Below are 55,516 nucleotides of genomic sequence, written 5' to 3' on the forward strand. Positions count from 1 at the left end.
CAGCCCGAAGCCGCCGCTGCGCAGATGCACGATCTGGCGCTACAGACCCTGGGTGCAGCGGCCTTGCAGCAGGACGCGGCCATCTGCCTGGCCTGCACCGAGCTCCCCCTGGCATTCCCGGCCCAGCGCGAGGCGGCGGTGTTTGCAGCCGCTGGCCTGCGCTACCTCAACACCACGAACATCCTTGCAAGGGCGGCGTTTGCACGAGCCCTGGACGAAGCGTGCCACGTGAACCGCTGAGCGCCCCCCGCCACCTCACGACTCACGACTCACGACTCACGACTCACCATTCACCCATTCACCCATTCACCCATTCACCTGTTCACCTGTTCACCCCCCCCCCCCCCCCCCCCCCCCCCCCCCCCCCCCCCCCCCCNCCCCATCACCAAGCTAAAAGCCATGTATTCCTTCGACCTGCAGATGAGCGAGATCCATGTGCTGCTGGCCTGGAGCAGTGTGGCGCTGTTCCTGGTGCGCGGCCTGGCCTTCCAATTCGGCGGCCAATGGGCGCTGGACAGCCGCCTCAGCGTGCTGGTCTTCGGCATCGACGCGCTGATGACCATCACGGGCTTGAGCCTCTGGGCCTTGCTCTTCATGAACCCCTTTCTGCGCGACAGCTGGTTGCTGGCCAAGCTGATCGCCCTGGTGGTCTACACCGGCTGCGCCCACTGGGCCATGGGTCAGGGCGAGTTCCGCGGCCTGGGCTATCTGCTGGCCTTGCTGGCCCTGGCTTATATGTTGGCTTGCTCGATCACCCGCAGCCCCTGGCTGGGGCTGTGAGCACCGGCACCCTCCCCTTGATCGCAGCGCTGACATTCGGTGGCCGGCGGACACCGCCGGTTTCATACGTTACAGAAGACCAATATAAAACCAGATAAACCCCAATCCAAAACCACTTGTGCGCGCTGTGCGCACTACGCAGAATCGTCGAATCCCAACAAGGAGGACGTTATGCGCATTCGAACCCTCGCACTCGGCCTGCTGGCCGCCACGCTGCCAGCCCTGGCCACCGCCCATGGTTACATCAGCGCGCCCGAGTCGCGCAGCCTGCTCTGCAGCAAAGGCGGCAACAGCAATTGCGGCCCCGTGCAGTACGAGCCGCAAAGCCTGGAAGGCCCCTCGGGCTACCCCGCCACCGGCCCGGCCGATGGCCGCATCGCCAGCGCCGGCCTGACCCAGTTCGGCGCCCTGGACGAGCAAACCAGCACGCGCTGGACCAAACGCGCCATCAAGGCCGGCGCCCAGACCTTCTCCTGGACCTTCACCGCCAACCATGCCACGCGCAACTGGCGCTACTACATCACCCGCGCCGACTGGAACCCCAACCTCAAGCTGAGCCGCTCCTCTTTCGAAGCCCAGCCCTTCTGCACGGTAGACGGCGGCGGCAAGCAGCCGCCCAAGACCGTCAACCACAGCTGCACCGTGCCGGCACGCAGCGGCTATCAGGTGATCCTGGGTGTCTGGGAGGTCGCCGACACCACCAACAGCTTCTACAACCTGGTGGACGTCAGCTTCGACGGCACGCCGCCCGTGATCACCTGGAACCCCAAGGGCACCATCTACCCCTCGGTCGACCTGGCCGCCGGTGACAAGGTCGCCACCCGGGTGTTTGACGCCCAGGGCGAGCGGCCCGAGTTCCAGACCCGCATCACCATCGCCAACAGCACGGACGGCCAGCGCAACAACTGGCCCTTCCTGCTGGCCGGCCGCATCAATGCCGAGCAAAGCCAGCTCAAGGCCGGCCAGAAGGCCGCCGACGGCAGCATCAGCCCGGCCTATGGCCAGAACGAGGTCTTTGTGCGCAGCGACAGCAGCCTGGAGCGGGTGGAGATCCAGATCGACAAGACGCCGCCGCCCAATGTCGACCTGCTGGTCAACGGCGTGGCCGCCGAATACACCGCGCCGGCCAGCGGGCCGCTGAACCTCAGCTTCAGCGTCACCGCCGTGGGCGAGTTGGATGTGACGGCCACCTTGTTCGACGCCGCCGGCAACAGCAAGGCCCAGACCAGCGTCTCGCTGAACAACAGCGGCCAGACCCTGAACCTGGCACTCAACCCCGCCACCGCCGGCGCCTACAACCTGGTGGTCAAGGGCAGCCCCAAGGCTGGCGGCAATGTGCTGCAGAAGACCTATGCCATCACCGTCAAGCCGGCTGGCAGCAGCACCTACGACTTTGTGTTCCCGAACAGCCTGGCCAGCTACAAGGGCGGCACCAAGGTGCTGCAGCCCAAGAACGGCAAGGTCTACGAGTGCAAGCCCTTCCCCTACGAGGGCTGGTGCCGGCAGTGGAGCAGCAATGCCACCGCCTACGAGCCCGGTGTGGGCGCACACTGGACCGACGCCTGGATCGCGCGCTGATCACGCCCTTAGGCGCTGAACTTCACGCTGCCACCCGGCGGTGCTGCAATCTGCCCCCGTCCCGCCGAAAAGCTGGGCCGGGGGCAAGCCCTTAAGACTGCCTTCATCGGCATCGGTTCCAATGCGGGGATGACCGCCTTTGCCTCCTCCCGGACCTCTGGGTCCCCCTCCCCCAGGCGCCGCTTCACGCTGGCCCTCAGCGTGGAGCAGCTGCTGCTGATCTCCAGTCTGTTCTGGCTGTTCAGCGCCAACCGATTGTTCTTCGCCGCTGCGCTCAAAGACCGCGTCGCCGGCGATGCCAGCAGCTGGAGCTTCGGCCTGGCCATCGGCGTGATGGTGCTGGCCCTGCATGTCTTGCTGGTCGGCCTGGTGGCCCACCGCTGGACCATCAAGCCGGTGCTCGCCGTGCTGCTGATCGGCACCGCCTGCTCCACCTTCTACATGCAGACCTACGGCGTTTACCTCGACCCGACCATGCTGCGCAACACCTTGCGCACCGACCCGGCCGAGGCCTCGGAGCTGCTCAGCCTGCGCATGGCCGGCCATGTGCTGCTCTGGGCCGGCCTGCCGCTGCTGGCGCTATGGCGGGTGGACCTGGTGCGCCGGCGCAGCTGGCAGCGCGCGCTGCTGGTGCGCCTGGGCGTGCTGCTGCTGGCCCTGGCCACGGCGGTGGCGGCCATCATGGCGGTGTTCCAGCCTTTCTCCTCGCTGATGCGCAACAACAAGGAGATCCGCTACCTGATCACCCCGGCCAACTACATCTGGTCTCTGGGCTCGGTGATCGCGCAAGACCTGAAAGGTGCGGCCAAGCCGCGCCAGCCCCTGGGCCTGGACGCGAAACCGGGCGCGCAGATGAGCGCCCGCGCCAAGCCCCTGGTGCTGGTGCTGGTGGTGGGCGAGACCGCGCGCGCTGCCAACTGGGGCCTGAACGGCTATGCCCGCCAGACCACGCCGCAGCTGGCCCAACTGCCCGAGCTGATCAGCCTGCCGCCGGTCGAAGCCTGCGGCACCAACACCGAAACCTCCCTGCCCTGCATGTTCGCGCCCATCGGCCGGCGCGATTACGACGAAGCCCGCATCCGCGGCAGCGAATCCCTGCTGCACCTGCTGGCCCGCGCCGGCGTGCAAGTGCAGTGGCGCGACAACCAGAGCGGCTGCAAAGGCGTCTGCGACGGCCTGCCCAATGACTATGTCGATGACCAGAATGCCCCCGGCCTGTGCGACGGCAAGCGTTGCCTGGACGAAGGCCTGATTGCCGACCTCGACGCCCGCCTGAGCGCCGCCAAAAGCCAATCCGCCTCCACCCACCTCTGGGTCATGCACCAGCTGGGCAACCATGGCCCGTCCTATTTCCGCCGCTACCCCGAGGCCTTCGAGCGCTTCAAGCCAGCCTGCCAGAAGGACGATCTGCGCCTGTGCAGCAAGGAAGAAATTGTCAACGCCTACGACAACGCCCTGCTCTACACCGACCATGTGCTGGCCGAGCTGATCAAGAAGCTCAAGGCCCGCTCGGACGAAGTGGACACGGCCCTGATCTACGTCTCCGACCACGGCGAATCGCTGGGCGAGAACGGCCTCTTCCTGCACGGCATCCCCTACGCCATCGCCCCCAGCCAGCAGACGCAAGTGCCCATGCTGATGTGGGCCAGCCCGGGCTTCGGCGCCAATGCCGGCCTGGACATGGCCTGCGTTCGCCAGCGCGCCCTCCAGCCGCAGCCGCCCACCCGGCATGACCATCTCTTCCACACCATGATGGGCCTGCTCGACGTGCACAGCAGCGTGTTCGCCCCGGACTGGAACCTGGCTCAGAACTGCAAGATCGGGGCGGCGAAATGAGCGCCCCCGTGCCTGCCGCGGCGCCGGCCTGGCGCCGTGATCTGCTGCTCAGCTTGATCGCCCTGGCCCTGCTGGCCGCCTGGGAATGGAGCGGCCTGGACCTGAGCATCTCGCGCCTCTACGGCGATGCCAGCGGCTTTGCCTGGCGCGAGGCCTGGCTGACGGCGGGCCTGGGCCACCAGGGCGGGCGCAACCTGGCCTGGCTGATCTTCATCGCCTTGATCGTGGACGCCATCCGGCCCTGGATCGCCCGGCCGGGCCGATCGGCCTTGCCCAGCCCGGCGCGCAGCGAGCGGCGTTTCTGGCTGCTGGTGACCCTGGCCTGCCTGGTCGCCATCCCGGCGCTCAAGCAAATCAGCCAGACCAGCTGCCCCTGGGATCTGCAAGAGTTCGGCGGCAGCGCACCCTATGTGCCGCACTGGCTGCTGGGCGTCAAGGATGGCGGCGGTGGCCATTGCTTCCCCTCGGGCCACGCGATTGCGGCCTTTGCCTTTTTCAGCCAGTTCTTCCTCTGGCGCCAGGATCGCCCGGCCATCGCCCGCCTCTGGCTGGCCGGTGTGCTGGTCTTCGGCACCCTGTTCGGCTGGGCCCAGCTGGCGCGCGGCGCCCACTATGTGAGCCACACCCTGTGGTCGGCCTGGATCTGCTGGGCAATTTGCGTGGCGGCTGCGGCCTGGCGGGCGCGCCGCGCGCCGGCCTGAGCGGCGTTCAGTCCGCCAGGCGGCGGCGGATGTCGGCGCGCGCGGCCTCGGCGGCGACCAGGGCCTCGACGCAGTCGCCATCCAGCCGGCCCGCCGCCACTTCACGCCGCAGCTCGGCCAAGCAGTCGGCCTCGCTCCAGCGCGGCTTGTAGGGCCGTTCGGTGGACAGAGCGTCGTAGACATCGGCCACGGCCACGATGCGCGCCACCAGCGGGATCTCGGCCAGGCGCAGGCCCAGGGGATAGCCCGAGCCGTCGCCACGCTCATGGTGGCCGCCCACCACCTCGCGCATGATTCGCGCCATCGGGTCGTCCTGCAGGCTCAGGTCAGCCAAGATGTGCTCGACCAGCTCAAGCCCGATCTGCACATGGCGCTTCATGTGCGCGAACTCTTCGGCGTCCAGTCGGCCGGGTTTGAGCAGGATGCGATCGGGGATGCCCACCTTGCCAATGTCATGCAGGGGCGCGAACAGGTGCACATACTCGACCTGTTCGTCACTGAGGCCATGGCTGGGTGCCAGGGCTTTGGCGATCAGGCGCGCGTAAGCGGCCATACGCTCCAGGTGGCGGCCGGTCTCGACATCTCGGATGCGGGCCAGGCCAGTGGCGATGTCCACCGCGCCCACCAAGGTGTTGACCGCTGCCAAGCGCAACAGGTAAAGCTGGCTGACGATGTCGGCCAGGATGTCCAGAAAGGCCGTGACCTCGGTGCTGAAGACCTCCGGCTCCTTGGCATCGAAAAACAGGAAGGCCGCCAGCTCGTGGCCGCTGAAAATCGGCAAGGTGTAGCTGCTGCGGTACAGCTGGCCGCGCAGCCAGGCTGTGTGCGCGGTGGGGTGGGCAAAGCTGACCTCAATGTCGTGCACGACACGGGCTCGGCGCTCGGTCTTGAGCTGCAGCAGCGAGGGCACATCCGCCAGCACCGCCTCGTAGCGCTGCAAAGCTTCGCCGTCCTCGTTGCTGCTGGCGAAGGTCTTGAGCGCATCGCTGACCGGGTCGTACAGCGCCAGCGCCATACGGCTGATCAATGGAAAACGCGTCTGGATGATGCCGTGCAGGCTGCGCAAGCGCCCGGCCAGGCCGGACTTCTCGATTTCCAGCTGGTGCAGGGCCCAGGTGGACAGTGCTTGACTCATGAAGGGCGCTCCTGGGCCGTCTGCCTCCCAGGTCAGCGGCCACCTTGGCTCATCCTAGCCCTGCTTGCCCTTGATTCAAGCGGGAGATGGGCCGGCTTTCGCGGGCATATTGGGCAAGACAGGCTTCTTGCGAAACACCAGCACATTGCCCGCCATCACGCAGGCCAGGCCCAGCAGCGCCGGCAACGTCCAGCGGTAGCCCTCGAACAGGGCCGAGACATTGAGCGCCACCACCGGGAACAGCACCGTGCTGTAGGCCGCCCGCTCAGGGCCGAGGCGGCCGACCAGGGTCAGGTAGGCGGTGAAACCGATCACCGAGCCCGGAATCGCCAGATACAGCAAGGCACTGCTATAGCGCCAACCCGGCTCGTAGGCAAAAGGCACGCCCTGCAGCAGGCAGTAGCTGAGCAGCAGCAGGGTACCGACCAGCATGCCCCAGGCGTTGGTCTGCGCCGGCTTCAGGCCCTGGCCCTGCAGGGCGGCCGAAAGCAGATTGCCGGTTGAGAAGCACAGCGTGCCACCCAGCGCCCAGGCCAGGCCTTGCAAGGTGCTGGCACTGGCGCCGTGGGCGCTGATCTCGGGCCAGAACAGCAGCAGCAAGCCCCCCAAGCCCAGCGCACCGCCGGCCAGCACCTGGGGCGCCAGGCGCCGGCCATGGACCAGGCGGCCCAGCAGCGCGTTCCAGAGCGTGGAGCTGGAGAACACCACCGCCACCAGGCCGCTGTGGATCAGGGCGCTGGCGTTCAGGAAACAGACGAAGTTGAAGCAGAACAGGCACAGGCCCTGACCCAGCACCCACAGGCCCGCACGACCGCGTGGCCGCTGCAGCTGGCCGCGCCAGGCCAGCCAGGCGAACAAGATCAAAGCGGCCAGGCCGAAGCGGTAGGCAATCGACAGGGGGATGGGCACCACGCCCAGCTGCCACTTCAGGGCTATCCAGGTCGTGCCCCAGATCAACACCACCAGGGCGTACAGCATTGCATTCACGAAATCGGCTCCTCGGAATCAGGGCCAGAGCATGCCGGCCGTGCCCTGCAGTGGATTGCACATTCCTGCGCTTTTTGCGCGCGGCGGCGGGCACTGCAAGCCTGTGCCGTCGAAAATCACGCCATGTCCACTGACCCCGCCTCGCCCAGCCCAGCCGCCGGCGCCGCCCCACCGCCCCAGGTGTTCGCGGTGCTGAGCCAGTCGCGCGCGCAGCTGGAGCGTCAGGCGGACCTGGGCGGCGCCCTGCGCCTGGCCCAGTGGCGCAACCGCGAGGACCACACCGGCTACAACCGCCCCGGCCACCACACCTTGTCGGTCTACCTGCACGGCGGCCAGGATGTGCGCGTGGTTGGCGAACGCAGCCCACTTGATGCCGCGCACGGCCAGCCGGGCACCTTTTGCATCCTGCCGGCCGACCATGAGTCGCAGTGGCAGATCGCCGGCCCACTGCGCTTTGTGCATCTGTATCTGTCCGACAGCGCCTGGGCGCAGCGCATCGTCCGCCTGCTCGACGCCGAGCCGCGCGCCTACACCTTGGCGCCGCGCATCTTCGGCCAGGACCCGGCCTTGGCCGACTGGGCCCGCCTGGTCAGCGGGCTCGACTGGGGCGACACCCAGCAGCGCCTGCAGGCCCACCAGCTCAGCGAAGCCGCACTGGACCGCCTGGTGCTGATGGCCGCCCAACCCCATGCCCGAGAACGCGCCCTGCAACTGGCCAAGGGCGGCCTGGCCCCGGCCGCGCGCCGGCGCGTGCTGGAGCAAATCGAAGCTCAGCTGGCGGCAGGCCAGACCGAGGGCCTGAGCCTGGCCGAGCTGGCGGCCGAGGCCAATCTGTCCGAATTCCACTTTGCCCGCATGTTCCGCCACAGCCTGGGCTGCAGTGTCCACGGCTGGATCAGCCAACGCCGCAGCGCCCGCGCGCAAGCCCTGCTTCGTGAGCGCTCCGAGCTGAGCCTGGCCGAGATCGCTACGCAGTGCGGCTATGCCAGTGCCAGCCATCTGAGCCGCAGCCTGAGAGCGGATTTGGGGGCGACGGCGGGGCAGTGGCGCCGGGCGGGTCTGTAACGACCGGGCCGCTCGTGGGCTAGCTCAGGGTGCTGAGGGTGCCTTCGGCCTAGCTGGTGCTGGTCAGCTGGTTGACGGAGTCATAACCATAGCTGAGGGTCAGGTCTTGCCTTCAGACTTAAGGCCTGACCCTTTGCCCTTCTCTTCTCGCTCCCTGCCAGCGCACTGCCTTGGAGCCCGCTCGCTCAGGATCCATGTGGATTGACCCGCTGCGTCATAACTCCTAGGATAAACGCCACCATCACTCCCGACGAGCGCCACAATGTCGACACAGGAACTGAATTTCCTTCCTCTGGAAGAACTCCCAGAAGAGGTTTTGTTGCAAGTATCTGGCGGTACAGGTGCACTTTTTGTGGTGCCACTGGTGACTGAGGCGATGCAGAACCTAGGCATCGTTCAGTCAGACCAAAGCAATTCATAAGTCTTGACCAGCCAGAGGCCACAGCTCTGACGCGTCGGCCGCATGCGCTTGAGCCTAGCCTTGAATTTCAAGGCCATCGTCACCTGACTGGCTTGCTTGGTACCTAGTGAATTGGCTCAGCGGCTTGCGCGCGGCTGCCTGAGAGCACCGGCACACCTATGTGGACTGCGCGGCGGGCTGCATGGCGGCTGGCGTGGGCCGGGCGCCTAGAATTCGTGGCGCTTCGCCACTCTTGCCCTCCTATGTCTGCCTCCTCCACCCTCGATTTCGCCGGCCGTGCCTGGCGCGTGCGCCGGCCCAAGCCTTTTGTGCTGGTGATCGAGGGGCTGGAGCCGCCTGAAGCAGGCGCTGCGATCGCGCCCAGCGACTATCTGCACGAGATCCTGCTGCAGCCCGAATGGCGTGAACCGTTCTTCCAGCTGGCCGATGCCACGGGTCTGGTGGTCTGCCTGAATCTGGACAGCCGGCACCCGAGCTACCGCGATGTGCGCGGCCGCTCCAGCAAGGGCCGGCTGAGCCAGGGCGAGTACTACCACCACGACGGCTGCTCGGGTCCGACCAAGCCACGCTTTGTCGAGATTCGCTGCCCCTATCAGCCGCAGACCCGCTCCATCGCCACCGCCGTGGCGCCCCACCATGCGGTGGTGGCGGCCATGGTGCAAGCCCTGTCCGAGGAGTTGAAAGCGGCGCCAGCGCTGCAGGCGCTGATGCAGGGCCGCGATCTCTCGCCGGCCGCCGTGCAGTCCATGAGTTATGAAACGCTAGACCAGCTGCAGGGCCAGATCACGCGCACCGTGCGCCGCAAGCTCGACGCCGAGGGCGCGCGCGCCTATTTCCGCGAAGTGGACCGCTTGGCCGACGCTTACTTCGAGCCTTGGCAGCTGGGCGAGAGCCGCATCATCGCCAATGCCAACGGCGGCCCGACCATGCAGCACCGCCGCGCCTACCAAGAGCTCCATGCCGGCGGCGTGGCCAATGGCCATCTGGTCAAACGCTGGCCCAACGAAGAGCTGCCCTTGCCGGGGCAGGCCCTGGACACGGCCCTGTTGGCCTCTTTTTGCAGCGAGGAAGATGGCACGTGTTGGCGGGCCGAAACCGGGGGCCAGGCAGGCGCCGCTCAGGCCCAGATGCGGTAAGGCCAGAAAGCCTCGTCCTCCTCAATGCGGCGGCGCAGCTCTTCGGGGCTGAAGCCGGTAACGCGGCGGGTCTCGCGGCAGAGATGGGCCTGGTCGGTGTAGCCCGCGTCCTGGGCCAGGGCGCTCCAGACCACCTCACCGGCCTCCATCTCGCGGCGCACCTGGAAGAAGGTGGCCTCGGCCCGGCTGATGCCGCGCAAGGCGCGCAGGCTCTGACCACTCCATTGCTTGATGCGCCGCTCGATTTGGCGCAGGCTGGCGCCATGGCCACCGGCAATCGCGCGCAGGGCCAGGTGTTGCATCCAGTCACGGTAGCGGCCGCGCTCGGGCGCGGTGGCACGCTCCTGCTGCAGGGCCAGCCAGCGTGGCAGGAAAAAGGCCTCCAGCAGCGCCATGCACTGTTGCTCGTCCTGCGCGGCCAGCATCTGGGTATTGAGTTGGCGCCAGTCATCGCCAGGCAGAACGCTTTCGATGGGCACATAACGGTCCAGCAGGGCGGCCAGGTCCAGACCGGTCAAGGCATGCAAGGCCTCAGGCTGCAGGGCCACCATAAAGCTGCGGATGCCAGCCTCGGAGCGGAAATGCGCCGGCCGGCTGCGCGGACCGCCGAGCAAGGCGCGGTGTTCGATGGGCCGCAACTGGCCTTGTGCCTCGACCTCCCAGCCGCCGCCCTGCAGCGTCCAGGTCAGGCCGCACAAGGGGCTGGCGGCGAAATGGCTGTCGCGTTGGGCCTCGCTGAGCGGGGCCGCCACACTGGCGGTGTCTCGCCACAGGCAGGCCCGCACGCAGCCGGCCAGGGCAAGGCTGGGCACCAGCAAGCAGGCAACGGCGTCGGGGTGGCGGTTGGTGGTGGGCATGGCGGAAGTGTAGGCAGCGCGCGGGCCCATGCCTGCACGCCCTCCGCACAAGACCCGCCTCATGTCGATTTCGTTCAAGACGCGCTCACTGGACCTGGCCATGATGCGCCGCATGGACGAGCACAGCCCCACCCAACTTCCTGCCGACGCCGGCAAGGCAAAGCGCCCTCAGGCCGCCTCAAGCAAGCCCGGCCCTTCCGGCCCGCGCGGCATCGGGTTTCAGCAGCTGCGCGCCCTGCGCCAGGATTACCTCGGCACGGTGCAAGGCTGGCACCGGCGGTGGGGCGATGTGGTGCAGCAGCGCTTGTTGCTCTACCGGGACTTCAGCTTCTTGCACCCCGAGCATGTGCGCGAGTTGCTGGTGCAATCGCACGAGGGCCTGCTGCGCTGGCCGCGTGCGACCGAGATCTTTGCCTCGGCCCACGGCCAGAGCGTGCTGGTGGCTGAAGGCTCCGCCTGGAAGCGCCAGCGCCAGATGCTGCAGCCCGGATTTGCGCCCAAGCGGGTCGACGCGCTGCTGCCGCTGATGGTGAGCGCCGGACAGCAAGCGCTACAGCGCTGGGATGGCTCCGGCCGCGAGGCCTTCGGCTTCGAGGCCGCCATGACCCAGCTGACCATGGAGCTCATTCTGCGCAGCCTGTTCTCGCGCAGCGACGAGGCCCAGGGTCGCGCCGCGGCGGAGGCTGTGCATGTGCTCAGCGTGGTGGCCATGGGCGAGTTTTACTGGCCGGTCAGCAGCCCGCTGTGGGCGCCCTGGAAAGCGCCCAAGCGACGCGCCCTGGCGACGCTGGATGGCTTCATCCGCCGCGAGCTGGCGCGCCGGCGCGAGGACGACGCCCCGCACGACGACCTGCTCGCCATGATGATGGAGGCGCGCGATGCCAAGGGCCGCGGCTTTGACGAACACGGCCTGCGCGACGAGTGCATGACCACCTTTCTGGCCGGCCACGAGACCACGGCAGCCGCACTCACCTGGTGGGGCTGGTGCATGGCCAGCCATCCGCAGGAGCAGCAGGCGATTGCCGAGGAACTGGACCTGGTGCTGGCTGGGCGCGCACCGACAGCGGCCGATCTGCCCCGGCTGCCACGCCTGAACCGCAGCATCAAGGAGACCTTGCGGCTCTACCCGCCCGGCGCTGCCCTGATCACCCGCGTCGCGGCCACGCCCTTGCACGTGGCTGGCTGCGAGATCCCGCCCGGCGCCATGGTCCGCTTGACCCCGGCCCTGACGCAGCGCGACCCGCGCTGGTTCCAGGAGCCCGAGGCCTTCCGCCCCGAGCGCTTTGACCCGGACAGCGGCCATGGCGAGATCCCGCGCGGTGCCTACCTGCCCTTCGGCGCCGGCCCGCGCGTCTGCCTGGGCAGCCATTTCGCCAGCACCGAGATGATGGTGATCGGCGCCTTGATCCTGCAGCACTACCGCCTATGCCCGGTGCCAGGGCTGCCAGCACCCACGCCGCGCTTGGACATCACCTTGCGGCCCAGCCAAGCCCTGAAGCTGCGCTTGCAGAGGCGCTAGCGGCGCGGCATGGTGCAGAAGGAAATGAAAATCGCCGCTCAGCACCCGAGGGCTGGCAGCGATCGAATGCGGGCCGGGCCCGCGGGGATCTGGGTTCGGCGGCCGAAACCGCTGGCACGCTCAGCGAGCTGCGTGACCCTTGCGGCGGCGTGCGGCCAGCATGCCAAGCAGAGCGATGCCAGTCAGGGCGAAGCTGGCTGGCTCGGGCACCTGGGAGCCGCTCGACTGATTGAAGGCCAAGCGGAAGGCGACATCGGAGCAATCGCTGTGGCAGCCGGCCCAATTCACGCCAGGCGACACGCCACGGCTGTTGTCATAGACGAAGCTGCCATTGGCGTAAGTGTCCTGGAAGTTGTTGGTTCCGATGTAGACACCATCAGCCTCTCCATCAAACAGACCAGCGGCACTGAAGTAGGCGACGTATTGCTTGCTGGCGTCGAGATTCAAGCCGCCGGTGCTGATAGCGATTTCGGTGAAGTCGTTGTAGACACCCGAGAACTCACTGCCGGCAAACAGATTCGAGCCGACGATGCCGCTCCCGCTCCATTCGGCCACATAGGCACGCAGACGCGAGGTGCCATGGCTCGACTTGAGCCAGAAGCTGAAGGAATCGAGACGGGTGTTGGTGGCATCAGCGACCTTGAAGGTCTGGCCATAGGTGGTGGTGTCAGGCTCGCCCAAGGAGGACCAGTGCATGCCGCCGGCCAGGGGATTGACGATCACGGCATCGGCCGAGGCGCTCATGGGCAGCAACGCGCTCAGCGATGCGATGCCAAGGGCCAGGGCGGAGAGAGCGTTCTTGCTGTTCATGATGATGAGGTCCGCGATGCTGCGTTGGGTGGGGCCGGGTGAGGCGATTGCCTGTACTCGGGCTGGACTTCATTGTTGGCTGCGACCTGGCCCCCTGTGCCCCCCGCGCCTGCGGGTGAAAACAAGGGAGCCAGGGGCAAGTCGTGATGAAAGTCGCGCTTCCCAGCCGCGGCCCAGCGCCGCCATAGCGCCTTCAAGCGCCAGGCGTGGCCAGCAAACGCTGCACCAGGCGGCGCGTCAGCGGCGCCAGCAGCAGCACGGCCGGGAAGGCGATCAGCCAGGCCGGCCACCAAGCGCCCAGCCAGTGGGCAAAGAATCCTGGGCCGGGGCCGAGCGCGCGCAGGGTCGCCACGGCCGAGACCAGCAAGGACATCAGGCCCGAGAGGATGAGGCCGAACAGCAGGGGTGCGAGCTTCTGGGCTGCGCCGCGCGCGCTGCTCATGAGGCCTGGGCCGCCAGGGCTGCTGCCGCTGCGGCGGTGTCGGCTTGCGGGCTGCCGACGCGCAGCAGGCTGTGGGCGAAGTGAGCGCCGAACATGCGGGCGGTCTTGATGTCGCCGGGCGCCATCGCTTCGGCCGGCGCGCCGTGCTCGGCTTGCGCCATCAAGCCGGACCAGGAGCCGAGGCGGTTGGCCGCTTGCTCATAGGGCACGCCGGCATGTTGCTCGGGCAAGATGGGGTTGCCGACCCAGAGCATGCCGTGCTGCATGCTGAACACAAACAGAGAGAGCAGGGTCGATTGCTTGTCTCCCGCCGGCAGGGAGGACACGGTGAAGCCGGCGGCCAGGCGACCCTTGAGCGCCTGCTGGCTCCACAGGCGGCCGGTGGCGTCCATGAAGGTCTTGAAGACCCCGGACACGCCGCCGAGGTAGGTGGGCGAGCCGAAGATCAGGCCATCAAAGGCGAGCAGCTCGGCCGGCTGCAGGGTCAGGTCTTCGGCCTTCAGCAGCTGCGCCTGGACCCCGGGCACGCTCTCGGCGCCCAGCAGGATGTGGCGCGCGATGAGCTCGGTGTGGCCGTGGGCGCTGTGATAGACGATGGCGAGGGTTCTGGGTTTCATGGCGGGGTGCTCCAGTTGAGACAACAAGGACTTCAGGCGAACAGGCAGGCAAGGCTCCGCCGGCGCGAAGTCCGGGCGCCAACGAAAGGAAGCAAAAGGGAGATGCCTGGCGGCCGCGCGGGCTCAGCGCATCAGAGGCGCCAGAGCCAGGGCCGCGAGGTAGAGCCCGAGGCCGAAGACCAGATGGTTGGCCAGGCTGCGCAGGCAGTTCTTCAGCGGCGTGGCGGTTTTGCGGGCAAAGAATCCGGCGCCCAGGGCCGGCTGCATCAGGCACAGCGGCATCAGCACCGTGGCCATGCCGAAAGCCAGGGCCGGCCACAGGCTGGGCTGCTGGACCCAGGCCAGGCCCTGCCAAGCCAGCAGACCGGCGGCGAAGCCCAGGCCGACGGCGTAATGCAGCAGCCAGCCCAAGGCCAGCTCATGGCGCACGGGCTCGGCGCGGGCGATGGCCGCATGCACGATGCGACCGCGTGGCATGTGGCCGACCCAGCGGCCGATCAGCCCGAAGCTGGCGCTCGGCGCGCCCAGCATGCGCTTGAGCACCAGCAGCAGCCAGACATCGAACAAGGCCGTCGCGCCCAGGCCGATCCAGGCGATGGCAAAGAGCGTGCTCAGTGCGGTTGAGAGCGGGTCGCTTGTGGCGGCCGCATGGGCTGTGAATGGCATGGTGGGCTCCTGCTGTGGCTTGACGTTCTGAGGCTGTTGCGTTCACTATAGAAGTTGAAGTCAACTTCAAGTCAAGCAGGAGATTGCAGATGGTCATGGACATCGCCGAAGTCGCCAAACGCAGCGGCGTGGCCGCCTCGGCCCTGCGCTACTACGAGCGCCGGGGCTTGATCCGCTCGCTGGACAGCCAGGAGGAGGGCGAGAGTGCCCGGCGCAAATTCGCACCCCATGTGCTGGACCAACTGGCCCTGGTCGCCCTGGGCCAATCCGCGGGCTTTTCGCTCGACGAGATCCGCGACATGCTGACCAGCGCCTCGCCCAAGGGCGCCCAGATCGACCGCAGCCGGCTCACGGCCAAGGCCGACGAGCTGGACCGCAGCATCAAGCAGTTGCAGGCCATGAGCGCGGGCCTGCGCCACGCCGCCGCCTGCCCGGCCGCCAGCCATGCCGACTGCCCCTCGTTTCAGAGGCTCTTGAAGGCAGCGGCGGGCAAGGCCTTGGAGAAGAAGCAAATGCAGGCGAAACAGCGAGCGCCACGGCCACGTGGGCCCGGGGTTTAGCGTCTGGATTCAAGGATTGGCACCGTGGTCATTTCAGTGACCGAACGATGACGTGTCGATCTGATGCAGCAGCCCTGCAGCGCGGCATGCGGGCAAGCCACTAGCCCGCAGCGCTCGGCCCTCGTTAGCATCGATTCCTTTCCAGGGACTCCGGAGCGACAGACGATGAACCGCCAAATTCTCAAGGCCACCTTGCTCGCCGTGGCGCTGGGCCTCTCGGCCGCCACCAACCTGCCTGCACAAGCCGCCGCCCTGCGCTGGGCGGCCCAGAACGACATCCTGACGCTGGATCCCCACTCACAGGACCACAACACCTCCAACACCATTGGCGCCCACATCTACGAGGGTCTGACCCGCCTGGACGCCAAGTACCAGGTCGAACCGTCTCTGGCCACCAAATGGACCTACCTCACGCCCACCCAGGTGCGCTTCGAGCTGCGCCAGGGCGTCAAGTTCCATGACGGCAGCGCCTTCACGGCCGACGACCTGCTGTTCAGCTTCGAGCGCATCCGCCAGCCCTTGGGCACCAAGCAGACCTACGTCTCGGGCATCAAGGAGATCAAGAAGATCAACAGCCACAGCGTGGACCTGATCCTCGAAGCGCCCACGCCCATGCTGCTGACCAACCTCAGCAACTTCTCCATCATGAGCAAGGCCTGGGCGAGCAAGAACAAGGCCGAGAACATCTCCGACTACAAATCCAAGGACGAGAACTTCGCCTCGCGCAATGCCATGGGCACCGGGCCCTACAAGCTGGTGGGCTGGCAGCCCGACCAGAAGGTCAGCATGGTGGCCAACAAGGACTGGTGGGACAGCAACAAGGGCAATGTGACCGAGCTGAGCTACCTGCCCATCAAATCGGCGCCCACCCGCGTGGCGGCCCTGCTCTCCGGCGATGTGGACATCGTCACCGACCTGCCGCCGGCCGACTTTCTCAAGCTCAAGGAGGAAGGCAAGGTCAAACTGATCGAAGGCCCCGAGGTGCGGACCATCTTCTTCGTCATGGACCAGGGCAGCGACGAGCTGCGGGACTCCTCGGTCAAGGGCAAGAACCCCTTCAAGGACCACCGTGTGCGCGAGGCGCTCAATCTGGCCCTGGACCGCGAGGCCATCAAGCGCAGCATCATGCGCGGCCTGTCGGTACCGGCAGCCCTGATGATCCCGCCGGGCGTGAACGGCTACGACGCCGCGCTCGATGCGCCCCTCAAGCCCGATGTCGAGCGCGCCCGCAAGCTGCTGGCCGAGGCCGGCTATCCGCAGGGCTTCGAAGTGCCGCTGAACTGCCCGAACAACCGCTATGTCAACGACGAACAGATCTGCCAGGCGGCGGTGGCCATGTGGGCCAAGATCGGCGTCAAGGTGCGCCTGATCACCCTGCCCTTTGTCACCCACAGCCAGACCTTCCAGCGCTTCGAGTCGCCCTTCTACATGCTGGGCTGGGGCATCTCCACCTACGACGCGCTCTACGGCATGCAGGCCTGGGGCCACACGCGCACCAGCGGCGCCGACGGCAACTTCAATTTCGGCAAGGTCAGCGACGCCAAGCTCGATGCCCTGATCCAGCAGATCAAGTTCGAGCCCGAAGTGGCCAAGCGCAATGCCCAGATCCGCGCGGCCTTGCTGCGCCTGCGCGACGAGCACCTGTTCATTCCTCTGCACCACCAGGTGCGCCCCTGGGCCATGAAGCCGGGTGTCGAGACCTTGCACCGCTCAAATGACCAGTTTGAGGGGCGCTTCACGTCCATCAAATAGGGCGAGCAGACTGGCACTGCACCTAGCGGCCCTTCTTCTTCTGCGCAGCGAAAAAGTGCGCGAAGGCGCTCAAGGCCGCCGGGTGAAGAATGCTGCCGTGGTTCTCTCGAGGCAGGTAATCGAAGACCAGCTCTTGCTGTGCGGGCCGCTGCTGGCCAATGAGCGCGGCCAGGGCACGCGTGTCGCGCTCCATCTCCGGGCCTTCCTTGCCCACGGCCAGGTAGACCTTGCGAACGCCGCTGCCTGAGTCCTGGCCCTGCAGTTTCAACCACTGCGGCGCTTGCTTGAGCAAGGAGCCCTGATCCCACCACAGGCTGGGGCTCATGATCACGTAGTGATTGAACAAGGCCGGCTTCTTGAGCAGCACCTCGGTGGCCAGGAGGCCGGCCAATGATTGGCCGATCAAGATTCGGTCGGGCCCGGTGCGAAAGTTCTGCGCCACGAAGGGCTGCACCTCGGTTTCCAGGTAACGGATGAACTGCTCAGAACCGCCCGCGGTCTTGTAGGCCTCGCTGTAGGCCTGCAGCCACTTGGGCAAGGCATAGTCCGGCGCCGGCCTGAAGGTCATGTCGCGCTTGCGGTCGGTGTTTGCGATGCCCACCAGGATGGCCGGCGGCAGCCGCTCCACCCAGGGAAAGCTGGCGAACTGCACGGCACCGGCCATGTGGGTGAAATCTTCCTGCTGCCCGCCATCGAGCAGATAGATCACCGGGTAGCGCCGCTCAGGATGCTCGGCATAGCCCTCGGGCAGCATGATGTTGAGCTCGCGCGCCTCGTTCAAGACCTGGGAATGCAGGGCGTGGGTCTGAGCAATGACATAGGGTTTGCTGGGCATTGAGCTCGCAGCGACTGCGACTTGAACGTCCGCAAGACCGGGGCTCGCCATAGCACCATGGGGCAAACAGGCCATCACGCTCAGCAGTCCGCTGACCACGGGGCGGAGGAAGCAAGCTTCTTTCATCGGCGGAGTCTCCAAGCTGTACGAAGTGGGGCCATGCCGCAGAAGACAGGGCGCAGCGGGTGGCATGCGACGCCGGCCTGTCATTTGGGGTTCAGCGCGATACCAAGCGGCGCCGTGCGAAGGCGCCCAGCGCCAGCAAACCGCCGAGCATCAGCAGCGCACTCTGGGGTTCAGGCACAGGCTGCGAAAGCACATCGCCGTCGCGCACGGCCAAGGCCGAGTACTGCTGGTCCTTGCTCTGGTAGTACTGATTGCCGTAGTAGGCATAGAAGTACCAGGCTTGGTTCGAGCGGTTCGGCAGCTCGGTGCCAGACCAGAACACAAAGGTCGACAAGCCAGTGAAGGGGCCGAAGTTCTTGTCTTCCCAGCCTGGTTGGATGGTGCAAGCATCATTGCCGGCCAGGGTCGGCGTGCAGTAGCCTTTGTTGCCCAGGGTCACATAGTAGAGATGACCCATTTCTGAAGCCTTGCCCCAGCCTTGGCCGGTGGCTGCCACACCGTAGTCAGTGCTGCCATTGTTGCTGTTGCCGTAGCGGAAAGCCTGGCCGTTGACCGGCGTGACCTTGGGCAGGCGCCAGTTGTTGAAGCCGTAAAGCGATTGGGTATTGAGCTGGGCAATCCAGCTCTGCGCCCCGTCCCAGCTGAGGCGACCGTCGGCCTCAAAGCTGCGGACCGCGCCGAAATCAGCCAGCCAGCTGATGTTCAGTTCCGTGTCGTAGTAAGCCTCGAAGCCAGCCTTGGCTGGGTCGAGATCACGCCCTTGCAGGGCCGCTTGTGCGCTCGGCAACGCGGCCAAGGCCATACCCATGCCCAGGCCAATGGCGGCCAGGAACTTCTTGTTGGTCTTCATCTCTCTTCAACTCCCTCTGTGTGGCTCTAGCAACCCACGGTGCGAGCCCCTCTTAGATCTGCACTCGCTTTCACAAAGTGCCCGGCGACAAGATGGACATGATCGACGTCATGTGTTCCCTCTTGCTCTGCAAGTTCAAGCGACTTGCTGCTTTTAACTCGCGCCGGATTGTATGAGGCTGGTCCTGTACGCCCGGTCGAGACGCATGACCATGGGGCGCACTCACTTCGTCCAAACATCATCCATCGCCTGTTTTTTGGACATTTCCGCCACCGGCACTGTCTAAAAAAAAGTCACCATCCAGTCGGCCGACCTCGCTTTGCGCAACACCTCACGCCCGCTCGCGTCGTTTGCGCCCCTTCCAAGCCCCAAAGCCGTGCTCTAAACACCCCAGCAGGGAGGCTGAAGGGCCATTTGGACTAGTGGTTTGCACCAGTCTGGGTCGCGTGCCCGCTTCATGGGCACAGCTATTGCAGAAGCAGTGCGTCGCTGCAGCCGTTTGTTCTGTGGGTCCCTGGATCGAGCCACCGTTCGATTCATTCCACGGCAACCAGCAACAACAAACCGACGAGCCGAGCCAAGAAGAGCACGGCCGCTCCTTTTTCCTTTTGCAGCTGCAGCAGCCAGACCTAGATCACAAGCAAGCAAGCCACCCCACGGAGACAAACCGATGCGCTTCACCACCACCACCACCGCCAAGACCACCCAGAGTTCATGCGCCCGCAGCGAGCATGAGCAGCAAGCCCATGGCCAGATCCGCCTCTCGCCGCTGAGCCTGGCCATGGCCGCGCTGTTCACCTTGCCGCTGAGCGCCCAGGCGCAGACCAGTGCGGACGCTGCGAAGGCCGACTCAGCAGCAGCAACTGCAGCAACAGAAGCCAGCACCAACAAGCTCGAAGCCGTGAAGGTGACCGCCCGCCGCCGCGAGGAAAGCCTGCGCGATGTGCCGGTGGCCGTGACCGCCCTCAGCGCCACCGCGCTGGAAACGCTCAATGTGAAGAACCTCGGCGACCTGCAAGGCCAGGTGCCCAACCTGACCGTGTACGCCGCGCGCGGCAGCAACTCCACCATCACCACCTTCATCCGCGGCGTCGGCCAGGCCGACCCGCTCTGGGGCGTGGACCCGGGCGTGGGCATCTATCTGGACGATGTCTATATGGCCCGGCCGCAGGGCGCGCTGCTGGAAGTGTTCGATGTGCAGCGCATCGAAGTGCTGCGCGGCCCGCAGGGCACGCTCTACGGCAAGAACACCATCGGCGGCGCCATCAAGTATGTGTCGCGCCCGCTGGGCACAGTGACCGAGGGCTCGCTGAGCTTCTCGACCGGCAACTACGGCCAGGCCAATTTCAAGGGCTCGGTCGGTGGCTCGGCGGCCGACGGCCAGATTCGCGCTCGCTTCGCCGTGGCCAGCCTGAACCGCGAAGGCTATGGCAAGAACCTGACCGATGGCAGCGATGTCAGCAACCAGGACACCACGGCCGCCCGCGCCACCGTGGGCTACTACGCCAAGGACATGCCGCTGACCGTGGTCTTCAGCGCCGACCGGGCGCTTGATGAGTCCGGCATGCGCGGCTTCAAACGCTTGAACGCCAACCCGCCGGTGGAAAGCAACTACGACATCGCCACCGGCATGGCCAACCAGAACAGCACCGACACGCGCGGCCACTCGCTGACGGCGACGCTGAACCTGTCCAACGAGTGGACGGCCAAGTTCGTCCACGCCAACCGCCGCGGCCTGACCAACACCGGCATCGATTTCGACGGCCTGCCCGCCAAGACCGCCGATGTGCTGGCCCGTTATGCCGACAAGCAAACCAGCAACGAGCTGCAGTTCAGCTACGACAGCGGCAGCGGCCACGCCGGCGTGCTGGGCCTCTACCAGTTCGACGGCGAAGCCGGCGGCACGGTGCTGAACAACTTCTTCAACCTGCTCTTCGGCAGCACCAACGGCACCGTCTACACCAAGGGCAAAGCGGCCTATGCCGACTGGAGCTGGCGCCTGAGCCCGGCCTTCAGCCTCAGCACCGGCCTGCGTTACACCAAGGAAAGCAAGCGCGCGCGCGTGCTGAACCAAGGCTTCAAGGACGCCACCTTCAGCCAGGTGACCGCCGCCACGGCCGACTTCGACAAGACCCGCGAAGTCAGCAACACTGCGCCCAAGCTGTCCCTGGACTACAAGCTCAGCGGCACGACGAACCTCTACGCCAGTGCCTCGCGCGGCTTCAAATCGGGTGGCTACAACGTGCGCGCCCAGGCCACAGCAGTGCCGCGTTCGGCCGAGCCCTTCAACGACGAGACCCTGGACTCGCTGGAGCTGGGCGCCAAGACCGTGCTCGACGGCGGCCGCCTGGAGATCAACAGCGCCGTCTTCCACAACAAGTACAAAAACGTGCAGCTGTCCATCTTCACGTCCTACACCGCCGCCAACGGCGTGCCCAGCTTCTTCGGTGACTTCACCAACGCCGGCCAGGCCACGGTGCAGGGCGCGGAAGTGGAGTTCGCCTGGCGCCCCGACTCGGCCTGGTCCATCAGCGGCAATGTGGCTTACGTGAACGCCAAGTACGACGAGTACATCGACCGCGGCGTCAACGTGGCCAAGGACAAGAAGTTCAGCAACACGCCCAAATTCCAGGGCGCACTGAACATCGAGTACCGCACCGGCGTACCCCTGGGCGGCGTGCTCAAGACCCGCCTGGGCCTGAACTACCGCACCAAGGTCTACCCGACCACCGACCTCAGCGAGGTGATCGCCCAGAATGCCTACGGCCTGGTCTCGGCCGGCATGATCTGGGAGAAAACCGAGCGCTTGAGCTTCTCCCTGCAAGGCAGCAATCTGGCCAACAAGGCCTACCGCACGGACGGCTACAACATCGCCTCGCTGGGCGTGCTGAGCGGTTTTTACGGTGCGCCGCGCACCATCACGGCGGGCGTCGGCTACAAGTTCTGACAAGCAGGTGATTTTTCTACTGCGCCCCGTCCGCCTCGGGCAGAGCCCTCGGCCTTCGCCAGGCAGGCCGAGTCCTCAGGACTTGGCCTGTCCGGGCTCAGCCTCGCCTGACAGCGGCTCGCTACGAAAACTCACGCGCTTGTCCGCGTGCCCACCACCTTGATTTGGCCTCAGGGCGGGGCTGCTACATTGCTGCAACCTCGCCCGCCAACCATGCCTGCCGCAGCTTCAAAGAACGCTTCCCTGATCCCCGAACTGCCCGCCGATGCCGACGGCGTGCTGCGCATGGCTGCGCAGTCCTTGTTCGATGTGCTGGCCCAGGCCACCGAGGGCATGATGGTGGTGGACCGCTCGCACCGCATCGTCTGGATCAGCGAGGGCTACAAGCGCTTTCTGCCGGCCCTGGGTTTTGGTGACGAGACGGAATTCGTCGGCCGGCCGGTCGAGGAGGTGGTGCCCAATACCTTGATCCCGCAAGTGATCGCCTCGGGCAAGCCGATGCTGATCGACCTGCTGACCAACCGGGCCGGCACTTTTCTGGTGACCCGCCTGCCGCTGCGCAACGAGGCCGGTGAAGTGATCGGCGCGCTCGGCCTGGTGCTGCTGGACCACCCCGAAACCACCATGCAGCCGCTGATCTCCAAGTTCGGCCGGCTGCAGCAGGAGTTGGACGACACCCGCCGCCAATTGGCCGCCGAGCAGAGCAAGAACCGCCGCTCCAAGCACACCATCGCCAGCTTCATCGGCAGCAGCGCCCCGGCGCTGGAAGTCAAACGCCAGGCCCGCCGCGCCGCGCTGAGCAGTTCCACCGTGCTGCTGCTGGGCGAGACCGGCACCGGCAAGGAGTTGCTGGCTCATGCCATCCACGCCGCCTCGCGGCGCGCGCACAAGCCCCTGGTCAGCATCAATATCGCCGCCGTACCCGACACCTTGCTGGAGGCCGAATTTTTTGGCGTCGCCCCCGGCGCCTACACCGGCGCCGACCGCAAGGGCCGCGAGGGCAAGTTCAAGCTGGCCGACGGCGGCACCCTCTTCCTGGACGAAATCGGCGACATGCCGACCACGCTGCAAAGCAAGCTGCTGCGCGTGTTGCAGGAGCAGGAAGTGGAGCCACTGGGCAGCAACACCGTGATCCCGGTCGATGTGCGCGTGATCGCCGCCACCAGCCGAGACCTCGGCGCCATGGTCGCGGCCGGCGAGTTCCGTGCCGACCTGTACTACCGCCTCAATGTGCTGCCCCTGCGCGTGCCAGCTTTGCGCGAGCGCCTGGACGACATCGAAGCCTTGGCCGAAGCCCTGCTGGAGGACATCGTGCGGCGCGCCGGCATGGCCTCGCGCAGCCTGGCGCCCGATGCGCTGGAGCTGCTGATGCAGCAGGAATGGCCCGGCAATATCCGCGAGCTGCGCAATGTCCTGGAACTGGCCTGCCTGATGGGCGACGAGATGCTGCTGCAGGCTGCTCAGCTGGCGCCCTATCTGAAGCCTGCCACAGATACGACGGGCCGCAACGTGGCCCTCGCGGGGAGCGAACTGCGCCCGGTACCGGCGCCGGCAGCCCCGCCTGCCCACAGCCCTGATGACGCCAGCCTGCTGCGCCCCCTGGCCGAGCAGATCGCCGAGCTGGAACGCAGCGCCCTGCGCGCCGCCTTGCGCGCCACCGGCGGCAACAAGTTCGCCGCGGCCAAGCTGCTGTGCATGTCGCGTGCCTCGCTCTACGACAAGCTGCCTCTGCTCACGCAGGAATGAGGAAGCAGGCGCGGCGGGTTCAACGGTAGCTGGGGTTCCAGGCCAGATCCTGCACCGCACGACTCAGCCCGGCGGGCTGGAAGTCACCCAGATTGCCCAGGGCGACAACGGCACGGCCTAGGCCAGGGAAGCGCTCGAAGCGCGCCGAGAAGCCCTCACTCTGGCCCTCGTGCCAGCAATGCAGCGGGCCGCCCGGGCCGCGCTTGAAACTCCAGCCCAGGCCATAACTGTCGCCCGAGTCGGTGCGCACGCCCTGGGCCCAGAGCTTCTCGAACACGCGTCGATAGGGCTTGAACGGCCCCCAACCTTGCAGGGCGCGCTCCCACTGGATCATGTCCCGCAGGTTCATTTCAAAGCCGCCGCAGCCGGCCGCCATCCAGCTGCGCACGCCCGGCGGCTGCTCGGCCCCGATGTCGACGACCGCACCGCCTGGGCCACGCTGATGCGGGGCCGCCATGTCGGCAAAGCCGGGCGCGGGCTGCATCAGGCGAGAGCTGTTCATGCCCAGGGGTTCGAACAGCTTCTGCGCCAGCACCTGCTCATAGGGCCGGCCAGCCAGCCGGCCGATGGCGCTGGCCAGAACGTTGTAGCCCACATTGCTGTACAGGAAACGTTGGCCGGGCGGGCTCAGCAAGGGCTGGCGCATGACGATGGGCAACCATTCGGCCTCACCGTAGTTGCGCGGAAACAGGGCCTGCACCTCAGGGTCGCCGAAGTCGACGTTCTTGGGCAGGCCGGAGGTATGTTGCATCAGCTGGCGCAAGGTGATGGCCTGCCAGGCCACAGGCAGGCCGTCGAAGAGACCGGCCAGGCCCTGGTCCAGGCGCAGCTGCCCGTCTTCCACCATCAGCTGCGCGGCGCAGCACAGCAAGGGCTTGGAAATGGAACAAATGGCAAAACGCATGTCTTCGGTGACCGGGCGCTGCTGTCCCACATCGGCCCAGCCCAGGCCGCGCGCGTAGATGGGCTCTCCGTCCTGGACCAGGGCCAGGGCCAGGCCGGGCATTTGCTGGTCGCGCAACCATTGCTGGGCGTAGGCATCCACGCGGTCCAGGGCTGCGGCCGAGGGCGAGGTGCGGGCCAGCGCGGCGCCTGCGCGGCCGGCCAAGCCCAGGCCTCCGGCGGCCAGCACGGTCTGCAAGAGCTGGCGTCGTTGCGGTGAAGGGTTCATGGTGGGCTCCTTGCTCCCGGCTGCGCCCGTCGGCACAGCCGGCCTGTGTCTGGCGAGCAGACAGCTCCATATGGCTGTTTGAAATTCATACACCTTGTCCAGGCTTCAGCCAAAGTGCCTGCGCCCCAGCCCTGCTTCCGAACAGGGCAAGACCTGACCCTTAGGGAACCAGGCCTCGAGCCGCGCCATGGTAGGACGCTACAGCGAGGCCTATGGCGCCTGCCAACTCGGGGTTTACGCCAGTTTGGGCGCTCTGCAGCTGCCACTGCCCTGCCGCAGGCACGGGCCTTGCACCATGATGGACATCAAGCCCGGGCGCAGACCCAACAAGGCAGCACCACAACCGGAGACCTGATTCATCATGCCCCCCAGCCCTCAATTCCTCATCCCCCGCCGCGCGGCGAGCCTGGCCCTGATCGGCGCTTGCAGCTGGCTGGCCCTGGCATCGCCCATGGCCGCCCAAGCTGCAGCGGGCGAAGTCCGCGTCGCCCTGATCTACAGCAAGACCGGCCCGCTGGAAGCCTACGGCAAGCAGACCCAGACCGGCTTCATGATGGGCCTGGACTACGCCACCGGCGGCACCATGACGGTGGGCGGCAAGAAGATCGTGGTCATCGAGAAAGACGACCAGGGCAAGCCCGATGTGGGCAAGAACCTGCTGGCTACGGCCTATGGTGACGACAAGGCCGATCTGGCCGTGGGCCCCACCGCCTCGGGCGTGGCCCTGGCCATGCTGCCGGTGGCCGAGGAGTACAAAAAGATCCTGCTGGTCGAGCCGGCCGTGGCCGACTCCATCACCGGCGACAAGTGGAACAAATACATCTTCCGCACCGGCCGCAATTCCTCGCAAGACGCGATCTCCAATGCCGTCGCCCTGGACAAAGCCGGCGTCACGATTGCCACGCTGGCGCAGGACTACGCCTTCGGCCGCGACGGCGTGAAGGCCTTCCGCGACGCGATCAAAAAGGCCCGCATCGTCCACGAGGAATACCTGCCCACGACGACCACCGATTTCACCGCCGGTGCCCAGCGCCTGATCGACAAGCTCAAGAACGAGCCCGGCCGCAAAGTCGTCTTCATCCTCTGGGCCGGCGTGGGCAACCCCTTCAAGATCGCTGACCTGGATTTGAAGCGTTATGGCATCGAGATCGCCACCGGCGGCAACATCCTGCCGGCCATGACGGCCTACAAGCAGTTCCCCGGCATGGAAGGCGCTGCGTACTACTACTTCGGCATCCCCAAGAACCCGGTCAATGAGTGGCTTGTCGCCAACCACTACAAGCAGTTCAAGACCCCGCCCGACTTCTTCACCGCCGGCGGCATGACGGCCGCCATCGCCGTGGTGGAGGCACTCAAAAAGACCGGCGGCGACGCCAACACCAACAAGCTGATCAAGACCATGGAAGGCATGAGTTTTGAAACGCCCAAGGGGAAGATGACCTTCCGGCCCGAGGATCACCAGGCGATGCAGGCGATGTATCACTTCAAGATCAAGGTGGATCCGGCGTTTGCGTGGGGGGTCCCGGAACTCGTACGAGAGATCAAAGCCGAAGAGATGAATGTGCCGATTCGGAATCAGCGGTGATGGGTTGTTAGGCTGATTCGATTGGAGCGCCGGATGCTCGGCTACTGCGCGACTCCAGTCCGTCGTTGCGGGTCCCCCCGCGAATCCTCACGTAGCGCTGCTACGTTCCGGTTCACGGGTCCTCCCGCGCCTAGTCCTGAAGCCGCTCGCTACGCCTCGGGCGCTAACGATGGGCGTTCCGAACCCGGTTGTTCCTAACGGGCCGCCACCGCAAGTCAGTACAGCAAGCTTTTGGCGTGCGCCACGCCACTCACCGAGATCGAACCTTGGGCTAGGCGCTGAGGCCGGACACCAACAGTCCTGAGGACTGTTGGTGCCTGCCGAAGGACGAGGCCTCTGGCCGAGGCGGGAGGACCCGAGAACCGGAACGTAGCAGCGCTACGTGAGGATTCGCGGGGGGACCCGCAACGACGGCTTGGAGCCGCGCAGTAGCCGAGCATTCCGCGCTCTGATCAAAACAACTTCGTGGACAAAGCCCCGTGCTTGAAACCAAAAACCTCTCCATCCACTTCGGCGGCCACAAGGCCGTTGACGCGGTGTCTTGCAGCTTCCAGCCGGGCACCCTCACCGCCATCGTCGGCCCCAACGGCGCCGGCAAAACCACCTATTTCAATCTCATCTCCGGCCAGCTGAAAGCCAGCAGCGGCAGCGTCTGGCTGGACGGCCTCGACCTGACCACCCTGCCCGCGCCGGCCCGCACCCGCCTGGGCCTGGGTCGGGCCTTTCAGCTGACCCAGCTGTTCCCGCACTTGACCGTGCTGGAGAACGTGCGCCTGGCCGTGCAAGCTCGGCGCGGCCTGGGCCTGCGCATGTTCTCGGTCTGGCTGCAGCACCAGGACCTGATCGACGAGGCCATGGCCATCGTCGAGCGCGTGCGGCTGCAAACGCGCGCCCAGGCCACGGCCGCCAGCCTGCCGCACGGCGACCAGCGCAAGCTCGAAGTGGCCCTGCTGATCGCCCTGCAACCCAAGGTCTATATGTTTGACGAACCGACCGCCGGCATGAGCGTGGACGAAGTGCCCGTGGTGCTGGACCTGATCCGCGAGCTGAAAGCCCAGGGCCAGCACACCATCCTGCTGGTCGAGCACAAGATGGACGTGGTGCGCGAGCTGGCCGACCGCATCATCGTCTTGCACAACGGCCAGCTGGTGGCCGATGGCGAACCCGCCGCCGTGATCGCCTCGCCCGTCGTGCAGAACGCCTACCTCGGCGCGGCGCTGCCCGCGGCAGAGATGGAAGGCGCCAGCGCATGAGCACGAATACGGCCGCAACTACTAACGCCACTTCGCTGCTGACCCTGCAGGGCGTTCACACCCACATCGGCGCGTATCACATCCTCCACGGCGTGGATCTGGAGGTGCCGGCCGGCCAGGTCACCATGCTGCTGGGCCGCAATGGCGCGGGCAAGAGCACCACCCTGCGCACCATCATGGGCTTGTGGCAAGCCAGCCAGGGCCGCATCGACTTCGACGGCCAGCGCATCAGCGCCAGCAGCCCGCGCGAGCCGGCGCAAACGCCCGAGATCGCCCAGCGCGGCATTGCCTATGTGCCGGAGAACATGGGCATCTTTGCCGACCTCAGCGTGGCCGAGAACCTGCTGCTGGCCGCGCGCGGCGCGCGCCGACTGAGCGAGCTGGATGGGCAGCGCCTGGACTGGCTGTTCGGCCACTTCCCCGCGCTCAAGAAGTTCTGGCTCTACCCGGCCGGCAAGCTCAGCGGCGGGCAAAAGCAGATGCTGGCCATCGCCCGCGCTCTGATCGAACCGCGCCGCCTGCTGCTGATCGACGAGCCCAGCAAGGGCCTGGCGCCCGCCATCATCCTGAACCTGATCGAGGCGCTGCGTGAGCTCAAGCGCGGTGGTGAACACGGTCAGGCCCCCACTACCGTGCTGCTGGTCGAGCAGAACTTCATGGTGGCCCGCGCCCTGGGTGACCGGGTCGCGGTGATGGACAACGGCCGCGTCGTCCACGCCGGCGCCATGCAGGCCCTGGCCGAGGACGAGGCCCTGCAGCAGCGCCTGCTGGGCCTGAGCCTGGCGGCTCACCAATAAAAAAATGAGGACCGGCCGAATGAGCACACAAGCTGAGACCCTGAGCACCCTCCCTTCCGCGGCGGATGCCGCCGCCATCCCCAAGGCCCGCTTCGACATGCGGCCGCTCTGGCTGCTGGCCGCCCTGCCCCTGCTGGCCCTGCCCCTGGTCGGCAGCGGCAGCACCTGGCTGACGCTGACCATCGCCGGCCTGGCCATGGGCCTGATCATCTTCATCATCGCCTCGGGCCTGACCCTGGTGTTCGGCCTGATGGATGTGCTGAACTTCGGCCACGGCGTCTTCATCGCCCTCGGGGCCTTCATGGCCACCACGGTGCTGGGCGCCATGAGCAGCTTCACCGAGACGCCTCACCTGGGCGCCAATCTCTTCGCCGTGGCCGTGGCCTGCAGCGCCGGCATGGCGGTGGCGGGCGCGGTGGGCCTGCTGTTCGAGCGCGTGCTGGTGCGGCCGGCCTACGGCCTGCACCTCAAGCAGATCCTCATCACCATGGGCGGCATGATCATCGGCGAGGAGCTGCTCAAGGTGGTCTGGGGCGCGCAGATGATTCCCCTGCCCCTGCCCGAGGGTTTGCGCGGCTCCCTGCTGCTGGGCGAGGCGGCGGTGGAGAAGTTCCGCATCGTCGCCGTGCTTGCCGGCCTGGCCGTGCTGCTGGCCCTGCTCTGGCTGCTCAACCGCACCAAGCTGGGCCTCTTGATCCGCGCCGGCGTGCAGGACCGCGAGATGGTCGAGAGCCTGGGCTACCGCGTGCGGCGCCTCTTTGTGGCGGTCTTCGTCGGCGGCTCGGCCCTGGCCGGCCTGGGCGGCGTGATGTGGGGCCTGTACCAGCAAGGCGTGACGCCGCAGATCGGCGCACAGGTCAATGTGCTGATCTTCATCGTCATCATCATCGGCGGCCTGGGCTCCACCGTGGGCTGCCTGGTCGGCGCCCTGCTGGTCGGCCTGCTGGCCAACTACACCGGTTTCCTCGCGCCCAAGCTGGCCCTGTTCTCCAACATCGGCCTGATGGTGGCGGTGTTGATGTGGCGGCCGCAAGGCCTGTACCCGCTGGGTCAGCGTTGAACAGCCAGGGACCTCAAGCCATGCATTCCTCCTTCTCCCTCAAGAACCTCCTGTCGCACGACCTGCCGCGCAGCCGCTGGCTGGCCCTGCTGCTGAGCCTGAGCGTGCTGGGCCTGGCCCTGCTGCCCTTCATCTTCCCCTCGACCAAGGCGCTCAATGTCGCGGCGAAAGTGCTGGTCTTCATCGTGCTGGTGGCCAGCTACGACCTGCTACTGGGCTACACCGGCATCGTCAGCTTTGCCCACACCATGTTCTTCGGCATCGGCGCCTACGGCATTGCCATCGCCAGCAGCCGCATGGGCGCGGGCTGGCCGGCGCTGGCCACGGGCTGGGCGGCTGGCCTGGCCTTGTCGCTGCTGCTGAGCCTGGTGATCGGGCTCTTCAGCCTGCGCGTGAAGGCGATCTTCTTCGCCATGATCACCCTGGCCGTGGCCTCGGCTTTTCTGACCCTGGCCTCGCAGCTCTCCGACTTCACCGGCGGCGAGGACGGCCTGAACTTCAAGCTACCCGCCGCCCTGCAGGCCTCGACCGAGTACCTGGAAGAGCCGCTGCTGGGCGTGACGATTGACGGCCGCCTGCTCAGCTACTACCTGCTGTTCTTCGCCGTGCTGGGCCTGGTGCTGCTGCTGCTGCGCATCGTCAACTCGCCCTTTGGCCGCGTGCTGCAGGCGATTCGCGAGAACGAGTTCCGGGCCGAGGCCATCGGCTACCGCACCGTCGTCTACCGCACCTTGTCGAATGTGCTGGCCGCCCTGTTCGCCAGCAGCGCCGGCGCCTTGCTGGCCATCTGGCTGCGCTACGCCGGGCCGGACACGGCCATGTCCTTCGAGATCATGCTGGACATCCTGCTCATCGTCGTCATCGGCGGCATGGGCACCATCTACGGCGCGGTGCTGGGCAGTCTGGTGTTCGTGCTGGCGCAGAACTATCTGCAAGACCTGCTGCGCCTGGGCGAAGGCGCGCTGCAGGGCGTGCCCCTGCTCTCGCAGCTGGTGTCGCCGGACCGCTGGCTGCTCTGGCTGGGCATTCTTTTCGTGCTGGCCGTGTACCACTTCCCCAGCGGCATCGTCGGGCGCCTGCGCCTGGCGGCTGCTCTGCGGGCTCACCAGCAGACAGCCACATCGGCGGAGGTGTCCTCATCATGAACCCCAGCTCCCACTACCTGCGCTGCGAAGGCCGCGAGCTGCATTACACCGAATGGGGCAGCGAGCACCGTGAATGCGTGATCGCCTGGCACGGCCTGGCCCGCACCGGCCGCGACATGGACGAGCTGGCCCGCCACCTGTCCACGCATTACCGCGTCATTTGCCCGGACACCCTGGGCCGCGGCCTCTCCGAGTGGAGCCCGGCGCCAGCCACCGAGTACTGCCTGGCTTTCTATGTGCAACAGGCCACAGCCCTGGTGGACCAGCTGGGCCTGAAGGAATTCCACTGGGTCGGCACCTCCATGGGCGGCGCCATCGGCACGCTGGCGGCGGCCACCCGCCTGCGCGGCCGCATCCGTCGCCTGGTGCTCAATGACAACGGCCCACAGCTGGCCGAGGAAGCGCTGCAGCGCATCCGCAGCTATGCCGGCCAGCCGGCGGCCTTTGCCACCGTCAGCGAGCTGGAGCAGTACTTCCGCAGCGTCTACAAACCCTATGGCTGGCTCAGCGACGACCAGTGGCGGCAGCTGACCGAGACCTCGGTGCGCCGCCTGCCAGATGGCCGGGTCACCCCGCATTACGACCCGGCCATGGCCCTGCAGTTCACCCACCACCCGGATGACTACCTGCTCTGGGACGCCTGGGACAGCCTGGCCCTGCCCGTGCTGTGCCTGCGCGGCGAGCATTCCGACCTGCTGCTGGAAAGCACGGTGCAGGCCATGCGCGAGCGCGGCCCGGCCGCCGCCGTGGTCACCATCCCCGGCTGCGGCCATGCGCCGGCCCTCAATGTGCCGGAGCAGCTGAATCTGGTGGAGCGCTTTTTGCGCGCCGACGGGGTGCAGGCATGAACGACTCAAGACGGTCGGACATGCGGGTATCTACGCAGCAGAGCGGCACCGGCCGCTGCACCAGCGGACATGCGCTGCTGCTACGCTCGAATCGACCCCACCCTGAATGAACCGGCGAACGTCTGACGATGAGCGAACTGATTCTTGAAACGCGAGGTCTGGGCAAGGACTTCAAAGGCTTCACCGCCGTGGACGGGGTGAACCTGCAAGTCGCGCGCGGCGCCATCCATGCCTTGATCGGCCCCAACGGGGCGGGCAAGACCACCTGCTTCAATCTGCTGACCAAGTTCCTGGAACCGACCCGCGGCCAGATCCTGTTCAACGGGGTGGACATCACCGGCGAGCGCCCGGCCGAAATCGCCCGACGCGGCGTCATCCGCAGCTTCCAGATCTCGGCCGTGTTTCCGCACCTGACGGTGCTGGAGAACGTGCGCATCGGCCTGCAACGTTTCACCGGCACCAGCTTCCATTTCTGGAGGGGCCTGACCGGCCTGAAGCAGCTGGATGCACGCGTGCTCGCCCTGCTGGAGCTGGTGGACCTGCGCGAGATGGCCGGTCTCAAGGCCGGCGATCTGCCCTACGGGCGCAAGCGCGCGCTCGAGATCGCCACCACCATGGCCATGGAGCCGGCGCTGATGCTGCTGGACGAGCCGACCCAGGGCATGGGCCACGAGGATGTCGACCGGGTCACCGCCCTGATCAAACGCGTGGCCGAAGGCCGCACCGTGCTGATGGTTGAACACAATATGAAGGTCGTCAGCACCATTGCCGACCGCATCACCGTGCTGGCGCGCGGCTCGGTGCTGGCCGAGGGCGACTACGCCGAAGTCTCGCGCCACCCCGCCGTGCTGGAGGCGTATATGGGCACCGAGGCGACCGAGTTGCAGGGAGCACATTGATGACGATGTCTAGCAACTTTTCGGGCCCAGCGCCGGGCCGCCCCAAGCGGGCCCGCATCCCCTCGGGGGATCGGCCGATGGTCTCATCGGACGAGGGGCTGACATGAATGCATTGGAGATCCGTGACCTGCATGCCTGGTATGGCGAGAGCCACATCCTGCATGGCATCCATCTGTCCGTGCAGCGGGGTCAGGTCTTGACCCTGCTGGGCCGCAACGGCGCCGGCCGCACCACCACCTTGCGCGCCATCATGGGCCTGACCGGGCGGCGCCAGGGTTCGATCCGTGTGCACGGCGAGGAGACCATCGCCCTGCCCACCCACCGCATCGCCCACTTGGGCCTGGGTTATTGCCCGGAGGAGCGCGGCATCTTTGCCTCGCTGACGACCGAGGAGAATCTGCGCCTGCCGCCCCTGCTGAATTCCTGGCGACGTGCCACGCCGTCGAGCCCGCCGGGCCGCCCCAAGGGCGAGACACCCCCGCTCGGCGGGGAGGCGCGTAGCGCCCGGGGTGCCCTGTTCTCGGAGGCGCAGATCTACGAGATGTTCCCCAATCTGGCCGAGCGGAAGAACAGCCCCGGCACCCGGCTCTCCGGCGGCGAGCAGCAGATGCTGGCCGTGGCCCGCATCCTGCGCACCGGCGCCGACATCCTGCTGCTGGACGAGATCTCCGAAGGCCTGGCGCCGGTGATCGTGCAGGCCCTGGCGCGCATGATCACCACGCTCAAGGCCCAGGGCTTCACCATCGTCATGGTGGAGCAGAACTTCCGCTTTGCCGCGCCGCTGGCCGACCACTTCATCGTCGTCGAGCATGGCGAGGTGGTGGCGTCATTCCCCGCTTCCGAGCTGGCCGCGCAGCAGGCCAAGCTGGATGAGTTGCTCAGTGTGTAAGGACTCCGAGACTCGCAACTCAGCTCAATTCAAATGCAACCACAGAGGCACGGAGGCACAGAGATGTGCATGGAAATCAGTGCTTGGCTTGAGGACTCAGGTTTCCTCTGTGCCTCTGTGCCTCTGTGGTTGCCTTTCTCTGACAGCCCCTAACCACCAGGAGACACCTATGAAGCAACAGACCTCAATGAAGCGCACCGCCCTCGCCGCCTGCGGCCTGCTTCTCGGCGCCAGTGCCGCCCAGGCGCAAATTTCCGGTGATGTGGTCAAGATCGGCATCATCACCGACATGTCCAGCGTGTATGCGGACATCGACGGCGCCGGCGGCGTCGAAGCGATCAAGATGGCCATCGCCGATATGAGGGGCATGGTCGCCGGCAAGAAGATCGAGCTGATCTTCGCCGACCACCAGAACAAGGCCGACGTGGCCGCCAGCAAGGCCCGCGAGTGGATCGACACCCAAGGCCTGGACCTCTTGATCGGCGGCACCAACTCGGGCGCCAGCCTGGCCATGGCCAAGATCGCGGCCGAGAAGAAAAAGCCCTTCATCGTCATCGGCGCCGGGTCCGCCCGCCTGACCAATGAGGACTGCTCGCCCTACACCATCCACTACGCCTACGACACCGTGGCCCTGGCCAACGGCACCGGCGCGGCCGTGACCAAGGGCGGCGGCAAAAGCTGGTATTTCCTGACCGCCGACTATGCCTTCGGCGCCTCGCTGCAGGCCGACACGGCCGCCGTGGTGGCCAAGAGCGGCGGCAAGGTGGTGGGCAGCGTCAAACACCCGCTCAATGCCAGCGATTTCTCCTCCTTCCTGCTGCAAGCCCAGGGCTCGGGCGCACAGATCCTGGGCCTGGCCAATGCCGGCGGCGACACCATCAATGCCGTCAAGGCCGCCAACGAGTTCGGCGTCACCAAGACCATGAAGCTGGCCGGTCTGCTGATGTTCATCAACGACATCCACTCCCTGGGCCTGAAGACCACCGAAGGCATGTACCTGACCGACAGCTGGTACTGGAACCAGACGCCCGAGGCACGCGCCTGGAGCCGCCGCTTCTTCGAGAAGATGAAGCGCATGCCCTCCTCGCTGCAAGCGGCCGACTACTCCGCCGCCTGGAACTACCTCAAGGCCGTGGAAGCCACCAAGACCGACGACGCCGACAAAGTGATCGCGCAGATGAAGGCCACGCCCATCAACGACTTCTTCTCCAAGGGCCAGATCCGCAAAGAAGACGGCCGCTTCGTCCACGATATGTTCCTGCTGCAGGTCAAGGCGCAGAAGGACTCCGTGGAGCCCTGGGATTACTTCAAGGTCGTGACCCGCATCCCCGGTGAAGAAGCCTTCACCAAGCTGGCCGATTCCAAATGCCCGACTGTGAAGAAGTAAGGTACAGGCATTCCGCCTGAGAGGCTTTCGGGTCTCAAGGCGGGTCTTTGAATGCAACCACAGAGGCACTGAGGAAGCACAGGTCAGCAAATTTGCATGGCCAGCCACTTTCCCTGCCGTGTTCGGATTTGAAGCATCAGAGTTCTCAGGCGCAATAGAGCCACGAGGTCACAAGTTGGTTTTGCTTTCTCTCTGTGCCTCTGTGCCTCTGTGGTTGCATTCAGCATTCGGCATTCCTGCTCCCCCTTCACCTCGGCCTGACCGACCATGACTGACCTACTCGGCATTCCCCTGCCTGCACTCTTGGGCCAGCTGCTGCTGGGCCTGGTGAACGGCTCGTTCTACGCGATGCTGTCCCTGGGCCTGGCCGTGATCTTCGGCATGCTCAACATCATCAACTTCGCCCATGGCGCGCTCTACATGATGGGCGCCTTCCTGGCCTGGATGGGGCTGGAGTACCTGGGCCTCAATTACTGGGTGATGCTGCTGCTGGCACCGCTGCTGGTCGGCGTGCTGGGCATCTTGATCGAGCGCCTGCTGCTGCAATGGCTGTACAAGCTCGACCACATCTACGGCCTGCTGCTGACCTTCGGCATCACCCTGGTGATGGAAGGCATCTTCCGCAGCTTCTACGGCGTCTCGGGCCAGCAGTACGCGGTGCCCGAGGCCTTGCAGGGCGCCACCAACTTAGGCTTCATGGTGCTGCCCAATTACCGTGCCTGGGTGGTGGTGGCCTCCATCACCGTCTGCTTGGCGGTCTGGGCCCTGATCGAGAAAACCAGCCTGGGCGCCACCCTGCGCGCCGGCACCGAGAACCCCAAGCTGGTGCAGGCCTTTGGCATCAATGTGCCGCGCATGATCACCCTGACCTACGCCGGTGGCGTGGCCCTGGCCGCCTTTGCCGGCGTGCTGGCCGCGCCCATCCTGCAGGTGACAGCGCTGATGGGCAGCAACCTCATCATCGTGGTCTTCGCGGTGGTCGTGATCGGCGGCATGGGCTCCATCCTCGGCTCCATATTGACCGGTCTGGGCCTGGGCCTGGTCGAGGGCCTGACCAAGGTCTTCTACCCCGAGGCGTCCAGCACCGTGGTGTTCGTCGTCATGGCCCTGGTCCTGCTGGTCCGCCCCGCCGGTCTCTTTGGTAAAGAAAAATGAGCGCCACCCAGAACCGCAACCCCCTGCTCGGCTACGGCCTGCTGTTCGGCGCCATCGCCCTGCTGCCGGCCCTGGGCGTCTACCCCATCTTCGTGATGAAGGTGCTGTGCTTCGCCCTGTTCGCCTGTGCTTTCAATCTGCTGGTGGGCTTCACCGGCCTGCTGAGCTTTGGCCATGCGGCGTTTCTCGGCACGGCCGCCTACGGCGCCGGCCATGCACTCAAGGTCTGGGGCCTGCCCACGCCGCTGGGCTTGCTCTTCGGCATGCTGGCGGCCGGGGGTGTCGGCCTGGTCTTCGGCCTGCTGGCGATCCGCCGCACCGGCATCTACTTTTCGATGATCACCCTGGCCCTGAGCCAGATGCTGTTCTTCGTCTTCCTGCAAGCGCCCTTCACCGGCGGCGAGGACGGCCTGCAGTCGGTGCCGCGCGGCCATTTCCTCGGCCTCGATCTGGCGAATGACCTGAGCCTCTACTACGTGGTGCTGGGTCTCTTCATCGCCGGCTTCTGGCTGATCTACCGCACCGTGCACTCGCCCTTCGGCCAGGTGCTGACCTCGATCCGCGAGAACGAACCGCGCGCGATTTCGCTGGGCTACGACGTCGACCGTTTCAAGCTGCTGGCCTTTGTGCTCTCGGCCATGCTGGCCGGCCTGGCGGGCGCCACCAAGACCCTGGTGCTTGGCTTTGCGACGCTCACCGACGCGGTCTGGACCACCTCGGGCCTGGTCATCCTGATGACCCTCGTCGGCGGCATGGGCACCCTGGTCGGGCCCATGCTGGGCGCGCTCATCATCATCGCGCTGGAGAACAAGATCGGCGATCTGGGCAAGGCCCTGGCCGATGTCTCGGGCATCGCCTGGTTCAACGGCCTGGGCGAATCGGTCAGCCTGGTGACCGGCCTGATCTTCATCGTCTGCGTGCTGGCTTTCCGCCGCGGCCTGGTCGGCGAGGCGCTGGCCTGGTGGGAGCGGCGGCGCCAGGCGCCTGCACGAGGCTGAGGCAGGCCGCGCCCGGCGGCGCGTTTCAGTCCGAGACCGGCTGCATGGGCAGGGCTTGCACCACGGCCTCCACGGCCTCGCTGAAACCGGGGCGCCCTTGGCGCAACCACGGCAGCCAGTGTGCCTCGATGGCGGGCAGCGCATGCTGCCAACGAGTGCGTCGGTAAAGCCCGCCCTGCACCGCATAGGGCGTGTACTCCCGCTCGCCGTCCTGACGCAGCACCTCCTGCACAGCCAGGCCGACGGTATAGAACTGCATCGCATGCCAGAGCAGCTGGGCATTCGGGCGCGGCGTGGCCTTCAGAGCGGCAGCCGTGCTGCGGAACAAGGGGCGCATCACACCCACATGGCTGGCCTCGTGGTACAGCATCTCCAGCGCCGCATCGCCCTGGTAATCGGGGCGGCCGCTGGGCATGAGCACATGCTCGGGCTCGTCGCTGCTGTAGGCGCCCTCGTAGGTTCCGGTCATGTGGACCAGATCGGTGCGCAGGGGCAGGCGAGTGAAGGGCTGGGTGAACTGGCGTTCGAGCCGCGCCTGCACGGCAGCGCCAAATCGTGTGTCCAGAGCCTGGGCTTGCTCGATCCAGCGCCGGTTGCTGGCCTCGTGGGCCGGCCAGACGCAACGCCCATAGGCGGGCGCGGCCGCGCTCAGCTGCAGCGCCAGATGCTCCGGCAGGCCGCGCAGCCCCTGCGCATCACGGCGGCCGTCCTCAGCTTGACGCAGGGCCTGCTTGATGGCGGCAAGGCCCGCATCGAACAAGGGGTGGCGCTGCTCAAATTGCTCGGCATAGAAGGCCCGCGCCTCATTCAGCGGCGCCAGCTCGGTGGGTTCAAGCCGGCAGGCGGCTTGTTCGGCCGCCAGCTCCGGCTTGCGGCGCGAGGCGTCAAGCAAGAAGTGGTGCAGGTTCATCAGGAAACTGCTGTGGTAATCGAAGCGCAGGCGCTGCACAGGCCCTTCTGCCGATGCCAAGCCTGTGGCTTGCGTGGCCTCGGCCGCAGCCGCCGGCAAGGAGGCCAGCAAGGCCAGCACGCTCAGAGCAATGCCGCAAACCTGGCGCAAACAAGGGCCTGAGGCCACGGGGGTCGCCAGCCGGGAATCCACATTGATCTGGGGCACGCGCATGTCTCCTGGCGCCACGCTGCCGCGGCGCTTGTGTCTTGAATGAAGGCTTGGACGGCAATCAAAGCCGGCGCGGCGAAGCATAGCCAGGCCTCAACCGCCAATTGCGCGCACTGCGCACGGATGCGGTGTGACTTGCAGCGCGCCACCACGTCGGGCCAGATACTTCGCGCTCTGTTTGAACGACTCGCCCTGTTGCAACAGCCCTTCCCGACCATGCCTCGCCTCTCCGTCCCGCTGTCCCGCCGCCTGCGCTACTCCCACCAAGCCCTCGCCCTGTTCCTGGTGCTGTTGGCCGCGCTCTGGCTGCTGCTGGCCCATGCCATGCCGGCCCCGCCCAAGCAGGTGGGCATTGCCACAGCCTTCAAGGGCGGGGCGTATGAGCATTTCGGTCAGCGCTACCAGCAGGCCTTGCAGGCCGAGCACATCCGCTCCACCCTGGTTCCCAGCCAGGGTTCGCTGGAAAACCTGCGCCTGCTGAAGGACCCAGCTTCCGGCGTGCATCTGGCCTTTGTGCAAGGCGGTGTCTCGAACGCAGAGCGCAGCCCCGGCCTGGTCTCGCTGGGCCGCATCAACCATCAGATCCTCTGGATCTTTCATCGCGCCGAGTACCCCTTCAGCAACCTGACCCAGCTGAAGAACAAGCGCATCGCGGTCGGCCCACAGGACAGCGGTACGCGGGTTCTGGCCGATCAGGTCTTGAAGCTGCACGGCATCGGCGCGGCAAATGCCCAGCTCTTGCCCCTGGCCGGCGAAGCCGCGGCCGAGGCCTTGTTGACGGGTCAGGCCGATGTGATCTTCATGGCCTTCGCGGCCGACTCACCGCTGGTGCAGCGGCTGCTGCACGACGATCGCGTGCAGCTGCTGAGCCTGCGCCAGGCCGAGGCCATCACGCGGCACCTGAGTTTTCTGGTGCGCCTGGTGCTGCCGCAAGGCGCCATCGACCTGGAACGCAACCAGCCCATGCTCGATGTCGAACTGCTGGCCACCACCAATGCTGTGCTGGTGCGTGAGGACCTGCACCCCGACCTGGTCCAGCTGCTGACCCGCTTCCTGGTGGCCGAGCATGGCCAGGCCGGCTTGTTCCAGCGCGCCGGGGAATTCCCTTTGAACAGCGACCCCGAGTACCCGATGGCCGCTGCGGCATTGCGTTACTACAAGCAGGGGCCCAGCTTCCTGCAACGCCTCTTGCCCTTGAGCATGGCGGTGCAGGTGGAGCGCATGGCCGCCCTGCTGCTGTCAGCGGCGGCCCTGTTCTTTCCGCTCTTCAACTACGCCCCACGCATCTACCGTTGGTGGATACGCGAACGCCTGCACCTGCCCTACCGCCAGCTGCGCACGGTGGAGGCGCGGCTGCAAGAGCCGATCAGCGAGCTGGACGCCGCCCGTCTGCTGCGCGAGCTTGATGCACTGAGCGACAAGGTCCGGCAGCTCGGCGTGCCTTCGCGCCATTCAGACCTGTTCTTCGAGCTGCAAAGCGACATCCAGCTGGTCCGCATGCGCTTGCGCGAACTGCTGACCACGCCGGTGAACACCGCCCATGCGACACTGCGTTCCGCCTGATCTTGAGAGCCTGCGCATGAAATTTCTGCCTCCGTTGATGCCATGAGCAGCAGCCACCGTGGCCCGGTCGGCATCGAGGACCTGCCTCGCTTCGACTGCCTGATCGACGCCCGCTCACCGGCCGAATTCGCACTCGACCACATCCCCGGCGCCATCAACTGCCCGGTGCTCGACGACGAAGAGCGCCGCATCGTCGGCACGCTCTACAAGCAGCAAGGCGCCTTCGAAGCGCGCCGTGTCGGCGGCGCCATGGTGGCGGCCAATCTGGCGCGGCATCTGCAGTCCGAACAGTTCAAGGACCAGCCGATCGGCTGGAAGCCCCTGGTCTACTGCTGGCGCGGCGGCTTGCGCAGCGGCTCCATGGTGCAGTGGCTGCGCCTGGTCGGCTGGGACGCGCAGCAGCTGGCCGGCGGCTACAAACGCTTCCGCCAGCATGTGATGGAAACATTGGACCAGCGCTGCCCGGCGCTGCCGCTGCGCGTGGTCTGCGGCGCCACCGGCAGTGCCAAAACCCAGCTGCTGCAGGCCCTGGCCCGGCAAGGTGCCCAGGTGCTGGACCTGGAAGGCCTGGCCTGCCACAAGGGGTCCATGCTGGGCGATCTGCCCGATCAGGCCCAGCCCTCGCAAAAAGCCTTCGACACGGCGCTGTATGAAGCCCTGGCCGGCCTGAACCTGAGCCAGCCCGTCTACATCGAAGCCGAGAGCCGCAAGATCGGCCGCATCACGCTGCCGTCAGCGCTGCTGGAGCGCATGCGCGCCAGCCCTTGCATCGAGCTGCGCGCCAGCGAAGCGGCGCGCCTGGAATTCCTGCTGCGCGACTACGCCTATCTGGGCGCAGACGGTGCCGGCTTGGCCCACATCCTCGACCGGCTGCGCCCCAGCCACGGCCATGAAACCGTCAACCGCTGGCAGGACTGGGCGCGCAGCGCCACCCTGGCACCGCTGTTCGCCGAGCTGATGCGCAGCCACTACGACCCGCACTACGCCCGCTCCCAGGCCGCCAACTTTCAGCAATGGCCACAGCGCCAGGTGCTGGAGGCACAGGCCTTGCTGCCGCAAGACATCGAGGCCTTGGCCCACCAGCTGCGCAGCACATCACAGGCCCCAGGCACCGCATGATTCCCCGAGAACCGGACCCCATGAATAAAAACTCTCGAAGCCCGATGACGGCCCCCCTGCTGGCGGCTGTGCTGAGCGCGGCCCTGTCCACCGTCAGCCTGCCCGCGCAAGCGCAAGCTGCGCCCTTGAGCAGCAGTGCTGGCCAGGCCACGCTCGAAAACAACGCCGATCTGCAGCGCCTCCGGGACGCGGATCAGGCGGCACGTTCGCCGGGCCGTGACAACATCGACTGGAGCATCGTCGCCAAACAAGACCAGGAGCGTCGCGTCGAAGTGCTCGCCCTGCTCAAGGCCGGCAAGGCGCGCACCAGCGCCGATTTCGACAACGCCGCCATGGTCTACCAGCATGGCGACGGCGTCGAAGACATCCGCCAGGCCCACGCTCTGGCCACCATCGCCACCCTGCTGCAGCCCGACAACAAATCAGCCCTCTGGCTGCGGGCCGCGTCTTGGGACCGCCTCCTGATGCGCCTGAACAAGCCGCAGTGGTACGGCACCCAGTACACCAAGCCGGAAGGCTCTGAGCTCTGGGAGCTCTACAAGGTGGACGAAAGCGCCGTCACCGACGCAGACCGCGCCGCCTTGGGCGTGCGGCCGTTGGCGGCGGCCAAGGCGCAAGTGGAACGCATGAACAGCAAGCGCTGAGCAGGCAAAGCCAGCGCAGCGCCTGAACCGCAGTCTTCAGCCGCGCGCGGCCGGGTCGCCTGCGCTGTCGTGTGCCTGGCCCAGGCGCCGCATGGCCTGGTGCAGAAACGCCATCTGCTCCTCCACCGTGCGGCAGTTGCGGCACATCACCAGATGAAGGCGGAAGCGGGCGCGTTCGCCCGGTTCCAGCGCTTGCTCGTGGCGATCGCTAATCAAGCGCGCCATCTCGCGGCAATCGAACATCAGCTTCATGCCTGCACCTGGAACCAGTTCTTGTCCAGGCATTCGCGCAAGGACATGCGCGCCCGGTACAGCATCACACCGCAGTTGTTGCTGGTGATGCCCAACTCACCGCAGATGTCCTCGACCTCCTGGTCCAGGCTTTCCCGCATCATGAAGACCCGGGCCACCTTGGCCGGCAGGCGGTCGATGCAGTCCTGCAAGGTGGCGAAAAACTGCTGCTGCTCCAGCGCCCGCTCGGGCTCGCGCCAGGCCGCCTGCGGCTCCTGCCAATGGCCGTTGCTGGCGAACAGCGCGTCGAGCGCGTCGTCCATGCTCTGCTCATCGAGCGGCTCGATATGGACCTCGCGCCCGCGCTTGCGCAGCAGGTCAATGATCTTGAACTTGAGGATGCCGGTGGCGTAAGTGCGCAGCGAGCTGCGCCCCTCGAAGGCCTCGGGCTTCTCCAGGATGGCCAGAAAAGTCTCGGACACCGCGTCCTCAGCCAGGCTGTCATGGCGCAGCTGCAGCTGCGCAAAGCGCAGCAAGGGCTGATGCAGGGCCGCAAGTTGGGATTCAAGGGTCATGGGCAGGCCGGTGGCGAAATGGTGACGAAAGGGCAGAGAAGGGTCGGAGGCACCGATTGGTCGGCCCTGGACTGGCTGACATTACAGCGCAGTTCTCTGCCGCGGCGACAATCCGCCCCATGAGTTCCCACGCCTCGCCCACCCGACTGCAGCTCTACCTGAACCTGATCCGCTGGGACCGGCCCGCCGGTTGGCTGCTGCTGCTCTGGCCGACGCTCAGCAGCCTCTGGATCGCGGCCGACGGCTGGCCGGGTTGGCACCTGCTGGCGGTCTTCATCGGCGGCACCGTGCTGATGCGCTCGGCCGGCTGCTGCGTCAACGACGTCGCCGACCGCGATTTCGACAAACACGTCAAACGCACGGCCCAGCGCCCCGTCACCAGCGGCGCCGTGTCGGTGAAAGAAGCCCTGGCCTTGGGGGCAGGTCTTGCCTTGCTGGCTTTCGGCCTGGTGCTGACCACCAATGCGCCGACCATCCTGCTGTCCTTCGCCGCCCTGGCCGTGACCCTGCTCTACCCCTATGCCAAGCGGGTGCTGAACATGCCGCAGGCGGTGCTGGGCGTGGCCTTCAGCTTCGGCATCCCCATGGCCTTCTCGGCCGCCCTGGGTGGCACCGAATGGAGCCTGGCCGCCATCAATGCCGCCGTGCCGCTCTCGGCCTGGGCCCTGCTGGTGGCCAATCTGTTCTGGGTGCTGGCCTACGACACCGAATACGCCATGGTCGACCGCGATGACGACATCCGCATCGGCATCAAGACCTCGGCCCTGACTCTGGGCCGCTTCGATGTGGCCGGCGTGATGGCCTTTTACGCCATCTATCTGTCCGCCTGGACAGCGCTGGGCCTGCGCCTGGGCCTCGGCCGCGTTTTTCTGCTCGGCATGGCCGTGGCGGCGGCGCAAGTGGTCTGGCACTACAGCCTGATCAAGGACCGCAGCCGCGAGGGCTGCTTCAAAGCCTTCCGCGAAAACCACTGGGTTGGCCTGGCAGTGTTCGCGGGCACGGTGGCGGATCTGGCGCTGCGCTGAAGGGCCTCAGCAGGCAAGCCCTGACCCTCGGGCTTGTCAGCATGACGGCGGCGCCGAACTTGCGCACACTGGGCAGCCATGAGCATTCCACCCGCCTGGCCGGACGTCCGGCAGCTGTTTGACGCCGCCGCGGGCCTGCCGGCGGCCGAGCGCGAAGCCTTTGTGCGCGCCAGCGCGGCCAGCGCCGACTTGCAAGCCGAGGTCCTGTCTCTGCTCGCACACAGCACCGGCGGCGGCGCCGAAGACCCGGGCTTTCTGGCCCAGGCGGCGCTCGCCGAGTTTGGCGCACACACGAAGGAAGAAGCGGATGCCGTGGCCTGGCCGGGTCTGCGCTTGGGGGCCTGGGAGCTGATCGACGTCCTGGGCTGCGGCGGCATGGGCGAGGTCTGGCGGGCGCGCCGGGCCGACGGCGCCTACCAGGGCGAGGCGGCGGTCAAGCTGCTCAAGCGCGGCATGGATTCCAGTGCCGTGCTGCAGCGCTTTGCGCAGGAGCGCCAGGCTCTGGCCCGGCTCGACCACCCGCATATCGCGCGCCTTTTTGATGCCGGGCTCAGCCCCAGCGGCCTGCCCTATTTCGTCATGGAGCTGGTGCAGGGCCGGGCCATCGACCAGGCCTGCGAAGGCCTGAGCCTGGAGGCGCGGCTGGCGCTGTTCCTGCAGTTGGCCGACGCCGTGTCCTATGCGCACCGCCATCTGCTGGTGCACCGCGACCTCAAGCCCGGCAATGTCCTGGTCAACGGCGAGGGCCAGGTCAAGCTGCTGGACTTTGGTATCGCCAAGGCCCTGGACCCCCAAGAGGCCTTGCCGGGCCAGCAAAGCCCGACCGACCAGACGCAGGCCGGCCAGCGCCCCTTCACACCCAACTACGCCAGCCCCGAGCAGGTGCGCGGCGACCCGGTCAGCACCGCCACCGATCTCTATTCTCTGGGCGTTCTGCTCTATGTGATGTTGACCGGCGTGCGCCCCTATGGCCGCCAGGCCAGCACGCCGCTGCAGGCCGCGCATTGCGTGCTGGAAGAGCTGCCGACCCGGCCCAGCAGCCTGTCGCCCGAGCTGATCAAGGACCCGCAGTGGCTGAACCGGCGCAAACGCCTGCGCGGCGATCTCGACAACATCCTGCTCAAGACCTTGGAGAAGCAGAGCAGTGCGCGCTATGCAAGCGTTGACGCCCTGGCCGCCGACCTCCGCGCCCACTTGCAGGGCTACCCGGTCAGCGCGCGCAAGCCGCGCCTGGGCTATCTGCTGGGCCGCTTTGTCAGCCGCAACAAATGGCCGGTGGCGGCCGGCAGCCTGGCCCTGGCGGCCGTGGTCGGCGGTGCCGGCCTGGCGCTCTGGCAGGCGCGCGTGGCGCAGGCACAGAGCCAGCTGGCCGAGCGGCGCTTCAACGACGTGCGCCAGTTCGCGCGCCTGATGCTGTTCGAGGTGGACACCGCCTTGCGCGACGGCCCGACCGCCGGCCGCGAAAAGCTGGTCGCCGGCGCGCTCAGCTATCTCGACCGCCTGGCCAGCGAGCGCCTCGAGGACCGCGAGCTGCTGCGCGATGTGGCCGAGGGCTATGAGCGCATCGGCGACATCTTCGGCAACAGCATGCAGGCCAACCTCGGCCGGCCCCAGGAGGCCCGCGCCGCCTACGAGAAGGCCTTGCGCATGCGCGAGGCCCTGGCGGCGCTGGACCCGCTGGACCTGAAGAATGTGCAGGGGCTGAAGTCCATCAACGAGCGCTTTGGCGACAGCGCCCGCGCCGCCGGCAAGCTGCCCGAAGCCAAGGGCTTCTACCGCACGGCAGCCGCCCATGCGGCCAAGCTTGCGCAGGCCCAGCCGCAAGACCTGGCGGTGCAACTCAAGCGCATCGAGGCCGACCGTTACCTCGCTTCGGTCGACTACTGGCCCTTCAAAGAAAGCCTGGGCCTGTACCAGCCGGCACGCCAGCGCATCGAAGCGCTGGACCGCGAAATGGACGGCTTGCTGCAGCGCCACCCCGAGCGCAGCGAAGTGCTGGAGGCTTACGGCGGCCTGCTCAACCAGCTCTCCGACTTCCAGCGCGTGGCGGGAGAGTTCCCGGCCAGCCTGCAGACTCAACTCAAGAGCCACCAGCTGGCGACCCGCCTGCTCGCCAGCGCGCAAGACAACCCGCGCTGGCAGCGCTGGCTCTATCTGGCCGAAGGGCGCCTGGCTGATGCCTTGCTGGAGACGGGGGACACCGAGCGCGGCCTGGCCATGTGGATCAGCTCGATCGAGCGGCGCGAACGCGGCGCCCGCGCGGACCCGGGCAATGAGCGGGCACAGCGCAACCTGGCCAATGGCTATGGCCCCCTGGCCGAGGCCCTGGACAGCCTGGGCCGCCCGGCCCGCGCTTTGGTCTGGTACCAGCGCGAGTTCAAGCTGCTGAGCGAGTTGCGGCAGAAGTTTCCGCAAGTGAAGGCCTTGGCGCCGCGCCTGGACGAATCGGAGCGCGACCTGACCCTGCAGCTGTCCCTGGCCGGCCGGCATGGCGAGGCGGTCCAGCGCTGGCGCGCCCTGACCGAGCGGCGCGCGGCTGGCGGCGCCAATGACGATCCCGAGGGCGAAGCCAAGTACGGCCTGGTCGAGGCCCGCATCCTGCTGGCGGCCCCGGCCGCCATGCTCAGCCCGGCCGCGCGCGCCGCGGCGCGCCAAGCCGGCGAAGCGGCGCTGAAGACCTTGCGCGCCTCAGCCCAACGCGAGCCCTTCAACGCCTTGTTCGCCCGCGAGGCTCATCTGGCCGAGTTCTGGCTGGGCCGCGCCCTGCAAGGCCCAGCCGCTCATGACCCGGCTGCCGCCTGCGCCCTGCTCAAGTCGGCCGCGGCCGGCCTGGCGCGGCTGCGCACAGAGCAGCGCCTGCCGGCCAATCTGCAGGCCTTGGACAGCCAGGCCCAAAGCCTGGCTCAGTGCAAGGCGGATTCGAAGGGGTAGCGCACGCCCAGCTGGGCACGGATCTGGTCCATCCAGGCCAGGGTGGCCAGGGTCTCGCTGAGCGGCATGTGCGCGCTCTCGCTGCGGCCGGCGCGAATGCAGGCTGCCGCCTCGAGGATCTCGCCCTCGAAGCCATTGATCTGGAACGGCACCTGCACGGTCTGCGGTGCCTGCCCAGCCAGGGTCAGGCGTGCTTCGGTGGCCTCCCAGAAGTTGCGCGGCAGCTCGATCACGCCACGCTCGCCGAAGATGCGCAGGCCGTTGTCGGCCATGCCGTCGAAGGCGCAGACGAATTGCGAGCTGATGCCGCCGGGAAAGTGCAGGCTGGCGGCCAAGCGCTGGTCGACCCCGGTGGGCGCCAGCACGCCTTGGGCCTGGATCTGCAGCGGCTCTGGGCATGCACCGAGCGCCTGTTGCAGCACCCAGCGCGTCATGCTGAGGTTGTAGATGCCGATGTCCAGCAAGGCGCCACCGGCCAGGGCAGGGTCAAAGCAGCGGCTGCGGGCGTCAAAAGGGATGGAGAAACAAAAGCTCGACTGGATCGCCCGCAGCGGGCCGATCGCGTCGGCTTGCAGCCAGGCTCGCACTTGCGCGTAGACCGGCAGAAAGCGCGTCCACAGCGCTTCCATCAAGAACAGCTGGCGCCGCTGCGCCAAGGCCACCAGGGGCAGCGCCTGGGCAAGACCTGGCACCAAGGGCTTCTCGCACAGCACAGACTTGCCGGCCTCAAGGGCGGCGGCCACGGCCAGGCCGTGTTGGGCATGGGGTGTGGCGATGTAAACCGCATCGACCTCGCTGCTGGCCAGGGCGGCCTGCAGCTCGGCCGCATCGGCTGCTACAGCCAAGTGCGGTGTCGGCCGGTCGCTCGCGCAATGCTCGGCCACAAAGGCCTGCGAGCGAGCCAGGTCGCGGCCCAGCACCAGGCTCAGTTCATGACCGGGCAGGCCTTGCAAGGCCTGGACAAAGCGCCCGGCGATATTGCCGGGGCCGACCAGGGCCCAGCGCAAGGCCCGCGCTTCAGGCACGCGCGCTCTTAGCGGCAGCCTTGCCGGCTGCCTTGCGAACAGCGGGCTTGGCGGCGGCTTTCACAGCCGCCTTCACAGCAGTCTTCGCGGCCGGCTTCACTGCTGCTTTCGCGGCAGCTTTCACGGCAACTTTGGGCGCCGCCTTGCTGGCCGGCTTGGCCGCAGCGGCCTTGGGTGCAGCTTTGGCGGCGGCTTTCGGAGCAGCCTTGGCGGCCTTGGGCGCCTTCGCTGCCGGCGCTGCGGCGATGATGGACTTCAGCTGCTCCTTCAAGGCCTTGCCCTCGGCGCGCTTGGCGCGGGTGGCGGCGCGTTGGTAGGCTTCTTCGGCCGACTCACGCAGGGCCACGGCCTTGGCCAGGGCGGCTTGGTACTTCTCCACCGTGTAGGTGTTCTCGGTGCCGATGTAGACGCTGCGGCCACGCGGCGAACCGCCGAAGCGCGGCAGGGACACGGCAAAGCTGCAGTCGCGCACGCGGCTGCTGGCGCGCTGGCGCACGATGGGGCCAGAGATACCAACCGGCAGACCACTGCCCTTGTTGCCGCTGGGGCGGCGTTGCAAGCGCGAAGGCGCGGGCAAGGTGGCGATGCGACTCAGCAAGGCCTTGGTGGCTTCGGCCAAGGCCGCCGCAGCACCGCTGCCGTCCTGCGAGTGATCGGAGAAAAGCTTGGTGCCGCCATAACGCAGCTGCCAACCGTGCGTCGACTGATGGTCGATACGCTGAATGCATTGCGGCACAGCGAATTGCTGGCCACTGAAAATAACGACGTCACGAGTTTTCATGAGATTCCTCAAAACAGCTGATGAACCTCCCTACCTTATTGTTCTAGGCCCTATTGTTACGCCTCTTTACACACCTAACGCGACCAACTGTCGGCATATTTCCTGCCAGTTCCGGCACAAATAGCTCCATCACCCGTAACTGAGCCCCGCAGCGGCTGAAAACAGAGTTGCGTGACCACAACATTTGGGCCGATGCGGGGCTGCCGGTGGCGGCCAACCACTGCTTTTCCATCTGCCGGCGGGTGTGGCCGAAGCGGGACAGGCGGCGCGGCCGCAGTTCGCTGCGCCGCACGCGCGGGTCGGCATAGAGCAGATTGGCCAGCGGCCGGGGGCCCAGGCCCTTGAGAGCGCGCCAGGGGCCGGCCAGGGCGCTTTGGTGCAGACTGGAGCGCGCCCAGACCAGGGGACGGCCGTCGACGCTGAGGATGACCTCGCGCACCACGGTGCAGCCGTGCCGCGGCAGGCCCAAGGCCTTGAGTTCGGCCGTGCGCAGGGGCGCGGTGCGCTGGCTGAGCACCGTCACTTCAAAGCGTTCGCCCAGGCAGGCCAGGCGCCGGCTCAGCGAGCCGGGGGCGTGCAGCCATTTGCGCAAACTGTCGCGGCTGGCTATGCCCAAGGCAGCACCCTCAGGGTCAGCGGCAAGGTCGAGTTCAAGGTTCCGTGGGACATCGCTGTCAGCTTGGGGTCAGGTCATGCTCGCGTCGGACGGGCTTGGTGGGTCGGCTCAGGACGCAAACTCATCACCGAGCTCGCGGGCGCGCGCTTGCGCGGCCAGCACGGCGCGCTGCACGGCTGCGCCGACCTGGTCCGCCTGCAAGCTGCTGATGGCAGCATGGGTGGTGCCGCCCTTGGACGTGACGCGCTCGCGCAGCACGGTCGGCGACTCGCTGGAAGCCAGGCCCAGGGCGGCCGCGCCGCGGCAGGTGGCCAATGCCAGCTCGCGGCCCTGGGCTTCGCTGAGCCCCATGTCCACCGCCGCAGCCGTCATGGCCTCGACGACGTAGAAGAAATAGGCCGGCCCCGAGCCCGACAAGGCAGTGACCGCATCCAGATCGGCCTCTGCATCGACCCAGATGCAGCGTCCGGTCGGCGCCAGCACCTGCTCTACCCGGGCCCGGTCGCCGGCGGACACCGCAGCACGGGCAAACAGGCCGGCGATGCCTTTGCCGATCAGGGCCGGCGTGTTGGGCATGGCGCGCACGATGCGCTCGCTGCCGGTCTTGGCCACCAGGGTGTCGCTGCGGATGCCCGCCATCACCGACAGGTGCAAGGCGCCCTGCAGCAATCCGGCCAGAGGCGCGGCCGCTTCGCCAAAGAGCTGGGGTTTGACCGCCCAGACCACCAAGCCGGCCTCGGCCAGGCTGGCCTCGGCGGCGGCGAGCACATGGAGGCCCGGGAAATCGGCCTGCAGGCGGGCGCGCTGCGGCTCGTAGGGCTCGACCACCCAGACCCGCGCCGGGTTCAGGCCGGCGCGCAGCAAGCCGCCGATGATGGCGCTGGCCATATTGCCGCCGCCAATGAAAGCTATGGGTGAACTCATGGCTGACGCCGCTTCCTGCTCATGGGATGGAGGTCGAAGTGTAGGCGCGCCGCGCAGGCCTCGGGCCCGGCACCGATGGTCAAGCCGGCCGACAGCGGCTACGCTGCCCGCGTCGCGAAAGTTCCCAAACCACAAGACGCGACGGAGGAGAAACCCCCATGACCGAGACCCATGAACTGCCCGCTCCCGCCATGGAGCCCCTGCGCGACTACCGCGAACTGGCGCCCGAGCAGATGCTGGCCCAGGCACGCGCCCACTACCAGCAGCAGCTGCGCCGCCGCACCGTGCGCGATTACGACAGCCGGCCCGTGCCGCGCGAGGTGATCGAGCAATGCCTGCTGGCCGCCGGCACCGCGCCTTCGGGCGCCAACCAGCAGCCCTGGCATTTCGCCGTCATCAGCGACCCGGCGATCAAGCACCAGATCCGCGTCGAAGCAGAGGAAGAGGAGCGCACTTTCTACAACGGCCGCGCGCCCGAAGAGTGGCTGCGCGCGCTGGCGCCCCTGGGCACCGACGCCAACAAGCCCTTTCTGGAAGAGGCGCCGCTGCTGATCGCCATCTTTGCGCAGAAGTACGGCATCGACGCCCAGGGCGAGCGCTACAGCCACTACTACGTGCCCGAGTCGGTGGGCATTGCCACCGGCTTCCTCATCAGCGCCCTGCATGACGCCGGCCTGGCCACCCTGACCCACACGCCCAGCCCCATGGGCTTTCTGAGCAAGATCTGCGGCCGGCCGGAATCAGAAAAGCCGGTCATCCTGCTGGTGGTGGGCTACCCCAAGCCGGGCTGCCTGGTGCCGGTGCATGGTGGCATCAAGAAGCCGCTGGCGGCGATCAGCAGCTGGTTCTGATCACTCGCCCGCCAGCTTCTCCAGCAGCCGCCGTTCCCAGGCCGGCTGCTCGTTGACCGAGATCCAGCCCGAGGCTTCGCTGCGGTAGACGTAACGCGGCGCACTGGCGGCATCGGCATAGCGCTGGCGCAGCGGTGCCCAGCTGGCCTGGGCCTGCTCGGGGCGGCCCAGGCGGGTCTGGGCGGCGCCCTGGATGATGAGGGCCAAGTCGGTCCAGGGGTTCAGGGCCAGGGCGGCCTCGGCCTGGCGCAGAGCCGAAGCGGCGTCGCCGCTCAACAGCGACGCCCAGGCCTGCAGCGCCAGCACGCCGGCGTCCTTGGGGTCCAGCAGCGCCGCTTCCTTGAGCTGGGTGCGGGCGGGCTCCAGACGGCCGGCACTCAGCAAGTCGCGGGCCAGATCGCGGCGCAGCTCGACCAGGCCGGTGCGCAGGCGCAGCGCCTGCTCGTAGACGGCAAAGGCCTCGTCCCAGCGCTCGGCCTGGGCCAGGGCGGCGGCCTTGCCCCAGAGGGCTTCGGGGCTGTCGCTCTGGTAGGCCAGGGCCGACTCAAACGCGGCCAGGGCCGGCGTGGCCGCACCCAGGCGCAGCTGATGCCCACCCAGGGCCAGGTCAACGCGCTGCCGGTCTTCGCCCTCCAGACCTTGCGCCTGTGCGCTCAGCTGAGCCGTCAGCTCGGCCAGGGGCTGGCCGCTGTGCCACAAGGCCTCCAGCGCTGAGCTCAGCACCGCGCCGCTGCGCGGATAACGCGTTTGCACCTCGGCAGCCAGGCGGCGCACGGCGTCCGCATCCGCGGCCAAGGACGCGCCGTAGAGCGCGGCCGTCAGCACCAGCTCGTCCTGCGGCGCGACGCTGCGGGCGCGCTCGAAAAAGCCGCGGGCCGCGACCAGCTCGCCAGACCCCAAGCGATGGTGGCCGGCATTGACCAGGGCGATGGGCAGGCTGGCGCGGGTGTCGGTCTGATGGAAGAGGCGCTGCACCAAGCCCAGCAGCTCCGGGTCCTGGGCCTGCAGGCGCTCGCGCACGATCTCGCGCGTGTCGAAGGCATCGCGGCGCGGCGAGTCGAGCGCGTTGGCGCCCTCGGCGAAATACTCCCAGACCGAGCCGCCGGCATAGCGCGACAGGAAGCCGTTCTTGCTGCGCTCGTCGCGCAGCTTGGCCCGGCGGTACAGCTCCTGGATCTCGCGCGCAGCGTCGGCGGTCAGCACGCCGTGGACCTGGTGGCTCAGCTCATGCAGCACGGTGTTGTAGCGGCCGAAGATGGAGCGCTCGACGTCCTCGATGCCGGTCACGGTGTTGAAGCCGCCCATGCCGCGCACATCGTCCCAGAGGCGCGAGTCGTAGCCGATGCGCTGGTCCTTGAGCGCCAGCGCGCCGGGGGTTTCGGACAGGCGCATGTCCAGGGGCTTGATGAAATGCGTGGCGCCGCCCTCGACCAGCACCGGAATGAAAGCCTTCCAAGGCGCCAGCGACAGGGCCACGCGCTTCTGGTGGCGCGGCGAGAGCTGTGCCCAGTTCAGCACATAGCGCTCGATGGCGGGCACCTGCGGCATGGGCGTGGCGGCGAAGCGGGCTTCGTCGGTCGCGCGGTGCGGGTCCTGGCGCAGGCGCAGGCCTTCGATGGCCTTGGCCAGCACCGCATGGGCGCGGCCATGGCCGGGGCAGCGCGCCAGGGCGCTGGCGGCCAGGCGGCGCGCGGCCAGCAGATCGCCGCGGTCAAAGGCACGTGCGGCGCGGCGGATCAAGGTGTTGGCGGCAGCAAAAGCGGCCGGCGCCTCGGCCGACAGCTCGCTGTAGTTCTTGCGGGCATAGCCATTGCCCAGGTGGTAATGCGCTTGCTCGTGGAAGGGATCCAGGGCCACGGCGCGCTCGGCGGCGGCCACCGCCTCGGCCGTGCGGCCCAGGCGGATCAGGGTCTCGGCCTGGGCTTGCTCACCATCGGCGCTGGGCTGCAAGGCCAGGGCCTGCTGGTGCAAGGCCAGGGCCGCGTCGTAGCCACGCCGCTGGTAAGCCAGCTGGCCCTGGCCGCGCAAGACGCTGGCGCGTTCGGCCGGGCTGCGCGCGCTGTGCTGCGCCCGCTGCAGGCAGGCCTCGGCCCGTTCGAAATCGCGCAGCTCCAGGGCCAGGCGGGCGGCGGCCAGCAGGTCGGCGGCCGTAGCCGCAGCGCCATCCTCCAGCACCGCGGCCGTGCGGCGGCCGACCTCGGCCAGGTTCTCGCTGGCGAACAGCCAGCGGTAGAGCAGCTCGCCGGCCTCGCTGTCCAGCGTCTGGCCGGCAGCGTGGCGGCGCAGCAGCAGCTGCAAGGCGGGCCGAGCGGCGCGGTAGTCCTGCTCTTGCAGTTGCTGGCCCAGGGGCTGCCAGGCCGGCGCTGCGCTCGCTGCGGCTGACAGCGACAGCGCTTCGGCCGGCGCCGCAGCCACGGGCTGGCCTGCGCTCGCCAGGGTCCAACCCAGCAGGCCAGCGCCGCCGAGCCGCAGCAGCCGGGCGCGGCCGCGCATCAGTGCAGACCGGCCAGCAGTGCCGCGTTGCCGCCAGCGGCTGCGGTGTTGATGGTCAAGGTCTGCTCGGCGCTGAAGCGGTACTGCTGCAGCGGGTCATGCACCTCCTGCGCAGTGATCAGGGGGCGGATGGCAGCGTCACCGGCGGCCAGCTGACGCAGCAAGGCGCGCTCGGCCGGGCGGTCAGGTGCGGCCAGAACCACGCCGGCGACGCGCTCATCGTCGAGCAAAGCCGCCACCGTAGCGCTGCCCGCCTGAGGCAGGATCAGCAAGGCCTCGGCCGGCAGACCGGCGGCACGCAGACGGGCTTGCACCAGCTCCGCCTCGCCCGGCGCATCGCAGAGCAGGGCCACACTGTTGCCGGCCACCAAGGCCGCGGCCAGGCTCAGGGCCAGCTCGGGCAGGGGCGCCGACTGGGCCAGCAGCAGCAGCACGCCGCGGGCATGCAGACGCAGCTCATTGCTCTCGCCAGTGGGGCCAGGCAGGCGCAGGTCGGCCAGCACGCGCTCGGCCAGGCTCAAGCGAGCATTGACAGACAGGCCACCGGCCTGGCCTTCGAAGGCACGGCGCAGCACGGTCGCACGCTCGGTCAGCGGGCGTGAGGCCCAGGCCTCGTGGCCCGCAGCCAGGGCGGCCACGGTGGCGGCCAAGCCGGCCGTAGCGGCGGCCTCCGGCTTCAGACCGGCACCTGCGGCAGGCGCCACCACATGCGGCAGAGCGCAGAAGCGGTAGAGGTAGTTCGGGCCACCGGCCTTGGGGCCGGTGCCGGACATGCCTTCGCCGCCAAAGGGCTGGACGCCGACCACGGCGCCGATGACATTGCGGTTGACGTAGACGTTACCGATGCGGGCCAGCTCGGCCAGGCGCAGGGCGCGGCTGTCGATGCGGGTCTGGATGCCCAGGGTCAAGCCGTAGCCGAGCGCGTTGATCTGCTCGACCACCGCGTCGACATCGCCGCCCCAGCGCACCACATGCAGCACCGGGCCGAAGATTTCCTGGCGCAGACTGCCAATCGACGCAATCTCGAAAGCCACCGGCTGGATCAGTCGCGGCAGGGCGTCGTGCACCGGCGCTTCGGCGATCAGTTTCGCCTCGCGCTTGAGGCGGGCGACGTTCTTGGCGATGTTGTCGAAAGCCTCGTCGTCAATGACCGGGCCGACGTCGGTGGCCAGCTCGGTCGGGCGGCCGACCCACAGCTCTTGCAGCGCGCCCTTGAGCATCTCGATCACGCCGTCGGCAATGCTTTCGTGCACGCACAGCAGGCGCAGGGCCGAGCAACGCTGGCCGGCCGAGCGGAAAGCCGATTGCACGACGGCATCGACCACCTGCTCGGGCAGGGCAGTCGAGTCCACCACCATGGCATTCAAGCCGCCGGTCTCGGCGATCAGAGGCACGACCGCGCCGTCCTTGGCGGCCAAGCTGCGGTTGATGATCTGCGCCACTTGCGTGGAGCCGGTGAAGCAGACACCGGCGGTCTGCGGCGCCGCCACCAGGCCGGCGCCGACGGTTTCGCCCGGGCCGTGCAGCAGCTGCAGCGCCGTCTGCGGCAGGCCGGCGGCGTAGAGCAGCTCGACGAACTGCTGAGCCACATAAGGCGTTTGTTCAGCGGGCTTGGCGGCCACGGTGTTGCCCGTCACCAGGGCGGCAACGACCTGGCCGGCAAAGATGGCCAGGGGGAAGTTCCAGGGGCTGATGCAGACGAAGACGCCACGGCCTTGCATGCGCGGGCCGTCGAGTTCGGCCTGGTCGGCGTAGTAGCGCAGAAAGTCGACGGCTTCGCGGACTTCGGCCACGCAGTCGCCTTGGGTCTTGTAGGCTTCCTTGACCAGCAAGGCGCAGAACTCGTGGATGCGGCCATCGAGCGCATCGGCGGCGCGGCGCAGGATGTCGGCACGCTCATGGGCGGGCGTGGTGTTCCAGGGCGTGAAGCCGGCTTGCAGGCGGACCATGGCCTCGCTGACCTGCTCGGCCGTGGCTTCGGGCACGGGCTTGATCTCGCTGCGGGCCAAGGCGTCCAGATAGGCCTGACGCTGGGCCAGATCGGTCAGGTCGGCGCCGGTGGAGTTGGCACGGCCTTCGCCCTTGGGGTCTTGATAGAGCGAGCGCGGCAGCGGCAGGGCGCTGTAGGGCTGGATTTGCTCGACCGGAGAGCCGAGCAGCTCGGGCACCTGGACGTTGACATCGGCCAGTTGGTGGACAAAGGACGAGTTGGCGCCGTTCTCCAGCAGGCGGCGAACCAGATAGGCGAGCAGGTCGCGGTGTTCGCCGACCGGGGCGTAGACGCGGCAGGGAATCGTGCCGGCCTTGAGCACCTCGCGGTACACGCCCTCGCCCATGCCGTGCAGTCGCTGCATTTCGAACTTGGCATTGGCCGCCTTGGCCATCTGCACGATGGCGGCGATGGTGCCGGCGTTGTGGCTGGCGAACTGCGGGTAAATCACATCGGCGTGTTCGATCAAGGCCTGGGCACAGGCCAGATAGGACACATCGGTGTGCTGCTTGTGGGTGAACACGGGGTAGGCGGCCAGGCCCAGCTCCTGGGCGCGCTTGATTTCACCGTCCCAGTACGCGCCCTTGACCAGGCGCACCATGAAGCGCAGATGGTGCTTCTTGGCGATGGCGGCCACCTCGTGGATGACGGCCAGAGCGCGGGTCTGGTAGGCCTGTACGGCCAGGCCGAAGCCGCGCCACTGCGGGTAATGGCTGGCGATGCGGGCAGCCAGGGCGTCCAGCACATCGAGCGAGAGCTCAAGGCGGTCGACTTCTTCGGCGTCGATGGTCAGGTTGATGTTGGCCTGCGCGGCCAGGGTGATCAGCTCCCAGACGCGCGGCAGCAACTCGGCGAACACACGCTCGCGTTGCAGCACTTCGTAGCGCGAGAACAGGGCGCTGAGCTTGATCGAGATGCCATCCGCCGCTTCCGGCGAATCGGCCTTGGCGCCGGCGGCGATGGCCTTGATGGCGCCAACGTAGGCGGCCTGGTAGCGGCGCGCGTCGGCCTCGGTGCGGGCGCCCTCACCCAGCATGTCGTAGCTGAAGCGCAGCATGGGCTGGGCCTTGCGTGC

General features: G+C 67.3%; 48 protein-coding genes (2 of these 48 cut by a window edge). 29 read left to right on the forward strand and 19 right to left on the reverse strand.

Features of this window, described 5'->3' with window-relative positions; all coding sequences use genetic code 11:
- From LNV23_RS05530 to LNV23_RS05550, 5 genes are all read left to right on the forward strand, one after another.
- Positions 1-240: the 3' end of an aspartate/glutamate racemase family protein gene (locus LNV23_RS05530; RefSeq protein ID WP_263562059.1), read on the forward strand. 549 nt of this gene lie to the left of the window's left edge; only the last 240 of its 789 coding nucleotides appear in the window; its start codon lies off the left edge, out of view; the stop codon is at positions 238-240.
- A gap of 159 nt (positions 241-399) precedes the next feature.
- Positions 400-780, forward strand: coding sequence for a SirB2 family protein (locus LNV23_RS05535; protein ID WP_263562060.1), 381 nt, complete (start codon positions 400-402; stop codon positions 778-780).
- Between the two features lie 171 nt (positions 781-951).
- Entirely contained in the window at positions 952-2,358 is a 1,407-nt protein-coding gene (gbpA, locus tag LNV23_RS05540; RefSeq protein WP_263562061.1) for an N-acetylglucosamine-binding protein GbpA, read from the forward strand.
- A 129-nt stretch (positions 2,359-2,487) separates the two neighbouring features.
- Complete coding sequence (locus LNV23_RS05545; protein WP_263562062.1) at positions 2,488-4,194, forward strand: phosphoethanolamine transferase; 1,707 nt, start codon at positions 2,488-2,490, stop codon at positions 4,192-4,194.
- Entirely contained in the window at positions 4,191-4,895 is a 705-nt protein-coding gene (locus LNV23_RS05550) for a phosphatase PAP2 family protein (protein WP_263562063.1), read from the forward strand. Before LNV23_RS05545 ends, LNV23_RS05550 begins: the two co-directional genes overlap by 4 nt.
- A 7-nt stretch (positions 4,896-4,902) precedes the next feature.
- Here LNV23_RS05550 and LNV23_RS05555 read toward each other — a convergent pair whose 3' ends face one another.
- Both LNV23_RS05555 and LNV23_RS05560 read right to left on the reverse strand, forming a co-directional pair.
- Entirely contained in the window at positions 4,903-6,030 is a 1,128-nt protein-coding gene (locus LNV23_RS05555) for an HD-GYP domain-containing protein (protein WP_263562064.1), read from the reverse strand.
- 75 nt (positions 6,031-6,105) lie between these two features.
- Positions 6,106-7,008: a DMT family transporter gene (locus tag LNV23_RS05560; RefSeq protein ID WP_411910546.1), complete on the reverse strand. Its 903-nt coding sequence runs from the start codon at positions 7,006-7,008 to the stop codon at positions 6,106-6,108.
- Positions 7,009-7,140: 132 nt separating this feature from the next.
- On the opposite strand from LNV23_RS05560, the gene LNV23_RS05565 reads away from it, so the two are divergent.
- Together LNV23_RS05565 and LNV23_RS05570 are read left to right on the forward strand one after the other, a co-directional pair.
- Positions 7,141-8,082 (forward strand): helix-turn-helix domain-containing protein, encoded by a 942-nt coding sequence (locus LNV23_RS05565; RefSeq protein WP_263562066.1) that lies wholly within the window; start codon positions 7,141-7,143, stop codon positions 8,080-8,082.
- 663 nt (positions 8,083-8,745) lie between these two features.
- A complete protein-coding gene (locus LNV23_RS05570) occupies positions 8,746-9,639 on the forward strand; it encodes a hypothetical protein (protein WP_263562067.1) in 894 nt (297 codons plus the stop codon).
- Here the strand turns inward: LNV23_RS05570 and LNV23_RS05575 are convergent.
- Positions 9,621-10,496 (reverse strand): helix-turn-helix domain-containing protein, encoded by an 876-nt coding sequence (locus LNV23_RS05575; RefSeq protein WP_263562068.1) that lies wholly within the window; start codon positions 10,494-10,496, stop codon positions 9,621-9,623. The genes LNV23_RS05570 and LNV23_RS05575 overlap by 19 nt on opposite strands.
- Positions 10,497-10,557: 61 nt before the next feature.
- Here LNV23_RS05575 and LNV23_RS05580 point away from each other — a divergent pair, with 61 nt between their 5' ends.
- On the forward strand, positions 10,558-12,015 hold the full coding sequence (locus LNV23_RS05580) for a cytochrome P450 (protein WP_263562069.1): 1,458 nt from the start codon (positions 10,558-10,560) through the stop codon (positions 12,013-12,015).
- A gap of 120 nt (positions 12,016-12,135) precedes the next feature.
- Here the strand turns inward: LNV23_RS05580 and LNV23_RS05585 are convergent, their stop codons facing one another.
- From LNV23_RS05585 to LNV23_RS05600, 4 genes are all read right to left on the reverse strand, one after another.
- Positions 12,136-12,825, reverse strand: a complete 690-nt coding sequence (locus LNV23_RS05585; protein ID WP_263562070.1) for a PEP-CTERM sorting domain-containing protein — start codon at positions 12,823-12,825, stop codon at positions 12,136-12,138.
- 193 nt (positions 12,826-13,018) lie between these two features.
- Entirely contained in the window at positions 13,019-13,267 is a 249-nt protein-coding gene (locus LNV23_RS05590; protein ID WP_263562071.1) for a DUF2798 domain-containing protein, read from the reverse strand.
- On the reverse strand, positions 13,264-13,884 hold the full coding sequence (locus LNV23_RS05595; RefSeq protein WP_263562072.1) for a flavodoxin family protein: 621 nt from the start codon (positions 13,882-13,884) through the stop codon (positions 13,264-13,266). The genes LNV23_RS05590 and LNV23_RS05595 overlap by 4 nt, the downstream gene beginning before the upstream one ends.
- A 123-nt stretch (positions 13,885-14,007) precedes the next feature.
- The gene (locus LNV23_RS05600; RefSeq protein ID WP_263562073.1) at positions 14,008-14,550 is read right to left on the reverse strand and encodes a DUF2938 family protein; all 543 of its coding nucleotides are present in this window, start codon (positions 14,548-14,550) and stop codon (positions 14,008-14,010) included.
- 95 nt (positions 14,551-14,645) lie between these two features.
- Between LNV23_RS05600 and LNV23_RS05605 the strand changes: the two genes are divergently transcribed.
- Positions 14,646-15,110, forward strand: coding sequence for a MerR family transcriptional regulator (locus LNV23_RS05605; protein WP_263562074.1), 465 nt, complete (start codon positions 14,646-14,648; stop codon positions 15,108-15,110).
- Positions 15,111-15,275: 165 nt separating this feature from the next.
- Positions 15,276-16,862 carry an ABC transporter substrate-binding protein gene (locus tag LNV23_RS05610; RefSeq protein WP_263562075.1) on the forward strand — a complete coding sequence of 529 codons (1,587 nt, stop codon included), beginning with the start codon at positions 15,276-15,278 and terminating at the stop codon, positions 16,860-16,862.
- Between the two features lie 22 nt (positions 16,863-16,884).
- Here the strand turns inward: LNV23_RS05610 and LNV23_RS05615 are convergent, their stop codons facing one another.
- Together LNV23_RS05615 and LNV23_RS05620 are read right to left on the reverse strand one after the other, a co-directional pair.
- Positions 16,885-17,697: an alpha/beta hydrolase gene (locus LNV23_RS05615; RefSeq protein ID WP_263562076.1), complete on the reverse strand. Its 813-nt coding sequence runs from the start codon at positions 17,695-17,697 to the stop codon at positions 16,885-16,887.
- A 217-nt stretch (positions 17,698-17,914) separates the two neighbouring features.
- The gene (locus LNV23_RS05620; protein WP_263562077.1) at positions 17,915-18,673 is read right to left on the reverse strand and encodes an Lcl domain-containing protein; all 759 of its coding nucleotides are present in this window, start codon (positions 18,671-18,673) and stop codon (positions 17,915-17,917) included.
- Between the two features lie 670 nt (positions 18,674-19,343).
- On the opposite strand from LNV23_RS05620, the gene LNV23_RS05625 reads away from it, so the two are divergent.
- The gene (locus tag LNV23_RS05625; protein WP_263562078.1) at positions 19,344-21,620 is read left to right on the forward strand and encodes a TonB-dependent receptor; all 2,277 of its coding nucleotides are present in this window, start codon (positions 19,344-19,346) and stop codon (positions 21,618-21,620) included.
- A gap of 213 nt (positions 21,621-21,833) precedes the next feature.
- Entirely contained in the window at positions 21,834-23,366 is a 1,533-nt protein-coding gene (locus LNV23_RS05630) for a sigma-54 interaction domain-containing protein (RefSeq protein WP_318023208.1), read from the forward strand.
- Between the two features lie 19 nt (positions 23,367-23,385).
- On the opposite strand, the gene LNV23_RS05635 is transcribed toward LNV23_RS05630, so the two are convergent.
- Positions 23,386-24,537, reverse strand: a complete 1,152-nt coding sequence (locus tag LNV23_RS05635) for a serine hydrolase domain-containing protein (protein WP_263562079.1) — start codon at positions 24,535-24,537, stop codon at positions 23,386-23,388.
- A 451-nt stretch (positions 24,538-24,988) separates the two neighbouring features.
- Between LNV23_RS05635 and LNV23_RS05640 the strand changes: the two genes are divergently transcribed.
- From LNV23_RS05640 to LNV23_RS05690, 11 genes are all read left to right on the forward strand, one after another.
- Positions 24,989-26,122, forward strand: coding sequence for a substrate-binding domain-containing protein (locus tag LNV23_RS05640; protein ID WP_263562273.1), 1,134 nt, complete (start codon positions 24,989-24,991; stop codon positions 26,120-26,122).
- A 479-nt stretch (positions 26,123-26,601) separates the two neighbouring features.
- Complete coding sequence (locus tag LNV23_RS05645; RefSeq protein ID WP_263562080.1) at positions 26,602-27,375, forward strand: ABC transporter ATP-binding protein; 774 nt, start codon at positions 26,602-26,604, stop codon at positions 27,373-27,375.
- On the forward strand, positions 27,372-28,172 hold the full coding sequence (locus tag LNV23_RS05650) for an ABC transporter ATP-binding protein (RefSeq protein WP_263562081.1): 801 nt from the start codon (positions 27,372-27,374) through the stop codon (positions 28,170-28,172). Before LNV23_RS05645 ends, LNV23_RS05650 begins: the two co-directional genes overlap by 4 nt.
- Before the next feature lie 97 nt (positions 28,173-28,269).
- The gene (locus LNV23_RS05655) at positions 28,270-29,232 is read left to right on the forward strand and encodes a branched-chain amino acid ABC transporter permease (protein ID WP_263562274.1); all 963 of its coding nucleotides are present in this window, start codon (positions 28,270-28,272) and stop codon (positions 29,230-29,232) included.
- A gap of 20 nt (positions 29,233-29,252) precedes the next feature.
- Positions 29,253-30,377: a branched-chain amino acid ABC transporter permease gene (locus tag LNV23_RS05660; protein WP_263562082.1), complete on the forward strand. Its 1,125-nt coding sequence runs from the start codon at positions 29,253-29,255 to the stop codon at positions 30,375-30,377.
- The gene (locus LNV23_RS05665) at positions 30,374-31,225 is read left to right on the forward strand and encodes an alpha/beta fold hydrolase (protein WP_263562083.1); all 852 of its coding nucleotides are present in this window, start codon (positions 30,374-30,376) and stop codon (positions 31,223-31,225) included. The genes LNV23_RS05660 and LNV23_RS05665 overlap by 4 nt, the downstream gene beginning before the upstream one ends.
- Before the next feature lie 128 nt (positions 31,226-31,353).
- The gene (locus LNV23_RS05670; RefSeq protein WP_263562084.1) at positions 31,354-32,124 is read left to right on the forward strand and encodes an ABC transporter ATP-binding protein; all 771 of its coding nucleotides are present in this window, start codon (positions 31,354-31,356) and stop codon (positions 32,122-32,124) included.
- 103 nt (positions 32,125-32,227) lie between these two features.
- On the forward strand, positions 32,228-33,013 hold the full coding sequence (locus tag LNV23_RS05675) for an ABC transporter ATP-binding protein (protein WP_263562085.1): 786 nt from the start codon (positions 32,228-32,230) through the stop codon (positions 33,011-33,013).
- 169 nt (positions 33,014-33,182) lie between these two features.
- Positions 33,183-34,400 (forward strand): ABC transporter substrate-binding protein, encoded by a 1,218-nt coding sequence (locus LNV23_RS05680; RefSeq protein WP_263562086.1) that lies wholly within the window; start codon positions 33,183-33,185, stop codon positions 34,398-34,400.
- A gap of 267 nt (positions 34,401-34,667) precedes the next feature.
- Positions 34,668-35,555 carry a branched-chain amino acid ABC transporter permease gene (locus LNV23_RS05685; RefSeq protein ID WP_263515785.1) on the forward strand — a complete coding sequence of 296 codons (888 nt, stop codon included), beginning with the start codon at positions 34,668-34,670 and terminating at the stop codon, positions 35,553-35,555.
- Positions 35,552-36,553: a branched-chain amino acid ABC transporter permease gene (locus LNV23_RS05690; RefSeq protein WP_263562087.1), complete on the forward strand. Its 1,002-nt coding sequence runs from the start codon at positions 35,552-35,554 to the stop codon at positions 36,551-36,553. Before LNV23_RS05685 ends, LNV23_RS05690 begins: the two co-directional genes overlap by 4 nt.
- 25 nt (positions 36,554-36,578) lie before the next feature.
- Here the strand turns inward: LNV23_RS05690 and LNV23_RS05695 are convergent, their stop codons facing one another.
- Positions 36,579-37,670 carry a hypothetical protein gene (locus tag LNV23_RS05695; RefSeq protein ID WP_263562088.1) on the reverse strand — a complete coding sequence of 364 codons (1,092 nt, stop codon included), beginning with the start codon at positions 37,668-37,670 and terminating at the stop codon, positions 36,579-36,581.
- Positions 37,671-37,889: 219 nt separating this feature from the next.
- On the opposite strand from LNV23_RS05695, the gene LNV23_RS05700 reads away from it, so the two are divergent.
- Genes LNV23_RS05700 through LNV23_RS05710 form a run of 3 tightly spaced genes read left to right on the forward strand, consistent with a single transcriptional unit; the run spans position 37,890 to position 40,999 of the window.
- Entirely contained in the window at positions 37,890-39,236 is a 1,347-nt protein-coding gene (locus LNV23_RS05700) for a TAXI family TRAP transporter solute-binding subunit (RefSeq protein WP_263562089.1), read from the forward strand.
- A gap of 42 nt (positions 39,237-39,278) precedes the next feature.
- Complete coding sequence (mnmH, locus tag LNV23_RS05705) at positions 39,279-40,355, forward strand: tRNA 2-selenouridine(34) synthase MnmH (protein ID WP_263562090.1); 1,077 nt, start codon at positions 39,279-39,281, stop codon at positions 40,353-40,355.
- Between the two features lie 44 nt (positions 40,356-40,399).
- On the forward strand, positions 40,400-40,999 hold the full coding sequence (locus LNV23_RS05710; protein ID WP_263562091.1) for a hypothetical protein: 600 nt from the start codon (positions 40,400-40,402) through the stop codon (positions 40,997-40,999).
- A 36-nt stretch (positions 41,000-41,035) separates the two neighbouring features.
- On the opposite strand, the gene LNV23_RS05715 is transcribed toward LNV23_RS05710, so the two are convergent.
- The gene (locus tag LNV23_RS05715) at positions 41,036-41,251 is read right to left on the reverse strand and encodes a zf-HC2 domain-containing protein (protein WP_263562092.1); all 216 of its coding nucleotides are present in this window, start codon (positions 41,249-41,251) and stop codon (positions 41,036-41,038) included.
- The gene (locus tag LNV23_RS05720) at positions 41,248-41,805 is read right to left on the reverse strand and encodes a sigma-70 family RNA polymerase sigma factor (RefSeq protein ID WP_263515792.1); all 558 of its coding nucleotides are present in this window, start codon (positions 41,803-41,805) and stop codon (positions 41,248-41,250) included. Before LNV23_RS05720 ends, LNV23_RS05715 begins: the two co-directional genes overlap by 4 nt.
- A gap of 119 nt (positions 41,806-41,924) precedes the next feature.
- Here LNV23_RS05720 and ubiA point away from each other — a divergent pair, with 119 nt between their 5' ends.
- Both ubiA and LNV23_RS05730 read left to right on the forward strand, forming a co-directional pair.
- The gene (gene ubiA, locus LNV23_RS05725) at positions 41,925-42,830 is read left to right on the forward strand and encodes a 4-hydroxybenzoate octaprenyltransferase (protein WP_263562093.1); all 906 of its coding nucleotides are present in this window, start codon (positions 41,925-41,927) and stop codon (positions 42,828-42,830) included.
- A 78-nt stretch (positions 42,831-42,908) separates the two neighbouring features.
- Positions 42,909-45,761, forward strand: a complete 2,853-nt coding sequence (locus LNV23_RS05730; protein ID WP_263562094.1) for a serine/threonine-protein kinase — start codon at positions 42,909-42,911, stop codon at positions 45,759-45,761.
- On the opposite strand, the gene LNV23_RS05735 is transcribed toward LNV23_RS05730, so the two are convergent.
- From LNV23_RS05735 to proC, 4 genes are all read right to left on the reverse strand, one after another.
- Positions 45,734-46,786, reverse strand: coding sequence for a Gfo/Idh/MocA family protein (locus LNV23_RS05735; protein WP_263562095.1), 1,053 nt, complete (start codon positions 46,784-46,786; stop codon positions 45,734-45,736). The genes LNV23_RS05730 and LNV23_RS05735 overlap by 28 nt on opposite strands.
- Entirely contained in the window at positions 46,779-47,567 is a 789-nt protein-coding gene (locus LNV23_RS05740; RefSeq protein ID WP_263562096.1) for a hypothetical protein, read from the reverse strand. The genes LNV23_RS05735 and LNV23_RS05740 overlap by 8 nt, the downstream gene beginning before the upstream one ends.
- Positions 47,568-47,610: 43 nt before the next feature.
- The gene (locus LNV23_RS05745; protein ID WP_263515799.1) at positions 47,611-48,183 is read right to left on the reverse strand and encodes a chorismate--pyruvate lyase family protein; all 573 of its coding nucleotides are present in this window, start codon (positions 48,181-48,183) and stop codon (positions 47,611-47,613) included.
- A 108-nt stretch (positions 48,184-48,291) separates the two neighbouring features.
- The gene (proC, locus tag LNV23_RS05750) at positions 48,292-49,107 is read right to left on the reverse strand and encodes a pyrroline-5-carboxylate reductase (RefSeq protein ID WP_263562097.1); all 816 of its coding nucleotides are present in this window, start codon (positions 49,105-49,107) and stop codon (positions 48,292-48,294) included.
- Between the two features lie 158 nt (positions 49,108-49,265).
- On the opposite strand from proC, the gene LNV23_RS05755 reads away from it, so the two are divergent.
- Positions 49,266-49,958, forward strand: a complete 693-nt coding sequence (locus tag LNV23_RS05755; RefSeq protein ID WP_263562098.1) for a nitroreductase family protein — start codon at positions 49,266-49,268, stop codon at positions 49,956-49,958.
- On the opposite strand, the gene LNV23_RS05760 is transcribed toward LNV23_RS05755, so the two are convergent.
- Together LNV23_RS05760 and LNV23_RS05765 are read right to left on the reverse strand one after the other, a co-directional pair.
- Entirely contained in the window at positions 49,959-52,451 is a 2,493-nt protein-coding gene (locus LNV23_RS05760) for a tetratricopeptide repeat protein (RefSeq protein ID WP_263562099.1), read from the reverse strand.
- A protein-coding gene (locus tag LNV23_RS05765; protein ID WP_411910541.1) for an L-glutamate gamma-semialdehyde dehydrogenase crosses the window boundary here: on the reverse strand, positions 52,451-55,516 show its 3' portion. It continues 543 nt past the right edge of the window; 3,066 of the gene's 3,609 nt are visible here — the last part of the coding sequence; its start codon lies off the right edge, out of view — the gene reads right to left on this strand; it ends in the stop codon at positions 52,451-52,453. The genes LNV23_RS05760 and LNV23_RS05765 overlap by 1 nt, the downstream gene beginning before the upstream one ends.

The organism is Kinneretia sp. DJ1R-11, from assembly GCF_025717595.1.
Classification (GTDB): domain Bacteria; phylum Pseudomonadota; class Gammaproteobacteria; order Burkholderiales; family Burkholderiaceae_C; genus Paucibacter_A.

What these genes read in the sequence shown, in the direction of transcription:
- LNV23_RS05640 (WP_263562273.1), top strand. Translation starts at nt 24,989, where the DNA reads ATGGCCGCCCAAGCTGCAGCGGGCGAAGTCCGCGTCGCCCTGATCTAC.
- LNV23_RS05670 (WP_263562084.1), top strand. Translation starts at nt 31,354, where the DNA reads ATGAGCGAACTGATTCTTGAAACGCGAGGTCTGGGCAAGGACTTCAAA.
- LNV23_RS05690 (WP_263562087.1), top strand. Translation starts at nt 35,552, where the DNA reads ATGAGCGCCACCCAGAACCGCAACCCCCTGCTCGGCTACGGCCTGCTG.
- LNV23_RS05720 (WP_263515792.1), bottom strand. Translation starts at nt 41,805, where the DNA reads ATGACCCTTGAATCCCAACTTGCGGCCCTGCATCAGCCCTTGCTGCGC.
- LNV23_RS05675 (WP_263562085.1), top strand. Translation starts at nt 32,228, where the DNA reads ATGAATGCATTGGAGATCCGTGACCTGCATGCCTGGTATGGCGAGAGC.
- LNV23_RS05630 (WP_318023208.1), top strand. Translation starts at nt 21,834, where the DNA reads ATGCCTGCCGCAGCTTCAAAGAACGCTTCCCTGATCCCCGAACTGCCC.
- LNV23_RS05620 (WP_263562077.1), bottom strand. Translation starts at nt 18,673, where the DNA reads ATGAAGACCAACAAGAAGTTCCTGGCCGCCATTGGCCTGGGCATGGGT.
- LNV23_RS05605 (WP_263562074.1), top strand. Translation starts at nt 14,646, where the DNA reads ATGGACATCGCCGAAGTCGCCAAACGCAGCGGCGTGGCCGCCTCGGCC.
- LNV23_RS05685 (WP_263515785.1), top strand. Translation starts at nt 34,668, where the DNA reads ATGACTGACCTACTCGGCATTCCCCTGCCTGCACTCTTGGGCCAGCTG.
- LNV23_RS05545 (WP_263562062.1), top strand. Translation starts at nt 2,488, where the DNA reads ATGACCGCCTTTGCCTCCTCCCGGACCTCTGGGTCCCCCTCCCCCAGG.
- LNV23_RS05580 (WP_263562069.1), top strand. Translation starts at nt 10,558, where the DNA reads ATGTCGATTTCGTTCAAGACGCGCTCACTGGACCTGGCCATGATGCGC.
- LNV23_RS05625 (WP_263562078.1), top strand. Translation starts at nt 19,344, where the DNA reads ATGCGCTTCACCACCACCACCACCGCCAAGACCACCCAGAGTTCATGC.
- LNV23_RS05655 (WP_263562274.1), top strand. Translation starts at nt 28,270, where the DNA reads ATGCGGCCGCTCTGGCTGCTGGCCGCCCTGCCCCTGCTGGCCCTGCCC.
- LNV23_RS05575 (WP_263562068.1), bottom strand. Translation starts at nt 10,496, where the DNA reads ATGCCCACCACCAACCGCCACCCCGACGCCGTTGCCTGCTTGCTGGTG.
- LNV23_RS05680 (WP_263562086.1), top strand. Translation starts at nt 33,183, where the DNA reads ATGAAGCAACAGACCTCAATGAAGCGCACCGCCCTCGCCGCCTGCGGC.
- LNV23_RS05615 (WP_263562076.1), bottom strand. Translation starts at nt 17,697, where the DNA reads ATGCCCAGCAAACCCTATGTCATTGCTCAGACCCACGCCCTGCATTCC.
- LNV23_RS05740 (WP_263562096.1), bottom strand. Translation starts at nt 47,567, where the DNA reads ATGAAAACTCGTGACGTCGTTATTTTCAGTGGCCAGCAATTCGCTGTG.
- LNV23_RS05585 (WP_263562070.1), bottom strand. Translation starts at nt 12,825, where the DNA reads ATGAACAGCAAGAACGCTCTCTCCGCCCTGGCCCTTGGCATCGCATCG.
- LNV23_RS05600 (WP_263562073.1), bottom strand. Translation starts at nt 14,550, where the DNA reads ATGCCATTCACAGCCCATGCGGCCGCCACAAGCGACCCGCTCTCAACC.
- LNV23_RS05595 (WP_263562072.1), bottom strand. Translation starts at nt 13,884, where the DNA reads ATGAAACCCAGAACCCTCGCCATCGTCTATCACAGCGCCCACGGCCAC.
- LNV23_RS05610 (WP_263562075.1), top strand. Translation starts at nt 15,276, where the DNA reads ATGAACCGCCAAATTCTCAAGGCCACCTTGCTCGCCGTGGCGCTGGGC.
- LNV23_RS05760 (WP_263562099.1), bottom strand. Translation starts at nt 52,451, where the DNA reads ATGCGCGGCCGCGCCCGGCTGCTGCGGCTCGGCGGCGCTGGCCTGCTG.
- LNV23_RS05715 (WP_263562092.1), bottom strand. Translation starts at nt 41,251, where the DNA reads ATGAAGCTGATGTTCGATTGCCGCGAGATGGCGCGCTTGATTAGCGAT.
- LNV23_RS05565 (WP_263562066.1), top strand. Translation starts at nt 7,141, where the DNA reads ATGTCCACTGACCCCGCCTCGCCCAGCCCAGCCGCCGGCGCCGCCCCA.
- LNV23_RS05535 (WP_263562060.1), top strand. Translation starts at nt 400, where the DNA reads ATGTATTCCTTCGACCTGCAGATGAGCGAGATCCATGTGCTGCTGGCC.
- LNV23_RS05570 (WP_263562067.1), top strand. Translation starts at nt 8,746, where the DNA reads ATGTCTGCCTCCTCCACCCTCGATTTCGCCGGCCGTGCCTGGCGCGTG.
- LNV23_RS05660 (WP_263562082.1), top strand. Translation starts at nt 29,253, where the DNA reads ATGCATTCCTCCTTCTCCCTCAAGAACCTCCTGTCGCACGACCTGCCG.
- LNV23_RS05665 (WP_263562083.1), top strand. Translation starts at nt 30,374, where the DNA reads ATGAACCCCAGCTCCCACTACCTGCGCTGCGAAGGCCGCGAGCTGCAT.
- mnmH (WP_263562090.1), top strand. Translation starts at nt 39,279, where the DNA reads ATGAGCAGCAGCCACCGTGGCCCGGTCGGCATCGAGGACCTGCCTCGC.
- LNV23_RS05550 (WP_263562063.1), top strand. Translation starts at nt 4,191, where the DNA reads ATGAGCGCCCCCGTGCCTGCCGCGGCGCCGGCCTGGCGCCGTGATCTG.
- LNV23_RS05755 (WP_263562098.1), top strand. Translation starts at nt 49,266, where the DNA reads ATGACCGAGACCCATGAACTGCCCGCTCCCGCCATGGAGCCCCTGCGC.
- LNV23_RS05730 (WP_263562094.1), top strand. Translation starts at nt 42,909, where the DNA reads ATGAGCATTCCACCCGCCTGGCCGGACGTCCGGCAGCTGTTTGACGCC.
- gbpA (WP_263562061.1), top strand. Translation starts at nt 952, where the DNA reads ATGCGCATTCGAACCCTCGCACTCGGCCTGCTGGCCGCCACGCTGCCA.
- LNV23_RS05700 (WP_263562089.1), top strand. Translation starts at nt 37,890, where the DNA reads ATGCCTCGCCTCTCCGTCCCGCTGTCCCGCCGCCTGCGCTACTCCCAC.
- LNV23_RS05635 (WP_263562079.1), bottom strand. Translation starts at nt 24,537, where the DNA reads ATGAACCCTTCACCGCAACGACGCCAGCTCTTGCAGACCGTGCTGGCC.
- ubiA (WP_263562093.1), top strand. Translation starts at nt 41,925, where the DNA reads ATGAGTTCCCACGCCTCGCCCACCCGACTGCAGCTCTACCTGAACCTG.
- proC (WP_263562097.1), bottom strand. Translation starts at nt 49,107, where the DNA reads ATGAGTTCACCCATAGCTTTCATTGGCGGCGGCAATATGGCCAGCGCC.
- LNV23_RS05650 (WP_263562081.1), top strand. Translation starts at nt 27,372, where the DNA reads ATGAGCACGAATACGGCCGCAACTACTAACGCCACTTCGCTGCTGACC.
- LNV23_RS05560 (WP_411910546.1), bottom strand. Translation starts at nt 7,008, where the DNA reads ATGCTGTACGCCCTGGTGGTGTTGATCTGGGGCACGACCTGGATAGCC.
- LNV23_RS05555 (WP_263562064.1), bottom strand. Translation starts at nt 6,030, where the DNA reads ATGAGTCAAGCACTGTCCACCTGGGCCCTGCACCAGCTGGAAATCGAG.
- LNV23_RS05710 (WP_263562091.1), top strand. Translation starts at nt 40,400, where the DNA reads ATGACGGCCCCCCTGCTGGCGGCTGTGCTGAGCGCGGCCCTGTCCACC.
- LNV23_RS05590 (WP_263562071.1), bottom strand. Translation starts at nt 13,267, where the DNA reads ATGAGCAGCGCGCGCGGCGCAGCCCAGAAGCTCGCACCCCTGCTGTTC.